At 61.4% G+C, this 55197-nt stretch carries 59 protein-coding genes (2 of these 59 cut by a window edge); 32 read left to right on the plus strand and 27 right to left on the minus strand.

Annotated features, from left to right (window positions below):
• Positions 1–1949, plus strand: partial view of a molybdopterin-binding protein gene (locus tag M3P21_RS04825; RefSeq protein WP_249707325.1) — the 3' portion only. 121 nt of this gene lie to the left of the window's left edge; only the last 1949 of its 2070 coding nucleotides appear in the window; the start codon falls outside the window, past its left edge; it ends in the stop codon at positions 1947–1949.
• A gap of 17 nt (positions 1950–1966) precedes the next feature.
• Here the strand turns inward: M3P21_RS04825 and M3P21_RS04830 are convergent, their stop codons facing one another.
• The 3 genes from M3P21_RS04830 to M3P21_RS04840 all read right to left on the minus strand — a co-directional run bounded on the left by M3P21_RS04830 (position 1967) and on the right by M3P21_RS04840 (position 3998).
• Positions 1967–2995 carry a hypothetical protein gene (locus M3P21_RS04830; protein WP_249707326.1) on the minus strand — a complete coding sequence of 343 codons (1029 nt, stop codon included), beginning with the start codon at positions 2993–2995 and terminating at the stop codon, positions 1967–1969.
• 12 nt (positions 2996–3007) lie between these two features.
• The gene (greA, locus tag M3P21_RS04835) at positions 3008–3478 is read right to left on the minus strand and encodes a transcription elongation factor GreA (RefSeq protein ID WP_249707327.1); all 471 of its coding nucleotides are present in this window, start codon (positions 3476–3478) and stop codon (positions 3008–3010) included.
• Positions 3479–3617: 139 nt separating this feature from the next.
• Positions 3618–3998 carry a VOC family protein gene (locus tag M3P21_RS04840; protein WP_249707328.1) on the minus strand — a complete coding sequence of 127 codons (381 nt, stop codon included), beginning with the start codon at positions 3996–3998 and terminating at the stop codon, positions 3618–3620.
• 83 nt (positions 3999–4081) lie between these two features.
• Between M3P21_RS04840 and soxR the strand changes: the two genes are divergently transcribed.
• The 4 genes from soxR to M3P21_RS04860 all read left to right on the plus strand — a co-directional run bounded on the left by soxR (position 4082) and on the right by M3P21_RS04860 (position 8943).
• Positions 4082–4537, plus strand: a complete 456-nt coding sequence (gene soxR / locus M3P21_RS04845) for a redox-sensitive transcriptional activator SoxR (protein ID WP_249707329.1) — start codon at positions 4082–4084, stop codon at positions 4535–4537.
• Between the two features lie 125 nt (positions 4538–4662).
• Entirely contained in the window at positions 4663–6312 is a 1650-nt protein-coding gene (locus tag M3P21_RS04850; protein WP_249707330.1) for an electron transfer flavoprotein-ubiquinone oxidoreductase, read from the plus strand.
• Between the two features lie 155 nt (positions 6313–6467).
• Positions 6468–8132, plus strand: coding sequence for a tetratricopeptide repeat protein (locus M3P21_RS04855; RefSeq protein ID WP_249707506.1), 1665 nt, complete (start codon positions 6468–6470; stop codon positions 8130–8132).
• Complete coding sequence (locus M3P21_RS04860) at positions 8122–8943, plus strand: 4-(cytidine 5'-diphospho)-2-C-methyl-D-erythritol kinase (protein WP_249707331.1); 822 nt, start codon at positions 8122–8124, stop codon at positions 8941–8943. The genes M3P21_RS04855 and M3P21_RS04860 overlap by 11 nt, the downstream gene beginning before the upstream one ends.
• On the opposite strand, the gene M3P21_RS04865 is transcribed toward M3P21_RS04860, so the two are convergent.
• Complete coding sequence (locus M3P21_RS04865) at positions 8936–9934, minus strand: polyprenyl synthetase family protein (protein WP_249707508.1); 999 nt, start codon at positions 9932–9934, stop codon at positions 8936–8938. The genes M3P21_RS04860 and M3P21_RS04865 overlap by 8 nt on opposite strands.
• Positions 9935–9991: 57 nt before the next feature.
• Between M3P21_RS04865 and M3P21_RS04870 the strand changes: the two genes are divergently transcribed.
• The 3 genes from M3P21_RS04870 (at position 9992) to M3P21_RS04880 (ending at position 11245) form a co-directional block, all read left to right on the plus strand.
• Entirely contained in the window at positions 9992–10207 is a 216-nt protein-coding gene (locus M3P21_RS04870; protein WP_249707332.1) for a putative signal transducing protein, read from the plus strand.
• Positions 10204–10968 (plus strand): tRNA1(Val) (adenine(37)-N6)-methyltransferase, encoded by a 765-nt coding sequence (locus M3P21_RS04875; RefSeq protein ID WP_249707334.1) that lies wholly within the window; start codon positions 10204–10206, stop codon positions 10966–10968. Before M3P21_RS04870 ends, M3P21_RS04875 begins: the two co-directional genes overlap by 4 nt.
• 112 nt (positions 10969–11080) lie before the next feature.
• Positions 11081–11245 carry a YdcH family protein gene (locus M3P21_RS04880; RefSeq protein WP_249707335.1) on the plus strand — a complete coding sequence of 55 codons (165 nt, stop codon included), beginning with the start codon at positions 11081–11083 and terminating at the stop codon, positions 11243–11245.
• On the opposite strand, the gene yddG is transcribed toward M3P21_RS04880, so the two are convergent.
• The 7 genes from yddG to M3P21_RS04915 all read right to left on the minus strand — a co-directional run bounded on the left by yddG (position 11242) and on the right by M3P21_RS04915 (position 17730).
• Positions 11242–12108, minus strand: a complete 867-nt coding sequence (gene yddG, locus M3P21_RS04885; protein WP_249707337.1) for an aromatic amino acid exporter YddG — start codon at positions 12106–12108, stop codon at positions 11242–11244. The two genes, M3P21_RS04880 and yddG, sit on opposite strands and share 4 nt — an antisense overlap.
• Positions 12105–13052 carry a transcriptional regulator GcvA gene (locus tag M3P21_RS04890; protein WP_249707338.1) on the minus strand — a complete coding sequence of 316 codons (948 nt, stop codon included), beginning with the start codon at positions 13050–13052 and terminating at the stop codon, positions 12105–12107. Before M3P21_RS04890 ends, yddG begins: the two co-directional genes overlap by 4 nt.
• A gap of 289 nt (positions 13053–13341) precedes the next feature.
• Positions 13342–14064, minus strand: a complete 723-nt coding sequence (phbB, locus tag M3P21_RS04895; protein WP_249707340.1) for an acetoacetyl-CoA reductase — start codon at positions 14062–14064, stop codon at positions 13342–13344.
• A 186-nt stretch (positions 14065–14250) separates the two neighbouring features.
• Positions 14251–15426: an acetyl-CoA C-acetyltransferase gene (locus M3P21_RS04900; protein WP_249707342.1), complete on the minus strand. Its 1176-nt coding sequence runs from the start codon at positions 15424–15426 to the stop codon at positions 14251–14253.
• Positions 15427–15605: 179 nt separating this feature from the next.
• On the minus strand, positions 15606–16445 hold the full coding sequence (locus M3P21_RS04905) for an EAL domain-containing protein (RefSeq protein ID WP_249707344.1): 840 nt from the start codon (positions 16443–16445) through the stop codon (positions 15606–15608).
• Between the two features lie 112 nt (positions 16446–16557).
• The gene (locus tag M3P21_RS04910) at positions 16558–17100 is read right to left on the minus strand and encodes a Bax inhibitor 1 family protein (protein ID WP_249707346.1); all 543 of its coding nucleotides are present in this window, start codon (positions 17098–17100) and stop codon (positions 16558–16560) included.
• Between the two features lie 66 nt (positions 17101–17166).
• Positions 17167–17730: a TlpA family protein disulfide reductase gene (locus M3P21_RS04915; RefSeq protein WP_249707348.1), complete on the minus strand. Its 564-nt coding sequence runs from the start codon at positions 17728–17730 to the stop codon at positions 17167–17169.
• A gap of 26 nt (positions 17731–17756) precedes the next feature.
• On the opposite strand from M3P21_RS04915, the gene argH reads away from it, so the two are divergent.
• From argH to M3P21_RS04935, 4 genes are all read left to right on the plus strand, one after another.
• Positions 17757–19148 (plus strand): argininosuccinate lyase, encoded by a 1392-nt coding sequence (gene argH / locus M3P21_RS04920; protein ID WP_249707350.1) that lies wholly within the window; start codon positions 17757–17759, stop codon positions 19146–19148.
• Positions 19145–19438 (plus strand): hypothetical protein, encoded by a 294-nt coding sequence (locus tag M3P21_RS04925; protein WP_249707352.1) that lies wholly within the window; start codon positions 19145–19147, stop codon positions 19436–19438. The genes argH and M3P21_RS04925 overlap by 4 nt, the downstream gene beginning before the upstream one ends.
• Positions 19435–19605 carry a hypothetical protein gene (locus tag M3P21_RS04930; protein WP_249707354.1) on the plus strand — a complete coding sequence of 57 codons (171 nt, stop codon included), beginning with the start codon at positions 19435–19437 and terminating at the stop codon, positions 19603–19605. The genes M3P21_RS04925 and M3P21_RS04930 overlap by 4 nt, the downstream gene beginning before the upstream one ends.
• Positions 19606–19666: 61 nt before the next feature.
• Positions 19667–19987 (plus strand): DUF2834 domain-containing protein, encoded by a 321-nt coding sequence (locus tag M3P21_RS04935; protein WP_249707356.1) that lies wholly within the window; start codon positions 19667–19669, stop codon positions 19985–19987.
• Here the strand turns inward: M3P21_RS04935 and M3P21_RS04940 are convergent.
• Complete coding sequence (locus M3P21_RS04940; protein WP_249707358.1) at positions 19966–21234, minus strand: adenylate/guanylate cyclase domain-containing protein; 1269 nt, start codon at positions 21232–21234, stop codon at positions 19966–19968. The two genes, M3P21_RS04935 and M3P21_RS04940, sit on opposite strands and share 22 nt — an antisense overlap.
• A gap of 168 nt (positions 21235–21402) precedes the next feature.
• On the opposite strand from M3P21_RS04940, the gene lysA reads away from it, so the two are divergent.
• Both lysA and M3P21_RS04950 read left to right on the plus strand, forming a co-directional pair.
• Positions 21403–22668: a diaminopimelate decarboxylase gene (gene lysA / locus M3P21_RS04945; RefSeq protein WP_249707360.1), complete on the plus strand. Its 1266-nt coding sequence runs from the start codon at positions 21403–21405 to the stop codon at positions 22666–22668.
• Between the two features lie 38 nt (positions 22669–22706).
• Positions 22707–25268: a TIGR02302 family protein gene (locus M3P21_RS04950; protein WP_308445913.1), complete on the plus strand. Its 2562-nt coding sequence runs from the start codon at positions 22707–22709 to the stop codon at positions 25266–25268.
• Positions 25269–25289: 21 nt separating this feature from the next.
• Here M3P21_RS04950 and M3P21_RS04955 read toward each other — a convergent pair whose 3' ends face one another.
• Positions 25290–26183, minus strand: coding sequence for a zinc-ribbon domain-containing protein (locus M3P21_RS04955; protein ID WP_249707361.1), 894 nt, complete (start codon positions 26181–26183; stop codon positions 25290–25292).
• Between the two features lie 183 nt (positions 26184–26366).
• On the opposite strand from M3P21_RS04955, the gene M3P21_RS04960 reads away from it, so the two are divergent.
• From M3P21_RS04960 to M3P21_RS04970, 3 genes are read left to right on the plus strand one after another with little or no spacing between them, the layout of a single operon-like run.
• The gene (locus M3P21_RS04960) at positions 26367–27044 is read left to right on the plus strand and encodes a cell division ATP-binding protein FtsE (protein WP_249707362.1); all 678 of its coding nucleotides are present in this window, start codon (positions 26367–26369) and stop codon (positions 27042–27044) included.
• The gene (locus M3P21_RS04965; protein ID WP_249707363.1) at positions 27041–27940 is read left to right on the plus strand and encodes a cell division protein FtsX; all 900 of its coding nucleotides are present in this window, start codon (positions 27041–27043) and stop codon (positions 27938–27940) included. The genes M3P21_RS04960 and M3P21_RS04965 overlap by 4 nt, the downstream gene beginning before the upstream one ends.
• Positions 27940–28662 carry a lysophospholipid acyltransferase family protein gene (locus M3P21_RS04970; RefSeq protein ID WP_249707364.1) on the plus strand — a complete coding sequence of 241 codons (723 nt, stop codon included), beginning with the start codon at positions 27940–27942 and terminating at the stop codon, positions 28660–28662. The genes M3P21_RS04965 and M3P21_RS04970 overlap by 1 nt, the downstream gene beginning before the upstream one ends.
• A gap of 67 nt (positions 28663–28729) precedes the next feature.
• Here the strand turns inward: M3P21_RS04970 and M3P21_RS04975 are convergent, their stop codons facing one another.
• The 10 genes from M3P21_RS04975 to mdh all read right to left on the minus strand — a co-directional run bounded on the left by M3P21_RS04975 (position 28730) and on the right by mdh (position 40188).
• Positions 28730–29572 (minus strand): tellurite resistance TerB family protein, encoded by an 843-nt coding sequence (locus M3P21_RS04975; protein WP_249707365.1) that lies wholly within the window; start codon positions 29570–29572, stop codon positions 28730–28732.
• 160 nt (positions 29573–29732) lie between these two features.
• A complete protein-coding gene (gene lpdA, locus M3P21_RS04980) occupies positions 29733–31121 on the minus strand; it encodes a dihydrolipoyl dehydrogenase (RefSeq protein WP_249707366.1) in 1389 nt (462 codons plus the stop codon).
• Positions 31122–31193: 72 nt separating this feature from the next.
• Positions 31194–31463 (minus strand): hypothetical protein, encoded by a 270-nt coding sequence (locus M3P21_RS04985; RefSeq protein WP_249707367.1) that lies wholly within the window; start codon positions 31461–31463, stop codon positions 31194–31196.
• Between the two features lie 2 nt (positions 31464–31465).
• A complete protein-coding gene (gene odhB, locus M3P21_RS04990; RefSeq protein ID WP_249707369.1) occupies positions 31466–32983 on the minus strand; it encodes a 2-oxoglutarate dehydrogenase complex dihydrolipoyllysine-residue succinyltransferase in 1518 nt (505 codons plus the stop codon).
• Positions 32984–32986: 3 nt separating this feature from the next.
• The gene (locus tag M3P21_RS04995; protein ID WP_249707371.1) at positions 32987–35944 is read right to left on the minus strand and encodes a 2-oxoglutarate dehydrogenase E1 component; all 2958 of its coding nucleotides are present in this window, start codon (positions 35942–35944) and stop codon (positions 32987–32989) included.
• On the minus strand, positions 35941–36489 hold the full coding sequence (locus M3P21_RS05000; RefSeq protein ID WP_249707373.1) for a DUF805 domain-containing protein: 549 nt from the start codon (positions 36487–36489) through the stop codon (positions 35941–35943). The genes M3P21_RS04995 and M3P21_RS05000 overlap by 4 nt, the downstream gene beginning before the upstream one ends.
• Positions 36490–36533: 44 nt before the next feature.
• On the minus strand, positions 36534–37415 hold the full coding sequence (gene sucD / locus M3P21_RS05005) for a succinate--CoA ligase subunit alpha (protein WP_249707375.1): 882 nt from the start codon (positions 37413–37415) through the stop codon (positions 36534–36536).
• Between the two features lie 12 nt (positions 37416–37427).
• Entirely contained in the window at positions 37428–37772 is a 345-nt protein-coding gene (locus M3P21_RS05010; protein WP_249707378.1) for a hypothetical protein, read from the minus strand.
• Positions 37773–38966: an ADP-forming succinate--CoA ligase subunit beta gene (gene sucC, locus M3P21_RS05015; RefSeq protein ID WP_249707379.1), complete on the minus strand. Its 1194-nt coding sequence runs from the start codon at positions 38964–38966 to the stop codon at positions 37773–37775.
• Positions 38967–39225: 259 nt separating this feature from the next.
• Positions 39226–40188, minus strand: a complete 963-nt coding sequence (gene mdh, locus M3P21_RS05020; protein WP_249707382.1) for a malate dehydrogenase — start codon at positions 40186–40188, stop codon at positions 39226–39228.
• A 161-nt stretch (positions 40189–40349) separates the two neighbouring features.
• On the opposite strand from mdh, the gene M3P21_RS05025 reads away from it, so the two are divergent.
• On the plus strand, positions 40350–41105 hold the full coding sequence (locus tag M3P21_RS05025) for a sulfite exporter TauE/SafE family protein (protein ID WP_249707383.1): 756 nt from the start codon (positions 40350–40352) through the stop codon (positions 41103–41105).
• Positions 41106–41147: 42 nt separating this feature from the next.
• Here the strand turns inward: M3P21_RS05025 and M3P21_RS05030 are convergent, their stop codons facing one another.
• Complete coding sequence (locus M3P21_RS05030) at positions 41148–41462, minus strand: hypothetical protein (protein WP_249707385.1); 315 nt, start codon at positions 41460–41462, stop codon at positions 41148–41150.
• 179 nt (positions 41463–41641) lie between these two features.
• On the opposite strand from M3P21_RS05030, the gene M3P21_RS05035 reads away from it, so the two are divergent.
• The 12 genes from M3P21_RS05035 (at position 41642) to M3P21_RS05090 (ending at position 50115) form a co-directional block, all read left to right on the plus strand.
• Positions 41642–42502, plus strand: a complete 861-nt coding sequence (locus tag M3P21_RS05035) for an HpcH/HpaI aldolase/citrate lyase family protein (protein WP_249707387.1) — start codon at positions 41642–41644, stop codon at positions 42500–42502.
• Between the two features lie 3 nt (positions 42503–42505).
• On the plus strand, positions 42506–43060 hold the full coding sequence (locus M3P21_RS05040) for an NnrU family protein (RefSeq protein ID WP_249707389.1): 555 nt from the start codon (positions 42506–42508) through the stop codon (positions 43058–43060).
• 13 nt (positions 43061–43073) lie between these two features.
• Positions 43074–43280, plus strand: a complete 207-nt coding sequence (locus tag M3P21_RS05045; protein WP_249707391.1) for a DUF1737 domain-containing protein — start codon at positions 43074–43076, stop codon at positions 43278–43280.
• On the plus strand, positions 43280–44308 hold the full coding sequence (locus tag M3P21_RS05050) for a MaoC family dehydratase (RefSeq protein WP_249707393.1): 1029 nt from the start codon (positions 43280–43282) through the stop codon (positions 44306–44308). Before M3P21_RS05045 ends, M3P21_RS05050 begins: the two co-directional genes overlap by 1 nt.
• A gap of 67 nt (positions 44309–44375) precedes the next feature.
• Positions 44376–45038, plus strand: a complete 663-nt coding sequence (locus M3P21_RS05055; RefSeq protein WP_249707395.1) for a DUF1194 domain-containing protein — start codon at positions 44376–44378, stop codon at positions 45036–45038.
• A 210-nt stretch (positions 45039–45248) separates the two neighbouring features.
• Positions 45249–45635, plus strand: coding sequence for a succinate dehydrogenase, cytochrome b556 subunit (sdhC, locus tag M3P21_RS05060; protein WP_249707396.1), 387 nt, complete (start codon positions 45249–45251; stop codon positions 45633–45635).
• An 11-nt stretch (positions 45636–45646) separates the two neighbouring features.
• Positions 45647–46018 (plus strand): succinate dehydrogenase, hydrophobic membrane anchor protein, encoded by a 372-nt coding sequence (sdhD, locus tag M3P21_RS05065; protein ID WP_249707397.1) that lies wholly within the window; start codon positions 45647–45649, stop codon positions 46016–46018.
• A gap of 23 nt (positions 46019–46041) precedes the next feature.
• Positions 46042–47847, plus strand: a complete 1806-nt coding sequence (gene sdhA / locus M3P21_RS05070; protein WP_249707398.1) for a succinate dehydrogenase flavoprotein subunit — start codon at positions 46042–46044, stop codon at positions 47845–47847.
• A 12-nt stretch (positions 47848–47859) separates the two neighbouring features.
• Positions 47860–48639, plus strand: coding sequence for a succinate dehydrogenase iron-sulfur subunit (locus M3P21_RS05075; protein ID WP_249707399.1), 780 nt, complete (start codon positions 47860–47862; stop codon positions 48637–48639).
• A 177-nt stretch (positions 48640–48816) separates the two neighbouring features.
• Complete coding sequence (locus tag M3P21_RS05080) at positions 48817–48963, plus strand: hypothetical protein (protein WP_249707400.1); 147 nt, start codon at positions 48817–48819, stop codon at positions 48961–48963.
• A gap of 55 nt (positions 48964–49018) precedes the next feature.
• A complete protein-coding gene (locus M3P21_RS05085; RefSeq protein WP_249707401.1) occupies positions 49019–49204 on the plus strand; it encodes a hypothetical protein in 186 nt (61 codons plus the stop codon).
• Positions 49205–49257: 53 nt separating this feature from the next.
• A complete protein-coding gene (locus M3P21_RS05090; protein ID WP_249707512.1) occupies positions 49258–50115 on the plus strand; it encodes an urea carboxylase-associated family protein in 858 nt (285 codons plus the stop codon).
• 18 nt (positions 50116–50133) lie between these two features.
• Here the strand turns inward: M3P21_RS05090 and deoD are convergent, their stop codons facing one another.
• The 3 genes from deoD to M3P21_RS05105 all read right to left on the minus strand — a co-directional run bounded on the left by deoD (position 50134) and on the right by M3P21_RS05105 (position 53245).
• Positions 50134–50841: a purine-nucleoside phosphorylase gene (gene deoD / locus M3P21_RS05095; RefSeq protein WP_249707402.1), complete on the minus strand. Its 708-nt coding sequence runs from the start codon at positions 50839–50841 to the stop codon at positions 50134–50136.
• 16 nt (positions 50842–50857) lie between these two features.
• Positions 50858–51175 (minus strand): H-NS histone family protein, encoded by a 318-nt coding sequence (locus M3P21_RS05100; RefSeq protein ID WP_249707403.1) that lies wholly within the window; start codon positions 51173–51175, stop codon positions 50858–50860.
• 105 nt (positions 51176–51280) lie between these two features.
• Positions 51281–53245: an ethylmalonyl-CoA mutase gene (locus M3P21_RS05105; protein ID WP_249707405.1), complete on the minus strand. Its 1965-nt coding sequence runs from the start codon at positions 53243–53245 to the stop codon at positions 51281–51283.
• A 149-nt stretch (positions 53246–53394) separates the two neighbouring features.
• On the opposite strand from M3P21_RS05105, the gene M3P21_RS05110 reads away from it, so the two are divergent.
• Entirely contained in the window at positions 53395–54804 is a 1410-nt protein-coding gene (locus M3P21_RS05110; protein WP_249707406.1) for a 1-acyl-sn-glycerol-3-phosphate acyltransferase, read from the plus strand.
• Positions 54805–54912: 108 nt separating this feature from the next.
• A protein-coding gene (gene ccrA / locus M3P21_RS05115) for a crotonyl-CoA carboxylase/reductase (protein WP_249707407.1) crosses the window boundary here: on the plus strand, positions 54913–55197 show its start. Its footprint extends 1002 nt past the window's final position; only the first 285 of its 1287 coding nucleotides appear in the window; its start codon is at positions 54913–54915; its stop codon lies off the right edge, out of view.

Below are 55197 nucleotides of genomic sequence, written 5' to 3' on the forward strand. Positions count from 1 at the left end.
TCTATCTGCGCACTCGGCATCTGGCGGAAGACTGGCTTGACGATCTGATCGAAACCGAGCTGGCGGCCGGTCGCCGCCTGATGTTGGGCTTCGATTTCCCGTTTGGTTATCCTGCGGGCTTCGCACGGGCGATTGCCGGCACCGACGATCCGCTGATCCTCTGGGACTGGTTCGCGAACCGGATCGAGGATGCGCCCGATCGCAACAACCGCTTTGATCTGGCGGGCCAGATCAACCGCGGCTTTGGCGGGCAGGGACCGTTCTGGGGCAATGGCCTGAAACGCGACATCGCCGGATTGCCGCGTAACAAGCAGGTCTACCGTAATCCGTTCCCCGATCGCCGTGCGGTCGAGCACCTGGCAAAGGGCAGCTTCACCTGCTGGCAGATGTCGGGGGCGGGCGCGGTCGGCGGGCAGGTGATGATGGGATTGCCGGTGCTGGCCCGGCTGCGCCACCGCTTTGCCGGGCAAATCGCGGTCTGGCCGTTCGAGGCGCTGGACAAACCCGTTGCCTTTGTCGAAATCTGGCCCTCGCTGACGCTTGGCGCCTCTCCGGCGGACAGGATCAGGGACGCCTGGCAGGTCGAACGTGTCGTGCGGCAGATTGCGGGGTTGCCGGTGGGTGAACTGGCACAGAAGCTGACGGTAGAGGCACCAGAGGAGGGGTGGATATTGGGTGTGGACCAGAACCAGAGCACGATAACGCCCCCACCGCTGCGAAACGATTGCTTCGCGCTGCCCGCCGGGGTGAACTGGACGCCGGTTGACGAGGCTCTGGCACTGCTGCGTGACCGGCTCAGCCCTGTCGCGCCCATCGAAGAGATACCGGTCACCGAAGGGTTGGGTCGTGTTCTGGCCGAGGATTGCGTCGCCCTGCGCGCGAACCCGCCACAGGCCAATACGGCGGTCGACGGCTATGGGTTCTCGGGCGGGCTGCCCGAGGGTGTGCATGTTCTGCCACTGGTCGAGGGGCGCTCGGCGGCGGGCGCGTCGTTCGGGGGGGTGGTGCCCGCAGGCCATGCAATCCGCGTGCTGACCGGGGCCACCCTGCCCGACGGGGTCGACACCATCGCCCTGCAAGAGGATGTCACGGTCGAGCCGGGCAGGATCGCCCTGAACGGGCCGCTCAAACCGGGCGCGAATGCACGGCAGGCTGGCGAAGATGTGGCGCGGGGCGACATTGTTCTGACAGCGGATCGCGTCCTGAGTGCCGCTGATCTTGCACTGGCCACGGCCGTTGGAATCGCGCGCCTGCGGGTGCGAAAACCGCTGAAAGTTGCGGTTCTGTCCACAGGCGACGAATTGACCGAACCGGGTGAAGATGCCGGGCAGGACGGGATTTATGATGCCAACCGCCCCATGCTGCTGGCCGCCCTGCGCGCCTTCGGACACGAGCCGGTGGATATGGGCTGGGTCGGTGATGATCGCGCGGCGCTGAAACAGCGTCTGGACGATGCCGCGCAGGCGGCGGATGCGATCCTGACCAGCGGTGGGGCCTCGGATGGGGACGAAGATCATATGTCCGCGCTCTTGCGTGCGGCGGGCGCGATGCAGGAATGGCGCATCGCGATCAAGCCGGGACGGCCGCTGGCGCTGGGATTGTGGGGCGGTACGCCGGTCTTTGGGCTGCCGGGAAACCCGGTGGCGGCTTTGGTATGTACCTTGATATTTGCCCGACCGGCCTTGGCGCAACTCGCCGGGGCGGGGTGGCCCAAGCCACAGGCATACGACCTGCCCGCCGCGTTCGAAAAGCGCAAGAAACCGGGCCGCCGCGAATATCTGCGCGCCCGGGTTCGCGAGGGCCGGGTCGAAGTCTTTGCTTCGGAAGGGTCGGGCCGGATAAGCGGGCTGAGCTGGGCGGAGGGGCTTGTGGAACTGGGCGACGGTGCCTGCCACATCAGGCCCGGTGACCCGGTTCGCTACATTCCTTATGCCAGCTTCGGCCTCTGAGGCTTTTCGGGAAGGGCCTAGTCGAAGGTCCCCGCAACCCGGCCTAACAGCATAAAGGCCCGCGCGGTGCGAGTGTCGCTCAGGGCTGAGATTTCCGCGTCGCTTGCATCCGGCTCAAACTCGGTGAACATCTGGTCAAAGCGGCGCAGGAAGTGATGCGCAGCGTCGCGAAAGATCGGGTCCTGCTTCATCCGCCCCGAGGTCAGCGCCAGTGACGAGCGGTCGCGCACACCACCCAGCGACGCCACCGCGCGACCCCGTGTGCCCTGCGCAAACTGTCGCCAGATTTCAGGCCTGGCCATGTCGGGGCGCAGATCATCCATATAGATACCTTCCTGGCTGAGCAGGGTCAGAACATCCTGCGCAGCCTGGATCAGTTGAGCGGATTGACGGTTTTTCAACGCCCGTCGCAGCGCGGAGAAACCTGCCGTGTCGTCGGCGCTTTCGGGGAAGTTCAGCGCGTGGATGAAATCCCCGCGCGGCAGTGGTGGGCGCAGATCCTCAGGGGAGCTGCCAAGGGCCAGCGTCGCCTGCTCGTCGGGCTCGGTCGGGGCGGGTTCGGCCTCGGGTTCGGGCTCGGTCGGGTCCGAGGCCCGCCGCTTGGTCGAGAAGGTCGCCAGCGTGGATTCGGTTTTCTTGGCGGTCTTGACGATTTCATCCAGCTTGCGCGTCACGGACGGCTCGGAACTGATCGCCGCATTCTGCTGCTGGCTGACATAGGCGTTGCGGATCGCGTCGATCGCGGCCTGCAGGCGCTGGCTTTCCTCGCGCATCACCCGGCTTGCCCGTGCCGCCATCGCGGCCACCCAGATCATTGCCACCGGCATGAAAATCGCCAGCATGGTGACAAACATGCTGACGCCGCCAGCGTTGGCCCCGTCCACCGGCACGACCACAAAGAAGATCACCGAGATCGTCAGCCAGGCGATGCTGAGTGCAAGCGCGGCAATCTCGATCCCCGAAACCGAGGGCCGCTGCGGCGGTCGGTCATAAATCCCCAGTGGGGTGGGACGTGACGTTTTAGCGCCGGGTGTCTTGCCGGTCATGGGATCGCTCCGTCAGGCGTAGGCGACTTTGAGAACCTCGTAGGCCCGCTCGCCGCCCGGGGTGCGGACCTCGACACTGTCGCCCTCTTCCTTGCCGATCAGTGCGCGGGCGATGGGCGATTTGACGTTCAGCAGACCGGCCTCGATATTGGCCTCATGCTCGCCGACGATCTGCCAGGTCTTTTCCTCGTCGGTGTCTTCGTCGACCAGTGTCACCGTGGCGCCGAACTTGATCGCGCCGTTCAGCTTGGCCGGGTCGATCACATCGGCAAGCGAGAGCACCCCTTCCAGCTCCTTGATGCGGCCCTCGATAAAGGACTGCTTTTCGCGCGCGGAATGGTATTCGGCATTCTCCGACAGGTCGCCATGTTCGCGGGCTTCGGCGATGGCTTTGATGATGGCCGGACGCTCAACGGATTTGAGCTGCTTGAGTTCACTTTCCAGCGCGGCGAACCCGGCTGGTGTCATCGGGATTTTTTCCATGGTCGTCTTGCCCGCACACTACAAATTGAGTCGCCCCGTCGCGCAGAGCGCCGGGGCGACAGAAAGGGTCGGCGTTTACCTGACCCAAACCGGGGGTGGATTGCAAGGGCGCAATGCCCGGTTGCGGGCGGATTGCAGCCTATTTGTAGGACACGACCTCAAATTCGACGCCGTTGTCATCGTCGAAATAGAACCGGTTGCCCGGCTCGTAATCGGCGTGGTTTTTGGGGGCGAACCCTGCGGCGATAACGCGCGTCTCGATCGCTTCCAGATCGTCGACGACGATGCCCACATGGTTCAGCCCGCCGATCACGTCATAGCTGCGCTCGCCGGATGGCGACGCGCTGGGCGGGGTATAAAGCGCCAGATAGCTCGATCCGGTGCCGACATGCACCGTATATCCGCTGTCCATCGCCGCGCCCTCCCAGCGGATTTTCCAGCCAAACACGGCCTCCATCCATGCGGCGGTGGCCTTTGGGTCGGCGACGGTGAAATTGGTGTGTTCAAGCGTGGCGGTCATCTGCGGACTCCTATGAATTTCATTGCCACGGTCCACAATAATTTCTAAACCTAACTTTAGGTCAAGCAAATTTGAGGAGCAAAATGGCAGTATCAGAAGGGTTGCCGATCGGAGCGCTTGCCGGGCGGACCGGGCTCGCCGTATCGGCCATTCGCTATTACGAGGCGCAGGGCCTGCTGAAACCCTGGCGCAATGCCGGCGGGCAGCGGCGCTATCAGCGCGCCGATATCCGCAGGCTCAGCTTCATCATGATCGCACAGCAATTCGGTCTGTCACTGCCCGACATTCGCGAGGTTCTGGCAAGCCTGCCCAACAACCGCACCCCAACGCCCAAGGATTGGGCGCGGATCGGGGCCGCGCTGCGAGGGCATCTCGATGCGCGAATCGATACTTTGCTGCGTTTGCGCGACAATCTGGATGGATGCATTGGTTGCGGATGCCTGAGCCTGCCGAAATGCAAGCTGTATAACCGTGACGATATCGCGCAAAGCAAGGGAACCGGGCCCAGATATTTGCTTGGGGATCGCCCGGATGTCTGAATCTGCCGCAATGCAGCGGCATTACGCCGTGTTCCGATTGACCAGCAGGTCATTCAACAGGTAATCAGCCTCGAAACAAAGTTGCGCCCGAGGCGCGAGTTCGGACAGGAACCAAGGAGCCTGCTATGGCCGAGATTGAACGCGAAGCGATGGAATATGACGTGGTGATCGTCGGTGCTGGCCCTGCGGGTCTGTCGGCAGCGATACGTCTGAAACAGCTGGATGCGGACCTGGATGTCGTGGTCCTTGAAAAAGGCTCGGAAGTGGGCGCGCATATCCTGTCCGGTGCGGTGCTTGATCCCTGTGGCCTGGACGCTCTGATCCCCGACTGGAAAGAAAAAGGCGCGCCGCTGAACGTGCCGGTCGAAAAAGACAATTTCTACATGCTGGGCGAGGCGGGCAAGATCCGCGTGCCGAACTGGCCGATGCCGAAGCTGATGAACAACCACGGCAATTACATCGTCTCGATGGGCAATGTCTGCCGCTGGATGGCCGAACAGGCCGAAGAGATGGGCGTCGAGATCTTCCCAGGCATGGCCTGTTCCGAAGTGGTTTATGGCGACAAGGGCGAAGTGAAGGGCGTGGTGGCTGGCGAGTTCGGCAAGAACCCCGACGGCACGCCGGGACCGGGCTATGAGCCGGGCATGGAACTGCACGGCAAATATGTCTTCCTGGGCGAAGGCGTGCGCGGCTCGCTGTCCAAGGAAGTGATCGCCAAATACGACCTGTCTGCGGGCAAAGAGCCGCAGAAATACGGCGTCGGCATGAAGGAAATCTGGGAGATCGACCCGGCCAAGCACAAAGAGGGCACGGTCACCCACACCATGGGCTGGCCGCTGGGCAGCAATGCCGGGGGCGGCTCGTTCATCTATCACCTGGACAACAATCAGGTCTATGTGGGCTTTGTGGTGCACCTGAACTACAAGAACCCCTACCTGTTCCCCTACATGGAATTCCAGCGCTTCAAGCACCATCCGATGGTGGCCGAACTGTTGGAGGGCGGCAAGCGCGTTGCCTATGGCGCGCGGGCGATTACCGAAGGTGGGCTGCAGTCGATGCCCAAGCTGGTTGCGCCCGGTGTGGCGCTGCTGGGCTGTTCGGCGGGTATGGTCAACGTGCCGCGCATCAAGGGCAACCACAACGCGATGCTCAGCGGCAAGGCGGCGGCCGAAGCGGCCTATGACGCGATCAAGGCAGAGCGGTCGGGAGACGAACTGTCGGCCTATGAGACCGACGTACGCGATGGCGCGATCGGCAAGGACCTCAAGAAGGTGCGCAACGTCAAGCCGATGTGGTCGAAATGGGGCCTGCTGCCCTCGCTGGCGCTGGGTGGGCTGGACATGTGGACCAACACCGCCGGGTTCACGTTCTTCGGAACGCTCAAGCATGGCAAGAACGACGCAGAAGCCACCGAAGAGGCCAGCAAGCACAAGCCGATCGACTATCCCAAGCCCGACGGCAAGCTGTCCTTCGACCGGTTGACCAACGTATCGTTCGCGATGACCAACCATGAGGAAAGCCAGCCCTGCCACCTGCAGCTGGCCGATCCGAATATTCCGCTGGCAGTCAACCTGCCGAAATTCGCGGAACCGGCGCAGCGCTACTGTCCGGCAGGGGTCTATGAGGTCGTCGAGGAAGAGGGCAAGGACGCGCGCTTTGTGATCAACTTCCAGAACTGCGTTCACTGCAAGACCTGCGACATCAAGGACCCGAGCCAGAACATCAACTGGGTGACACCGCAGGGTGGCGACGGACCGAACTATCCCAATATGTAGGCAGAAAGCCGGGCAATGGCGCGCTCGTGAAGCGCGCGCCATTGCCTCTTGCCTCGCGAAACCTTAACTTGTCTGCCGAACAACGATAAAAGGCAGGCGGTTTCGTGTATTCCTTCCTTCGACCGGCGGCAGGTGCCGCCTTTGTGCTGACCCTGATGGCATCGCAGGGGCTTCTGGCTGATTCCGGTGCGGGCGCATACCTTGCCGGGCGTCAGGCGGTCTATGAAAAAGACTTCGAGGTTGCCGCGCGCTACTACAGCCGCGCCTTGTCCGAAGACGTGCAGAACCCCGCATTGATGGAACGGGTCGTCCAGTCGAAACTCGCGCTGGGCGATGTGGATGGCGCACTTCCCGTGGCGCAGCAGATCGAAGAGGCGGGCCTGCGCAGCCAGTCGGCCCATATGGCCGCCGTTGCCGGGCTGATCGCCGATGAGGATTACGAAACCCTGTTGGAGCGCGAACCCGAGAAGCTGGGCGTCGGCCCGCTGATTGACGGGTTGCTGGCGGGCTGGGCGCATCTGGGCACCGGTGCCGCCGCAAAGGCGCTTGCGCAGTTCGACAAGGTGGCGGCGCAGGATGGCCTTCAGGGCTTTGCGCTTTATCACAAGGCGCTGGCACTTGCGTCGGTCGGGGATTTCGAAGGGGCCGAAGCCCTGTTCGCGGACCATGACGGGCAGTTGACCACCATTTCGCGTCGCGCTGCGATTGCACGGGCCGAGATCCTGTCGCAACTTGACCGCAATAGCGACGCGCTGGCGATGTTGGCGGACGTATTCGGGGCTCGTACCGATCCCGGCCTGGATCACCTAATCGAACAACTTGAGGCGGGCGAGCGGCTGCCCTTCTCGATGGTGCGCAACGCCAAAGAGGGCATGGCCGAGGTGTTTTTCACCATCGGCGCGGCGCTCAATGGCGAGGCTGCGGATGACTATGCGCTGATCTATATCCGCACGGCCAGCTATCTGCGCCCCGGCCACATCGATGCGCTGCTGCTGTCGGCCGATCTGCTCGAGGATCTGGGCCAGTTGGATCTGGCGGTCGAGCTATACAAGAAAGTGCCCTCGGACAGCCCTGACCATCATGCCGCCGAACTGGGCCGTGCCGAGGCATTGCGCCGTTCGGCCAAACCCGATGCGGCGATCGAGGTGTTGGAGCAGCTCTCGGTCGATTATCCGGATCAGCCGATGGTGTTTTCCTCGCTGGGCGATCTGTTGCGGCAGGAAGAGAAATACGAGGCCGCTGTGGCAGCCTATGACCGTTCGCTGGACTTGACCGAGGCCGACGATCCGGGGCTTTGGTTCGTGCTCTATGCGCGCGGGATTTCGCATGAGCGGCTCGATCACTGGGAAGAGGCCGAGGCGGACTTTCGCAAGGCGCTGGACCTGAACCCCGATCAGCCGCAGGTGCTGAACTATCTGGGTTATTCGCTGGTCGAGAAGCAGACCAAACTGGACGAGGCACTGGATATGATTCAGCGCGCCGTCGCCGGGCGCCCCGATAGCGGGTATATCGTCGACAGCCTGGGCTGGGTCCTGTTCCGCCTGGGCCGCTATGACGAAGCGGTGGGCCATATGGAGACGGCGGTGGAGCTGATGCCCATCGACCCGGTCGTCAATGACCATCTGGGTGATGTCTATTGGGCCGTGGGCCGCACACGAGAGGCCGAGTTCCAGTGGAAACGGGCGCTGTCCTTCATCGACCCCGCCGACACCGATGGCGAGGCCGACCCCGAACGCATCCGGCGCAAGATCGAGGTCGGTCTGGACGCGGTTCTGTCCGAAGAGGGTGCCAAGCCGCTGCAAGTGGCCAATGACGGTTAGGGCCTTCGCCCCCGCCAAGATCAACCTGACCCTGCATGTGACCGGCCAGCGCGACGACGGCTATCACCTGCTGGATTCGCTGGTCGTGTTTGCGGATATTGGCGATTATCTGGAATTCATCCCCGGACCGGCGCTGTCCATCACTGTCACTGGTGAACACGCCGAGGGTGTCCCGGCGGATACACGCAACCTGGTCTGGCAGGCGGCGCAGGCAGCCAGTTGGACGGGAGAGGTGCGTCTGGACAAGGTTCTGCCGCATGGCGCGGGGATCGGGGGCGGTTCGTCGGATGCGGCCACGACCTTGCGGGTCTTGTCTGAACTCGGGGCCGAAATCCCGTATGAACTGCCCGCGTCGCTGGGGGCGGACGTCCCGGTCTGCATGGCGGCAAAGGCCGCGCGGATGCAGGGAATTGGCGAACAGATCACGCCCGTCAGACTGCCACCCCTGCCGGCGGTGCTGGTCAATCCGGGGGTGCCGGTGCCCACAGGCGCGGTGTTCGCGGCCCTCGCCTCACGCGAGAACCCGGCAATGGTGACTGATCTACCGAAGTTTGAAACAGTCGAAGAATGCGCCTTTTTGCTTGGCACTCAACGCAACGATCTGGAAAAACCGGCTGTGGGCATAGCGCCCGAAATCGCGCTGGTTCTTGATGAGCTGAGCGCGACCACCGGTGCCCTGCTGGCACGCATGTCCGGTTCCGGATCAACCTGCTTTGCGCTCTATCCCACCAAGAAGGCCGCCCATTTCGCAGCCCATGAGATCGGCGCGGCGCATCCCGGCTGGTGGTGCCGCGCGGTTGAACTCAGTTGAGCCGCGAGACCACGTAGTCGGTCAGATCGCTCAGCAAGTGGCGGATTTCGCAATCCGGCAACACGTCCAGCGCAGCCTTGGCCTTGTCTGCCCAGCGGTTTGCATCCGCGCGCGTAGCCTCAAGCGTGCCGTATTTGCCCATCAGCGCCAGCGCATGCTCCAGATCGCCCTCTGACTGACGGCCCCGTTCGATGGTGCGCTGCCAGAAGGCGCGTTCCTCTTGGGTGGCTTGCGCCACGGCCTTGATCACCGGCAGGGTCAGCTTGCGTTCGCGGAAATCGTCCCCGACATTCTTGCCGGTCGCTGCGGCATCGCCCTGATAGTCCAGCAGATCGTCGGCGATCTGGAAGGCCACGCCCAACGCATCGCCGAAGTCGAAAAGCGCCTGCACCTGCGCTTCCGACGCGCCCGAAATCACGCCGCCCACCTCGGTCGCAGCCGAGAACAGCGCCGCGGTCTTGCCGCGCACCACCTGCAGATAGACCTCTTCGCTGGTGGCCAGATTGCTGGCCGCGGTCATCTGCAGCACCTCGCCCTCGGCGATGGTCGCGGCCGCATTGGCCAGAATGTCCAGAACCCGCAGAGACTCGGTTTCAACCATCAACTGGAAACTGCGCGCAAACAGGTAATCGCCCACCAGAACCGAGCTTTTGTTATCCCACAGAAGATTGGCGGTCGGGCGTCCGCGCCGCTGGCCGCTTTCGTCGACCACATCGTCATGCAGCAGGGTCGCGGTATGGATGAACTCCACCGTTGCGGCCAGCTTGATATGATGGTCGCCGGGATAGTCAAACAGCCGTGCAGCCGCCAGCGTCAGCATCGGTCGCAGACGCTTGCCGCCCGCTTCGACCAGATGCGCGGTGACCTCGGGGATGCGCGGCGCATGACGCGACGCCATCCGCGCCCGAATAAGGGTGTTCACCCCCTCCAATTCGGTTTCCAACAATTCGGCCAACCGCTCATGCGGTTTAGAGATAGTGGCGCTGTCCATCACACCCCCGTTTGCAAGGCTCGACATTGGTCTCGCCTTGCCCTTACATCCTGCTCTATGAAAGAACTTCTGCGCAGCACCGATCCGACCATCATGGCATTCGCAACCGCCCTTCTTGAGGGCGAGGGTATAGACTGCTTTCAGATGGACGTAAACATGAGCATCCTCGAAGGTGGCATCGGAATTTTCCCGCGCCGGATGATGGTGCGCGAGGCGGATTACGATCGCGCTATCCGGGTGATGCAGGACAACGACATCCCGCTGGGAAAATGACCCGTTTCACCGAGCAGGAGCTGAGCTGCGACGCCTTTCTGGGTGGAAAATTACATCTTTTTCAACCACTTAAGGGCTATCGCGCAGGTGTTGATCCGGTGTTTCTTGCGGCCAGCGTCCCGGCGCGGCCGGGACAGGCGGTTCTTGAACTGGGCTGCGGGGCGGGGGCGGCGATTCTTTCGTTGGCCGCAAGGGTGCCCGATCTGGGGCTTTGCGGTGTCGAAATTCAGCCCGCCTATGCCGACCTAGCGCGGCGCAATGCCGCGTATAACCACCGCGCGCTTGAGGTGGTCGAGGGGGATCTGTCCACGCTGCCCGCCAACCTGCGGGAACGCCAGTTTGACCATGTGCTCGCCAACCCGCCCTATTTCCGCGACGGGGCCCACAGCCCTGCGCGTGACGCGGGTCGCCGCAGGGCGCTGGGGGAAGAAACGCCGCTCACGCTCTGGATCGATACAGCCGCGCGTCGTCTGATATCGCGCGGGTATCTGCATATGATTCAACGGGTTGAGCGGTTGCCGGACATGGTGTCCGCCTGCGGGGGCCGGTTGGGATCGCTTGAGGTATTGCCGCTGGCTGCCCGCACCGGTCGGCCCCCCGATCTGATCATCCTACGTGCCCGTAAGGGGGGCAGGGCCGATTTCCGCTTGCACGCCCCGCTGATTCTGCACGCGGGTGACCGGCATGAGCGCGACGGCGAAAGCTACCGCCCCGAGATACAGGATGTGCTGCGCAACGGCGCCGCCTTGCGCTGGCCATAGGCGAAGATCGGCGAAAGCACACAATTCCTGATAAAAACCGTGCGCATGCAGCGTGACAGACGCGAAAGGATATGCTCATATCGTTCGGCAACTAATTCAGAGGAGGATTGCTATGAGCCTGAGTGCGCACCTGACCGAACTGAAGAAGAAGCATGAACATCTCAGTCATGAAGTCGAACAAGCGCAGCGTGCACCAGGAAGTGACGGGCTCCACCTGTCTCAACTGAAGAAAAAGAAACTGAAGCTCAAGGAAGAGATTGAACGACTGTCCGCCTAAGCGGACAGGCTGGCGCGCGCCGCAATCAGGGCTCCGCCAGTGACCAGTGCGGCCGCGATTGCCAGAGCCCAGGTCGGCTCGGCAATCCCGGTCAACACAAGGACGGCGGTAGACAGGATCGGCGCTGCGTATGAGCTGGTGCCGAGCAATTGGATGTCGCCGCGCTTGATCCCGATATCCCAGACATAAAATGCAAGTCCAACGGGGCCGAGGCCAAGTGCTGCGACTGACAACCAGCCGGTTGTGCTCTGCGGCCATACTGTCTCCTCAAGTGCGAAATGCAGCCCCCAGGATGCGATGGCGGTGATCACGCAGAACACCGCAACCGAACTGGTGGGCGTGTCGCCCAGGCGCCGTGACAGCACCGAATACCCCGACCAGGTGAGCGCGCAGAGAAAGGCCAGCCCGTACCCTGCCAGAAATTCCACCTGAAACCCCGAGCCGGTCCCGCTTGCGATGATCAGCGCCGCGCCGGCAAAGCCGATCAGGGCCCCCAGCAGGTGCCCCGGGCGCAGGTGTTCGCCGGGCAACAGGCCGGAAAACAAAACGATCAGCAGCGGCCACATATAGGCGATCAGCCCGGCCTGCGCCGCCGGTGCCAGCCGCAAGGCGGAGAAATAGAGCGCGTGATACCCGAACAGGCCAACCGCACCGAACAGGAAGATCTTCGGCGGCACTGTTCGCAACCTGCCAAACCCGCCTGAACATCCGGTCCAGATCAGCCCGAGCGTGCCGCCGATCGTGAAGCAGATCGCATTCATCAGCAATGGCGGGGTCGGGGCCGACCCGACCGTAAACAGGGCCAGCAGCGACCACAGCAGAACAGCAACAAATCCAATGGCGGTGGCGCGGGATTTGGTCATGCAGGGGGGATATCCTCGACAGGAATAAGCTCGATTTCGCCCCAGATATGTGCGGTTTTCTCGATTTCTGCCAGATACCAATCCCGGAATGCCGCGACCTGTGGCCGCCTTTCCGCACCCGGAAGACAAAGAAAGGAAAACCGGGCCTCCGTTTCTATGGCAACCTTGAATGGCGTCACGAGGCGGCCTTCAAGAACGTCCTTGATGAGAAGGGGCCTGCGCCCGAGCAGAATGCCCACCCCTGCACACGCAGCGTCGATGGAGTGTTCAACGTTGGAAAACCGCATGCCGCTGGGTTCGAAATCTGTGATCCCTATTGCCCGAAACCAGGCTGGCCAGTCGCAGGGTGGATCAAGGAAACTGTCATGTTCGTTGATAACAAGCGGGGCGTCGACAAGGCTTTCGGGGGTGAGAAACTGCTTTGCGAAAGTAGGCGTCATTGCCGGGGTCAACCACTCTTTGCGCGCATGTACCGCATAAAGATCAGCATAGCTCCCGTAGCCAAAACGGATGGCCACATCGATGTCATCGCGATGCAAATCAACCAGATGCAGTGAGGTAGAGATGCGCAGATTGATTTCGGGATGGGCCTTGGCGAAATCGTACAGTCTTGGGGCAAGCCATTTTGCGGTCAGGGCCGGACCCGCAGCAACTGTGAGTGTGGTGTTGTCCTGCAGTCGTCGGGTGGCTTGCCAGGCGGTCTGCAGCGCGGCAAAGCCATCGGCAGTGCCATGGGCCAGCGTCTTTCCGGCCTCGGTCAGTTCCACCGCGCGGTTCAGGCGGTGGAAAACCGGTTGGCCCAGATGCGCCTCAAGGGATTTGATCTGAAAGGACAATGCCGCTGGGGTGACATTCAGTTCCTCGGCGGCCTTGGCAAAAGACATGTGCCGCGCGGCGGCATCAAAGGCGCGCAAGGCAGTCAGCGGAGGCAGGCGATCCGGCATGGTCGGTTAAGAATATCTTGGGTGACGCTGTAGAATGTCTCGTTTGTGCGAGCCAAATGCAACAATCATAATCAGATCAAGTCAAACGAAACTTTTCTGACAGGAGGCGAGGATGATCGAAGTGACGACAAATCCTGCCACAAGCCGTGCTTTTCTCAAGGCGCATGAAGAGCGCGCGAAAGCAGTCAAATTGTTTTGGCGGTGGCTGAAAGGTTCCCGCTGAACGCAGCGCGCGCGTTCTTACGGGATGAAGGCGAGGGCCGGTCCATGTGCCGGCCCTCCTTCGTTATCAGACGAAGAACTGCGCGCCGTTGGCCGAGATGGTCGAGCCGTTGACAAAGCCTGAATCGTCAGAGGCCAGGAACGCGACGCAGCGTGCGATCTCTTCCGGTTCGCCCAGGCGACCTGCGGGAATCTGGCTGATGATCGATTCGCGCACCTTCTCAGGCACTGCCATCACCATTTCGGTCGCGATATAGCCGGGGCAGACCGCGTTGGCCGTGATGCCTGCGCGCGCGCCTTCCTGGGCCAGCGATTTGACGATGCCCAGATCGCCTGCTTTGGTCGCGGCATAGTTCGCCTGAGCGAACTGGCCCTTCTGGCCGTTGATCGAGCTGATCACGATGACGCGGCCGAATTTGCGCTCGCGCATGCCCGGCCAGACCGGGTGGACGGTGTTGAAGACACCGGTAAGGTTGGTGTCGATCACCTGATGCCACTGTTCCGGTGTCATCTTGTGGAACGGTGCGTCCTTGGTGATGCCCGCATTGGCCACCACGATGTCGATCGGGCCCAGATCGGCCTCGACCTTTTTGATGCCGGCCTTCGATTCGTCGTAATCGGCGACGTTCCATTTGTAGGTGGCGATGCCGGTTTCTGCGGTGAAGGCGGCAGCCGCTTCTTCATTGCCTGCGAAGGTGGCGGCCACATTGCAGCCTTCCGCTTTCAGAGCCTTGGAAATTGCTGCGCCGATGCCGCGTGAGCCACCGGTGACGAGTGCCGTTCGTGCCATTGAGGGGTCCTCCAGATTATTCTGACCTTGGTAATGTTGTTACTGCCCTGATCCGGGATGCGCAATTATGTTGCTGCCGTTTTGTTGTCTTTTGATGTGTCCATTCTGTCGCAGATTTAACACACTGAATTGGTCGCAAAGAAAAGGGCGCCCGCAAGCGCCCTATCCGGTCCTGTTAACCGCCGCTCAATCCCGCTCGACGCAGAGGGCGACGCCCATGCCGCCACCGATGCACAGCGTGGCGAGGCCTTTCTTGGCGTCACGGCGCTTCATCTCGAAGAGCAGCGTGTTCAGCACGCGGCAGCCCGACGCACCGATCGGGTGGCCGATGGCGATCGCGCCGCCGTTCACATTCACGATCGACGGGTCCCAGCCCATGTCCTTGTTCACGGCGCAGGCCTGTGCAGCAAAGGCTTCGTTGGCCTCGACCAGGTCAAGGTCGTCCACCGACCAGCCTGCTTTTTCCAGCGCCTTGCGCGAAGCATAGATCGGACCGACACCCATGATCGACGGGTCCAGACCGGCAGTGGCATAAGACGCGATCCGCGCCAGCGGCTCGATGCCGCGCTTTTCGGCGTTGTCCGCCGACATCAACAGGGTCGCCGCCGCGCCATCGTTCAGACCGGATGCGTTGGCTGCAGTGACAGAGCCATCCTTGGCGAAGGCGGGGCGCAGTTTGGCCATCGCCTCCATTGTTGCGCCATGGCGGACGTATTCGTCGCTGTCCATCACGATGTCGCCCTTGCGGGTCTTGATGGTAAAGGCGGCGATCTCGTCGGCGAACTTGCCTGCCTTTTGGGCGGCTTCGGCCTTGTTCTGGCTGGCGACGGCGAACTCGTCCTGCATGTCGCGGCTGATCTGCCATTTCTCGGCCACGTTCTCGGCGGTCTGGCCCATGTGATAGCCGTTGAAGGCGTCCCACAACCCGTCGCGGATCATGGTGTCAATATACTTCATGTCGCCCATCTTGTGGCCCGCCCGCAAGGCAGCGGCATGTGGGCTGAGCGTCATGTTTTCCTGCCCGCCTGCGGCCACGATCTCGGCGTCTCCCAACTGGATGTGCTGCGCACCCAGTGCCACGGCCCGCAGCCCCGACCCACAAACCTGATTGATGCCCCAGGCCGCGCTTTCCTGCGGCAGGCCAGCATTGATGTGGGCCTGACGGGCGGGGTTCTGGCCCTGTGCCGCAGTCAGGACCTGACCCAGAATGGTCTCGCTGACCTCGCCCTTGTCGACGCCGGCGCGTTCGACCACGGCTTCCAGCACAGCCGCGCCAAGATCATGTGCAGGTGTGTTGGCAAATGAGCCGCCAAAACTGCCGACGCCGGTCCGCGCCGCCGATGCTATTACTACGTTTGTCATGTGGTCAGTCCTCTGCCGTCAGGGTCAGCGGAACGTGTTTGACGCATTCGGGATCCTGACAAAGGTCCCCAGAGCGCCCAATCATCCCCGCTCTGACACTCGCAATAGCGCAACGCTGCAGATGCAGCAACCGGTAGCTTTGCAGCATCGGCACGGATCATCCGACGCGAGAGGCAGGTTCAGGCCATGCGGCGTTGGCTGTCCGTCTGCCAGGGCGCTTTGACGCTGGGTGCGCCGAACAGGTAGCCCTGTAGCGCATCAACGCCCGCCTCGACCAGAAAGCGGGCATCGTCCTCGGTCTCGACCGATTCAGCCACAATAAGCATGTCGAATTCACGGGCGAGCGCGATCAGCGACCGGACCACAGATTGATTGCCCACATCGGAAGCGACCTGACGCACGAACTGCCCGTCGATCTTCACCGCATCGAAGAAAAAGTCGCGGAAATGGCTGAACGACACCGGGTCGGCGCCGTAATCGTCGAGCGCAAAGGCGATCCCCAGGCCCTGCAAGCGGTCCATGAAATCGATCACCAGTTCAGGCACGGTCATCGCCGACCCCTGATTGATTTCAAGGATCAACCGCTCGCCCAGCGTCTCGTCCTGTTTCAGGAACCGTTCCAGAATACGCATCCATCGCCTGTACCCGATCGACCGCGCGGACATGTTGATCGACAGGCGGATCTGCGGTGCTTTCGACAACGTCTTGAGGCCGGTTTCCAGCGCAATACAATCGAGGTCACGCCCCACTTCGGTGTTTTCGACCGCTGGCATGAACTCGCGCGCGGGAATCACGCGGCCTGTTTCGTCGAGAACCCGAATGAAGCCTTCATAAAATGCGATCTGATTGGGTGTGCGGGCCTGCATCACTGGCTGAAAGGCCAGCATGCACTGCTTGTGCCGGACTGCGTCCTTGGCCATTTGCAGCACTGATTTGTCGCGCCGTTCGACCGCGTTGTTGAGCGGGCTCTCGGCACCTTCTGGAAGATCGTTCTTCCGGCGTTCTCGTTTCAGGATCATGATCTGGATTCCTGCGCGACAAAGGGGCAGGTACAGCTTTGCTCAAAACTGTAAACAGGCGCTTAACGAGCGGATATTCGGAAAATTGGAGCTGTGAACGCGTGACCAGTTGTCACCGCCGCATCTGCTTTTTGATTTGTTTCGAAACCGGAGCCGCATTCCGGTTTGCAGAGCTTGCAGCGCTGAGCTGACCTGCCTGCGGCGGGTGAGCATCCTCGAATCGCGGTTTCCGGGGGTTCAGAAACTGCGGCAGGCTGACCAGAAGACATCCCAGCGCGCCCATGCCCATCAGACCAAGGCCGACGAGATAGAGCAACGGAACACCGGGCAGCATCTGCACAGCGAACGAGGCGAGCAGAATCCCGATACATCCGGCAAACAGAAAAAAGCGCATCGATGTCGTCATGACCATCGTCATCCCAACTCTGGTTGCTGCGGGGCGACATTCACCCGGCAGGATTTTCGCCGCTCTTGAAGTGACGTTTATGTAGAAAGCCACTTGCCGGTATTCAATGGAAGGAGACTGCAGCGACACCTCATCTATCCCGCAAGTCTTTGGCACAATGTGGAAAGATAATGGGAAACATAAAGGCGTTTCCGGCCATTCGGTGCCACAATTAACCGCCCTGTAAGTGAATTTCGCGACGTCGCGCAAGATCGGTTCTGCCTGAACGTTCCGCAGCCGAGACACATCGGTGTTTAAATCACAGGTATTTCTTGATTAACTTCCGGGCCCGATCAGTTCGGCGATGATGGCTTTGGCGCTGTCCGAGTTCCAATCGGCGTCGCCGCGCATCCGCGCGATCTCGTTTCCCTCGGGGTCGAGGATTATCGTGATCGGCAGCCCCAGGACTGCCATATCACGGGCAACCGCCTGTTTGGGGTCCTGATGGCGGGGCAGGTTGTCGATTCCGGCGTCCTCAAAGAACTTCAGTATCCCGGCAGGCGCATTGCGGCCAGAGGCCAGGGTCAGAACCTCGAAATGCTCACCGCCAAACTCTTCCTGCAGTTCCGAGAGCATTGGCATCTCTTTGCGGCAGGGCGCGCACCATGTAGCCCAGAAATTCAGCAGCACATATTTGCCCTGATAGTCAGCGAGGGTTGCGCTGCCTGCACCATCGGCCAACTCAAAGGCCTGCCCCGAGGTCGCCTTGGGTTCCAGATGAAAGACCAGCTTTTTCATCTGGCCTTCGCGTAGGGCTTCCAGCGCCGCGATATCTTCGCCAGCCGCATTTGCACCCGAGGCGAGGGCGGTATAGACGAGCGCAAGCAACAGTTTCTTCATATCCCCTCCGAAGGGTTTTCAGACCAATGACCGACACGACCTCGAACCAGATGTGGGGCGGCCGCTTTGCCGCCGGACCAGACGCGATCATGGAGGCGATCAATGCCTCGATCGGGTTCGATCAGCGGATGGCGGCGCAGGACATTGCCGGATCGCGTGCCCATGCGGCGATGTTGGCCGCAACAGGCGTTATTACTGATAGTGATGCGCAGGCCATTCGGGAAGGGCTGCTCACCGTTTTGTCAGAGATCGAGGCCGGGAATTTCGCGTTTTCCACCGCGCTGGAAGATATTCACATGAATGTCGAGGCGCGGCTGAAAGAGATCATCGGAGAACCCGCCGGGCGCCTGCACACGGGCCGCTCGCGCAACGATCAGGTGGCGACGGATTTCAAACTCTGGGTGCGCGATCAGTTGGACGCCGCCGAAAGCGGGCTGCTGGCTCTGATCGGTGCGCTTTTGTCGCAGGCCGAGGCCGGGGCCGACTGGGTGATGCCGGGCTTTACCCACCTGCAGACCGCGCAGCCGGTGACATGGGGACATCACATGATGGCCTATGTCGAGATGTTTGGCCGCGACCTGAGCCGTGTGCGCGACGCGCGCGCGCGGATGAACGAATCGCCTTTGGGCGCGGCAGCGCTGGCGGGCACCTCGTTTCCGATCGACCGGGACATGACGGCCAAGGCGCTGGGATTTGACCGGCCCGCTGCCAATTCGCTGGATGCGGTCAGCGACCGGGATTTCGCGTTGGAGTTCCTGTCGACCGCCTCGATCTGCGCCATGCATCTGTCGCGCTTTGCCGAAGAACTGGTGATCTGGTCCTCGGCCCAGTTCCGGTTTGTCGCGCTCAGCGACCGGTTCTCGACCGGATCGTCGATCATGCCGCAAAAGAAAAACCCCGATGCCGCTGAACTGATCCGCGCCAAAGTGGGCCGGATCTACGGGGCCAATACCGCGCTGATGATGGTGATGAAGGGGCTGCCGCTGACCTATTCCAAGGACATGCAGGAAGACAAGGAACAGGTCTTTGACGCCGCTGACAACTGGATGCTGGCGCTGGCCGCGATGGAAGGCATGGTCCGCGACATGAGTGCCAACCGCGACAGCCTTGCTGCGGCGGCGGGCAGCGGGTTTTCCACGGCGACCGATCTGGCCGACTGGCTGGTGCGGGTGCTGGGCCTGCCCTTCCGCGATGCCCATCACGTGACCGGCGCGCTGGTGGCCCGTGCCGAAAGCCGCGGTTGCGATCTGCCCGATTTGACCCTGGCCGAGATGCAGGAGGCCCATGCGGGCATAACGGCCGATGTCTACAGTGTTCTTGGGGTCGAAAATTCGGTAAACTCGCGGACATCTTATGGTGGAACGGCTCCTGCTCAGGTGCGGGCACAGGTTCAGAGATGGAAGGACATGTTGGGATGAAACCCCTCGCCGCACTGGCCGGGCTTGTTCTGCTGGCCGCCTGCGAGTCGACAAGCACTGGCGTCGGCGCCTCGGTTGGGGCCGATGGTGGTGCGGTGGGCGTTGGGGCCAGTTCCGGTCCGGTGAATGTCGGGGCGGGGACCGGTGGCGTTGGGGCCAGTGTGGATGTCGTCAATACCGGCAATGCGGCGGTGACGGTCGGGACCGGTGGTCCGGCGGCCTCGGTGCGGGTTGGCAACTCGCCGATCCGGGTGGGTCTTGGACTGGGCGGATTGAGGTTGGGAATATGAAAAAACTCTGCGTACTTGCCTTGCTGGCGCTCGCTGCCTGCGGTGCCGATGGTGAACCGGTGCAGCCGACGCTGAACGCTTATGGTGGTCTGGGCAGCAGTGGCGGTTATGTCGGCGGCGCGGTTGGTCTGAACAAGGGGCCGCTGGGCATTTATCTGGGGTTCTGAACCGGTTCAGGCTGGTGGACTCCGCGCGATGCGCTAGATGCGCCGGAAACCGGAGATCACCATGAGAATTGTCTACCTTGCGCTCGCCATCTGGGGCGCGATCCACCCGATGGTCTATTTCCTGCGCTGGTTCCGCGAGAACGGCTTTGACCTGTCTGGAATGGTCGAGGCCTGGCACGCCAATGCGGCCAGCTCAGGTCTAGTCTGGGATCTGACCATTGCCGCCATAGCCCTGACCCTCTGGATCATCGCCGAGACCGCCGCGCGCCGCCAATGGCGCAACCTGATCGCCATTCCAGCCACCTTCTGCATCGGCGTCAGTTGCGGGTTGCCGCTCTACCTCTTTCTGCGATCCGGATCTCAGGACGGTCCGATCAGGTAATAGGCCTGAATTTCGCCCTTTCCCTTGATCTCAAGAGTCCCGCGTTTTTCGAACCTGTAGAGGTCGGACAATACATCATAGGTTTCTTGCGCCACCTGAATGCGACCCGGCGTGCCGTAGCTTTCCAATCGCGACGCCATATTCACGGTGTCGCCCCAGACATCATAGAAAAACTTGCGGGTCCCGATCACACCTGCAACCGCCGGGCCGGTATGGATGCCGATCCGCACCGTAAGCATTTCACCCATCTCACGGCTGATTTCTTCGGTGATCGCGAGCATCTCCAACGCCATGTCAGCCACGGCTGAGGCGTGATCCGGGCGGGGTTCGGGCATGCCGCCCGCGATCATATAGGCGTCGCCGATGGTTTTGATCTTTTCCAGCCCGTGGCGGTCTGCGAGGTCGTCAAACTGCGTGAAGACGCGGTTGAGAAAAGACACCAGCTCTGCCGCCCGCATCTGCGAGGCCCGGGGCGTGAAATCCACGATATCGGCGAACAGGATCGTCACCTGCAACAGATCATCGGCGATGATCTGGTCCGGCTCCTGTTTCAGCCGTTCGGCGATCGGGGCGGGCAGAATATTCTCAAGCAGCCGTTCAGAGCGGTCATATTCGTGTTCGATCCGGGCCTTCTGAACCTCGATCACCTCTCTTGCGGCTTCGAGTTGCCGGTAGCCGGAGAACACCAGAAAATAGATGAAAAACACACCGATCGTCATCGCCAGGCTTTCGCCGGTCGCCAAGGGCTGTTTGAGGGGCGATTGAAACAGCGACCCCGTCGGATTGCTTGCGTTCTGGTTCACTGCCAGGGAAATCTGCGGCAGGGCAGAATCCAGAAAAGGCAGCGCGAACATCACCAGCAGGCAGGCGGCAAACCACGGCCGGGATTTTTTCGGGCCGATGACAACCACCGCGGCGGCGGGCATCACCAGAAACGGCAGAACATCCCCTTCGCGATTTCCGTTGAGCAGCATGAAGATAAACTGGATGGTCAGAAAGACCGGGGCGAAGACATAGAACACCGTTTCCACTTTGCGCGTGTGGTGCAGCAGCGAAAGGCTGGTGAGGATGGTAACCACCACGGCAACATCAAGCACCCGGTAGAGGAGCGACCGGTCCGGTTCCAGGAAAAAGCCCAGAGCCATGCACATGATCACGAGCAGAATGACCGTCGACATGGATTTCAGGCGCCGCAAGCGCAGACTATCGTCCGCCGCATGGCCGATGCGGATATAGTCAACAATCATCGTGCGCGCCCCGCCCTCAGGATTTCCCGTCTCGACCGTTATACGTGATGGGGCGGGTATTCCTATCACGGTAACGGCTTCTCAATCGTGCCATCTGCCCTGAGAGAGGATCCATGCAAGGAACAACCCCATTGAACCTGAACGGCATTTCAGTCTAAGCGCGAACCCATGGATCATTTTCTTTATCGCGACGGCAGCCTCTATGCCGAAGATGTGCCCCTGACCGAGATCGCGGCCGAGGTCGGCACGCCGTTCTATGTCTATTCCACCGCCACGCTGCTGCGCCATTTCCGGCTGTTCGACGAAGCGCTGGAGGGCACCGACCACCTTGTCTGCTACGCGATGAAGGCAGCCAGCAATCAGGCGATCCTGAAGACGCTGGCGCAGGCGGGTGCGGGAATGGATGTGGTCTCGGAAGGGGAATACCTGCGTGCGAAAGCGGCGGGTGTGCCCGGCGAGCGGATCGTGTTTTCGGGCGTCGGCAAGACGGGCCATGAAATCCGCACCGCGCTGACCGGCGGTATCCGCCAATTCAACATCGAATCCGAGCCCGAGATGCAGGTGATCAGCGCCATTGCCTCAGAATTGGGCGTGATCGCACCGATCACCATCCGCGTGAACCCGGATGTCGATGCCAAGACCCATGCCAAGATCGCCACCGGGAAATCCGAGAACAAATTCGGCATCCCGATTGCCCGTGCGTCGGAGGTTTATGCGCTGGCCGCCTCGCTGCCGGGGCTCGAGGTGATCGGCATCGATGTGCATATCGGCTCGCAACTAACCGAGCTTGAGCCGTTCGAACTGGTCTACAAGAAAGTGGCCGAACTGACCGAACAACTGCGCAGCGAGGGGCATAATATCCGCCGCCTCGATCTGGGCGGGGGCTTGGGCATTCCTTATGCGCGCTCCAACGACGCGCCGCCGCTGCCGGTGGAATATGGCGCGCTGATCAAGCGTACTGTTGGCCATCTGGGCTGCGAGATCGAGATCGAGCCGGGCCGGTTGATCGCGGGCAATGCCGGGCTGATGGTCTCAAAGGTGATCTATGTGAAATCCGGCGAGGGGCGGGATTTCCTGATCCTCGACGGGGCCATGAACGACCTGATTCGCCCCGCCATGTACGAGGCGCATCACGATATCGTGCCGGTGATCGAACCGGCGCCGGGGGCTGAACAGCAGCCCTATGACATTGTGGGTCCCGTTTGCGAAAGCGGTGATACCTTTGCCAAACAGCGCAACATGCCAAAGCTGACGGCGGGCGATCTGGTCGCCTTTCGCAGTGCCGGGGCTTATGGCGCGGTCATGTCGAGCGAGTACAACACGCGACCGCTGATCCCCGAGGTTCTGGTCCATCAGGATCAATTCGCGGTTATTCGCCCACGCCCGACCTTTGACGAAATGATAAACCGCGATACCATACCTGAGTGGCTTTGACGCTGTAGCAGCGCTGGCCCGTCAGGAGGCCAAGTTACGTGTCAAACCGGTCCACATATCTGCCCGTCCCGCGCTGGTCGCTGGGGCTGACGCGATTCGGGATGCTCTCGGAACGGGTATTGCGCAGTTTCTGGCCGCTGATCTCGATCCTGCTGACTGTCTGCGCCCTGCTGATGCTGGGGCTTCACGATCTGGTTCCGGTCGAACTGGTCTGGGGCAGCGGAGCTGTTGCTATCACTGGCGCGCTGGTTGCGTTGGTGTGGGGTGCGCGGCGCTTTCACTGGCCCTCGCGGGCCGAGGCGCTGGCACGGCTGGACGAGGTCCTGCCGGGTCGTCCGATTCAGGCGCTGCTGGATGAACAGGCGATCGGCGAACGGGACGCCGCCTCGGTCGCTCTCTGGCGCGCGCATCAGGAGCGGATGGCGGCACGCGTTTCGGGCGCTGCCCCGGTGCAGCCCGATCTGCGACTGTCCGCGCGTGACCCCTATGCGCTGCGCTATGCGGCGCTATTGCTGTTCTGCGTGGCGCTCCTGTTCGGATCGGTCTGGCGGGCCGGGTCGATCACCGAGATGACGCCGGGCGCGGCCAATGCTGCCCAAGGACCAACGTGGGAAGGCTGGGTCGAGCCGCCGCGTTATACCGGGTTGCCGACTCTCTATCTGAACGACATCTCGGAACCCGAACTGGATATTCCCGAAGGCAGCCGCATCGTGTTGCGCTTTTATGGCGAGGTTGGCGCGCTGCGCCTGACCGAAACGGTGTCGGATTCCGGTGTCGAGGCCGCGTCTGACCCCGAGCAGGCACTGGTCGTCACGCGGGACGGAACCCTGACCATTGACGGCAATGGCGGGCGCACATGGGTGGTGGGCGTGGTTGCCGACACCGCACCGCAGATTGCGGTGGCAGGTGTGGCCGAGGCGCAGGCCGCCGGGCAGATGAGTTTGCCTTTCACCGCCAGCGACGATTATGGCGTGGTGTCCGGCATGGCCGAGATCGCGCTCGATCTGGCCTCGGTGGATCGCCGCCATGGGCTGACCACAGCGCCGGACCAGCGCAAAGCGGTCTCGGCCGATCTGCCGATGCCGATCACCGGTGACCGCGACATCTTTACCGAGGACCTGATCGAGGATTTCTCGCAGCATCCCTGGGCCAACCTGCCGGTGACGATCACACTCACCGCCCGCGACGCGGCGAATCAGGTGGGTGCGGCGGAACCGCTGCAGACCAACCTGCCTGCGCGGCGCTTCTTCCAGCCCTTGGCGGCGGCGGTCATCGAACAGCGGCGCGATTTGCTGTGGGCGCGTTCGAACGGGCCGCGCGTCGCGCAAATCCTGCGGGCGGTCTCGCACCGGCCCGAGGATGTGTTCCGCTCGCAGACTGCCTATCTGCGCTTGCGGGTGACGTTGCGGCGGCTTGAGACCTTCAACGAATACGGGCTGAAGCCCAAACAGCAGGAAGAGATCGCGCAGGCGCTCTGGGATCTGGCGATCATCCTCGAAGAGGGCACGCTAACGGACGCGCTGGAACGGCTGCGCCGCGCGCAGGAGCGGCTGTCGGAGGCGATGAAGAACGGGGCCTCGGATCAGGAGATCGCCGAACTGATGCAGGAGCTGCGCGAAGCGACTGACGACTACCTGCGCCAGTTGCAGCGGCAGGCCCAGCAGGACGGAGAAAACAGCGACGAGCGTCAGCCGGGCCAGGATGGCGAGACGATGCAGATGACGCAGGACGACCTGCAGCGCATGATGGACCGCATTCAGGAGTTGATGGAGCAGGGCCGCATGGCCGAAGCGCAGCAGGCGTTGCAGGAACTTCAGGAAATGATGGAGAACATGCGCGTCACCCAGGGCCAGGGGCAGGGTCAGCAATCCGAAGGTCAGCAAGCGATGGAGGGGCTGGCCGAGACCCTGCGCAATCAGCAGGGCCTGTCCGATCAGGCGTTCCGTGATCTGCAGGAACAATTCAATCCCAATGCCAACCGCGGCGAAAGCCAGCAGAACCAGGGCCGCAGCGGTGGTGCCGGGCGTGGTCAGAGCCACGAGGGCGAGGGTGGGCAGGGTCAGGGCGATGGCCAGCGGCAGGGCGAAGGCGAAGAACAGGGCGGCGCCGGGCAGGGCTCACTTGCCGACCGCCAGCAGGCGCTGCGCGATGAACTGCGCCGTCAACAACAGGGCCTGCCCGGCGCAGGCACGCCCGAAGGTGACGCGGCACGCGATGCGCTGGACCGCGCCGGGCGCGCCATGGACGGCGCAGAAGAGGCGCTGCGGCAGAATGACATGGCCGACGCCATCGACCGGCAATCCGAGGCGATGGAAGCGTTGCGCGAAGGCATGCGCGCACTGGGCGAGGCGCTGGCGCAGCAACAGCAGCAACCTGGTCAGGGCACACAGGAAGGCGACATGCGCGCCCAAAACCGCGACCCGCTGGGCCGCAATCCTGGGTCTCAGGGATCAATCGGAACCGATGAGCAGCTGTTGCAGGGCGAGGACGTCTATCGCCGCGCCCGCGAATTGCTGGACGAGATCCGCCGCCGTAGCGGCGAAGGGGAACGCCCGCAGATCGAGCTGGATTATCTCAGACGGTTGCTGGACCGGTTCTAACAGATCCGGCAGCACTTGTTGCTAGGGCAGAAAGCCCGAGGCCTGCGAATCCAGCCAGATCCGCGCCTGATCGACAATCGCGACATAGGCGCTGACCATCGGTTCGGCCTGCGGAATCGTCTGGGCGATCGGCGGGGCGTAGAGATAGAGCAGCGCCAGTACAAGCCCCAGCAAGATCATCGACATAAAGCCACGGCGGAAGCCACCGCTTTGACGGGCTGGCGGGGCCTCTTCCGTGGCCTCGGGTTCGGTGGGTGCGGTGTCGGCCTCGCCATTGTTGCGCAGGGTCGAGTTGATCTCGTCGATATTGGGAAACAACCCGCGCCGTGTACTGGTTTCAGCGGCGGCATGATCGGCGACGGGCTCTTCGCCGCGCATACGGGCCATGCGGTCTCGGGCCTCGCGGGCGCGCCGTTCAGGTTCGTCACCGGGATGGGTTTCCAGCCCCAGTTCGGGTTGGGTCTCGAGGCTTTCAGCTTCGGAGGAACGCAGCTGTTCTTCGCGCTCGGCCTCTTCGCGCAGAATGTCGGACACGGCGGAATCGAGGTTGCGCCCGGCGGGTTCCGGCGCAATGTCCTCTGGCTCTGGCTCTGGCTCTGGCTCTGGCTCTGGCTCTGGCTCTGGCTCTGGCTCTGGCTCTGGCTCTGGCGGCATGTCCGCCACAGAAGGGGCAGAGTGGTCGTGGTATTCCGGCGCGGGCGTATCTACCGCAGGTTCGACGCTGTTTTCGGGGGCCGCCGCAGGGGGGTCCTGGGGTTGCTCTTCGGCAAAATCCGCCTGTGCGTCTGGATGGTCAGGATGCGTCTGATACCAGGTATCACCGCAATTGGAGCATTGCACATCCCGTCCCTCTGGCGGGATGACCTCGCTCGGGACCTCGTATTGAGCGCCGCAATTCGGACAAGTAAGACGCATTCTGCCTCCGGTTTCGGGATCTGCCTGCTTTGCTTTTTTTCGCGATGATAAGTTCTTAATGTCTGGGCGAAAAGGGAGATTTGGAAAAACTCACCAGAAGTGTCGCCAAACCGCCCCGGTCGGGGCATTGAAACCCCATCCCGACTAGGGCAAGAAGGCGGCCAAAGAAACTAGGGGGCAGTGTTGATCGAGCTCGAAAACGTGGGCTACAGCTATGGCGGTGGCGAATTGCTGAGCGATGTCTCGGTGTCGCTTGCACCCGGCTCGTTCCATTTCCTGACCGGCCCGTCGGGTGCGGGCAAGACCACCTTGCTGAAACTGTGCTATGGCGCGCTGCTGCCGACGGCGGGGCGGGTGCAGGTGTTTGACCGCGACATGGGCGCGCTCGACCGCGATGATCTGGCCATGCTGCGGCGTCGTGTCGGCGTCGTGCATCAGGATTGCCGCTTTCTCGATCATTTACCGCTGTCGGAAAACATTGCCTTGCCGCTTGTCGTCTCTGGGCGCGGCCAACGTGCGGAAGACGACAATCTGAAAGAATTGATGAGCTGGGTTGGCCTGTCGTCGCGCGCCGAAGCCCTGCCACCCGAATTGTCAGGTGGTGAGCGGCAGCGCGCGGCACTGGCCCGCGCAGTGATCATGTCGCCGGATGTGGTTTTGGCGGATGAGCCCACCGGCAATGTCGACTGGGACATGTCGCAGCGCCTGCTGCATCTGCTGGTCGAGCTGAACCGGATGGGCAAGACGGTGCTGATCGCAACCCATGACCTGAGCCTGATCCGCGCCGCCAAAAGCCAGGTTCAGGCCCGCGTGCTGCGCATTTCGAACAAGGGTTTGCAACTTGCGGGGGCCGATCTGTGAGCAACGGAACCATCCGGGGATTGCTGTTGAGCGACAAGCAAGCCGACCGCGTCGTCCCGCCGACCGGCTTCACCGCGCAACTGACGGTATTTGTCGCCGGTGCGATGGCGTTTATGGCGGTCTTTGCGCTGGCGCTGTCGCTGGCTTCGGGTCGGCTGGCCGACCGCTGGTCGCAGGAGCTTGCGAAGGCTGCAACCCTGCGGATCAACGCACCTGCCGAGCAACGCGCGGCACAGACCGAGACGGCGCTGAAACTTCTGCGCCAGACGCCCGGCGTTGCCAAGGCCCGTGCGCTGTCGCCCGAAGAACAGGCGGCTCTGCTGTCGCCCTGGTTCGGACCGGACCTGCCCATCGACGCGCTTCCCGTGCCGCAGCTGGTCGAAGTCACCGCGGGCGAGCCGGGCTATGATATTGCCGGTCTGCGTCTGCGGCTGAGCGCCGAGGTGCCGGGCGCGGTGCTTGATGATCACACCCGCTGGCGCGAACCGCTGGTCGACGCGGCCAATGGGTTGCGCCGTCTGGGCTTGATCGCGATCCTGTTGATTGGCGGGGCAACGGCGGCGATGATCACGCTGGCCGCCAATGCCGCGCTGGCGGCCAATGCGCAGGTGATCGAGGTTCTGCGGCTGGTGGGGGCCAAGGATGGCTATATCGCCGGGGCTTTCGTGCGCCGCTTCACCCTGCGCACCCTGATCGGAGCAGCAGTGGGGGTTGTGTTCGGCATGATCGGTGTGATGCTGTTGCCCGCGGCCTCGGACGAGGGCGGGTTTCTGACCGGCCTTGGCTTTCGCGGCATCGGCTGGGGGCTGCCGTTGCTGATCCCGGTCTTGGGGGCCGGGGTCGCCTTTGCCGCCACTTGGGCCGCAGCCCGGCGCAGATTGAAGGAGTTGAGTTGATGGCTGTCCAGTGGCTTCGTTCGGTTGTGTTCACGATCATCATGTATCTGTGGATGGCGGTGATGGGCATCCTCTTCTCGCCCTATGCGCTGCTGTCGCGCAACGGCGCGCTGCACGCCTGCAAAATCTATGCGCGTTCGGTGATCTGGATGGCGGGCTGGATGATCGGCCTCAAGGGCCAGGTGCGTGGCCCGGTCCCAACCGGAGAGGTGGTGATCGCCGCCAAGCACCAGTCGTTTTTTGACATCATGCTGATCTTTGTCGCAGTGCCCCGCGCCAAGTTCATCATGAAACGGGAGCTGCTCTGGACACCCTTCATCGGCCTTTACGCAAAGCGGCTGGGATGTATCCCGGTCGATCGCGGCAAGAAGGGCGCAGCGGTAGCCAAGATGGTCAAGGATGTGGCGTCGGAGTTTTCCGAACCGGGGCAATTGGTGATTTATCCGCAAGGCACCCGCGTCGCGCCGGACGTGTACAAGAAATACAAGGTCGGCACGGCAATCCTTTACAAGGGTTTGAACTACCCTTGCGTCCCTGCAGCGACCAATGTGGGTGTCTTCTGGCCCCGAAGCGGAATCCTGCGCAAGCCGGGTCTTGCGACGGTGGAATTCCTGCCGACGATTGCGCCGGGCGTCGGGCGCGACGCGTTCATGGCGCAACTGGAAGACGCGATTGAGACCCGCTCGAACGACCTGATGCGTGAGGTCGGCTTTCTACCGTAAACCCAAACCTTAGGCCGAATGGGATCGCGACCGCTGATGTTGAACGGTTGCGATCCCCTCCGAACCGTCACACTGGCGTGGCACTGATGCTGCGGAACATGCCTTGCACTTCATTTGCATCCAGGCTCAATCCGCGGGCGAGTTTTTGAACAAAGGCGTTCTCCTGCCGGTCGATATTGCCGTCGGCGGCAACAATCATCAGTGTAGCCTGCATGACAAGACGGCGCTGATCCAGCGGCAACCCTTTGCCAAAGCTGGCAAACTGTGCGTCGGTGGGCTTGGCCTCGGCCAATTCATACATTCGCTGGATGCGGGCGCGATCGAAAGCGGCCCCGGTCATCTTTTCGGTGATATCCGCGATGATTTTGATCTCTTCCTCATCAAGGCTCCCATCCGCCTTGGCCGCATGGCACATCGCATCGGCGATCTTGATGGCAACAGGCGCAGCACCCGTCATCTCGCCCTGGCGCCGACGGGTGCGCGCCGCCCGGTCCGCCATCTTGAACCCTGCAAGGACCAGCAATCCGCCGATTGCGGCCAAACCCCAGAAACCGGACAGGATTTCGTTCATGTTCAGGCGCGCGACAGACGGGACCGTGTCGGGGATTTCGCCCACAACCTGCGCAGCTATAACCTGTTCTTCTGAGATCGGATAGAAGCGCTCGGCTTCGCAGCGGTCTGCAGCCAGTACATAGCCCTTGGACGTGCGCCAAACATTGGCAAAGATGACGTTATGGGTCTTGGTGAGGTGGCAAAGCGAATAGGCCACCCCGTCATTTACAATATTGGTGTCTGATACCAAGCCGAGGGATTCGCTATATCCCGACGTGCCGCCGCGGCGGGCTTCGGCGTCTTCGGTGGTTATCAATGTCAGGGTGATCGCTGTTGCGAGAAGTGTCAAAAAACGCATATTGTAGCCTCAATGAAAATCCGGTGGTTTGGCAGGGTGGAAGATGACCGGAGGGGTCGCGCTCTGCTTGGCTGCAGAACGGACCCAATTTGAGACTTGATCGCGTCAAAATAGTGGCGAGCCTGTTTGGCTCGCCATAAGGGTTAGTGAGGCTGACTGATCAGCTGTGGATCGGCCCGTCGCCGCAGGCCAGCGCGGCCTCGCGCACGGCTTCCGAATAGGTCGGGTGGGCGTGACAGGTCAGGGCCAGATCCTCGGCCGAGGCGCCAAATTCCATTGCCACGCAGACCTCGTGGATCAGATCACCTGCGCCGGGGCCAATGATATGTGCGCCCAGGATGCGGTCGGTATCCTTGTCGGCGAGGATCTTCACGAAGCCGTCAGCGGCGAAGTTGGCCTTGGCGCGGCCATTGCCCATGAACATGAACTTGCCGACCTTATAGGCGCGGCCTTGTTCCTTGAGTGTCGCCTCGGTCTCGCCCACATTGGCCACTTCGGGCCAGGTGTAGATCACGCCGGGAATGACGCCATAGTTCACATGCCCATGCTTGCCCGCGACCTGTTCGGCGGCGGCCATCCCTTCGTCTTCGGCCTTATGGGCCAGCATCGGACCGTCGATGCAGTCACCGATGGCGTAGATGCCCTTGACGTTGGTCTGCCAGTCCTTGCCCACCTTGATCTGACCACGCGGGCTCATCTCGACCCCCAGCGCGTCGAGGCCCAAGCCGTCGGTGAATGGTTTGCGCCCGGTGGCCACCAGAACCGTGTCGGCGTCGATCACATGCTCGCTGTCATCCTTTCGCAGCTTGTAGGTGACCTTGGCCTTGGTCTTGGTGGCTTCGGTCTTTTGCACCGCCGCGCCCATGATGAATTTCATGCCCTGCTTTTTCAGGATGCGCTGGAAGCTCTTTTGCACCTCGGGGTCCATGCCCGGCGTGATCGCGTCGAGGAACTCGATGACTGTCACCTCGGTGCCCAGCCGCTGATAGACCGAGCCCAGTTCCAGCCCGATCACGCCCGCGCCAATGACGACCAGTTTCTTGGGAACCTTGCCCAGTTCCAGCGCGCCGGTGGAGGTGACGACCACCTTTTCATCCACCTCGACACCGGGCAGCGACGAAGGTTCGGAGCCGGAGGCGATGATGATGTTCTTGGCGGTGTGGGTCTCACCCCCCACCTTGACCTGACCGGCAGCGGGGATCGATCCCCAACCCTTGAGCCAGTCGATCTTGTTCTTCTTGAACAGGAACTCGATGCCCTTGGTGTTCTGGTCGATCGTGTCGGATTTGTAGGCCAGCATCTGTTTCCAGTCGACCGAAGGGGATTTGCCCTTGAGGCCCATCTTGGCGAAGTTGTGCTCGGCCTCATGCAGGGAATGCGAAGCATGCAGCAGTGCCTTGGAGGGGATGCAGCCCACGTTGAGGCAGGTCCCGCCCAGCGTTTCGCGCCCCTCGACGACGGCGGTTTTCAGCCCCAACTGGGCGCAGCGGATGGCGCAGACATAGCCACCGGGGCCCGCGCCGATGACGATCACGTCATAATTTGCCATTCATAATCTCCTTTTGCGGATCGGGCACACAAGTGCCCCGATGCGAATTCTATTTTCCGGACATGAGCTCAATTAGACGGGTTCCAGCAGTTTCACCTCGACATGCGCGACGCCGCCACGTTCGTGGTACATCGCGAGGTCTTCAGACTGCAGGAAAGCGCTGGCTTTGTTCAGATCAGTGATCTCGAACATGGCGATGGCGTGATTGGCGCGATCGGGGTCGCGCCACACATGCAGGTCCTTGACCCCGGCGGATTTGCGCGCGGCTTTGTCTTCGTGAAACACCTTCAGCCAGACGTCGAAATCGGCCACATCGGCCTGCCAGAGAACATGTGTTGCCATGGTTACAGATCCATCAGCAGGCGGCGGGGGTCTTCCAGCGCTTCCTTGACACGCACAAGGAAGGTCACCGCGCCCTTGCCGTCAACGATACGGTGGTCATAGGTCAGCGCCAGATACATCATCGGGCGGATCTTGACCTCGCCATTGATGGCCATCGGACGGTCCTGGATCTTGTGCATGCCCAGGATACCCGATTGCGGCGGGTTCAGGATCGGCGAGGACATCAGCGAGCCATAGACGCCACCATTGGAGATGGTGAAGGTGCCGCCCTGCATCTCGGCCATCGACAGCTTGCCGTCACGGGCGCGTTTGCCCTTTTCGGCGATGGCCTTCTCGATGGCGGCGAAGGACATTGCATCGGCGTCGCGGATGACCGGAACAACCAGACCCTGCGGCGTCCCGGCGGCGACGCCCATATGGACGAAGTTCTTGTAGACGATGTCGGTGCCGTCGATCTCGGCATTGACCTCGGGCACCTCCTTCAGCGCATGACAACAGGCCTTGGTGAAGAAAGACATGAAGCCCAGGCGCACGCCGTGCTTCTTCTCGAACTGGTCCTTGTACTGATTGCGCAGCGCCATCACTTCGGTCATGTCCACCTCGTTGTAGGTGGTCAGGATCGCGGCGGTGTTCTGGGCATCCTTCAGGCGCCTGGCGATGGTCTGGCGCAGGCGGGTCATCTTGACCCGTTCCTCGCGCGAGGCATCTTCGGCGGCAACCGGCGCGCGCGGGGCCTGGGTTGTGGCAGGTGCGGCGGCTGGTGCCGCAGTTGCGGCGGCGGCAACGGCGCGGGTCACGTCTTCTTTCATTACACGGCCATCGCGACCGGTGCCCTGCACCTGATCAGCGCTCAGCCCAGCCTCGGCCATGGCTTTTTCAGCCGAAGGCGCGTTGGCGATGTCCTTGCCGCTTGTCGCGGCGCTTGCCGCAGGTGCTGCCGCTGCAGCGGGGGCAAGTGCCGCACCGCTGGCAGAGCCCGAGATCACCGCCAGTTTGGCGGTGGCATCCACGGTTGTGCCTTCGGGCGCGGAGATTTCCGCCAACACACCCGATGCGGGTGCGGGTACCTCGACTGAGACCTTGTCGGTTTCCAGCTCACACAGCATTTCGTCCTGCGCGACAGCGTCGCCCACCTGTTTGAACCAGGTGGAGACGGTGGCTTCGGTGACGGACTCACCCAGCGTAGGCACCATCACGTCGACCGATCCACCGGAAGCAGCGTGTGCGGCTGCGGGTGCCGCGTCGGCGGCGGGGGCAGCGGCAGGCGCGGGGGCAGCGCCTTCGTCGGCGCTGATGGTGGCAAGCAGCGCGTCGACGCCAACGGTTTCACCTTCGGCGGCGACGATCTCCCCCATGGTACCGGCGGCGGGCGAGGGGACCTCGACCGTGACCTTGTCGGTCTCGAGCTCGCAGAGCATTTCGTCAATGGCGACGGCATCGCCGGGCTTCTTGAACCACGTGGCGACCGTGGCTTCGGTCACGGATTCGCCAAGCGTGGGAACACGAACTTCGGTTGTCATGTGTTACTTTCCTTCGATGCTCAGCGCTTCGTTCACGAGCGCCTCTTGTTGGAATTTGTGCTGGCTGGCCAGACCGGTCGCGGGTGAGGCCGAGGTGGCGCGACCGACATAGCGTGGGCGCGAGTGTTTGGCTTTGATCCGGGTGAGGACCCATTCGATGTTGGGTTCGATAAAGCTCCAGGCGCCCTGGTTCTTGGGCTCTTCCTGGCACCAGACGATCTCGGCCCCTTTGAAGCGTTCCAATTCGTTGATCAGCGAATGGGCCGGGAATGGGTAATACTGTTCGATCCGCATCAGGTAGACATCGTCGATGCCGCGCGCGTCGCGTTCTTCCAGCAGGTCAAAATAGACCTTGCCCGAGCAAAGCACCACTCGCTTGATCTTGTTGTCGGGTTTGAGCTTGGTGTCGGAATTGCCGTGCTGGGCGTCATCCCACAGCACCCGGTGGAAGCTGGAGCCGGTGGTGAACTCCTCGGTCTTGCTGACCGCCAGCTTGTGGCGCAGCAGCGACTTGGGTGTCACCAGGATCAGCGGCTTGCGGAAGGTGCGGTGCAACTGACGGCGCAGGATGTGGAAATAGTTCGCGGGCGTGGTGCAATTCGCCACGATCCAGTTGTCCTGACCGCACATCTGCAGGAACCGTTCCAGCCGGGCCGAGCTGTGTTCGGGGCCTTGCCCCTCGAATCCGTGCGGTAGCAGGGTGACCAGGCCCGACATGCGCAGCCACTTGCTTTCGCCCGAGCTGATGAACTGATCGAACATGATTTGCGCACCATTGGCGAAATCGCCGAACTGCGCCTCCCACAGGACCAACGCATTTGGTTCGGCCAGCGAGTAACCATATTCAAACCCCAGCACCGCATATTCGCTGAGCATCGAGTCGATCACATCATAATGCGATTGCCCGGCGCGGATGTTGTTGAGCGGGTAATAACGGTCTTCGGTGTCCTGATTGACGAAGCCGGAATGGCGTTGCGAGAAGGTGCCACGCGTGGCGTCCTGCCCCGACAGGCGGACCGGATACCCTTCGGTCAGCAGCGAGCCGAAGGCCAGCGCCTCGCCGGTGGCCCAATCGAACCCTTCGCCGGTTTCGAACATCTTCTTCTTGGCGTCCATCAGCCGGCCCACGGTCTTGTGCATGGGGAAGCCTTCAGGAACGCGGGACAGCGCGGCACCGATCTCGGCAAAGGTCTCGGGTTTGATAGCCGTGTCGCCGCGGACATACTCGTCTTTGCTTTTGTCCATATGCGACCAGCGCCCATCCAGCCAGTCGGCCTTGTTGGGCTTGTAATTCTTTCCGGCCTCGAACTCTTCGTTCAGATAGGCCTGGAAGGCGGCCTTCATATCCTCGATCTCGCCCTCGGGAAGCAGCCCGTCCTTGACCAGCCGCGCAGTATAGAGGCTGAGCGTGGTCTTATGCGTCTTGATCTTCTTGTACATGATCGGGTTGGTGAACATGGGCTCATCGCCCTCGTTATGCCCGAAGCGGCGATAGCAGAAGATGTCGATCACCACGTCCTTGTGGAACTTCTGCCGGAATTCGGTCGCCACTTTGGCGGCATGCACAACCGCCTCGGGGTCGTCGCCGTTGACGTGGAAGATCGGCGCCTCGACCATCAGCGCGATATCGGTCGGATATGGCGATGAGCGGCTGAAATGCGGTGCGGTGGTAAAGCCGATCTGGTTGTTGACCACGATATGCATGGTGCCACCGGTCTTGTGCCCTTTCAGGCCGCTCAGACCGAAGCCTTCGGCGACCACGCCCTGACCGGCAAAGGCCGCGTCCCCATGCAGCAGGATGCCCATCACCTTGGTGCGTTCGGTGTCGTTCAACTGATCCTGCTTGGCGCGGACCTTGCCCAGAACCACAGGGTTCACCGCCTCAAGGTGGCTGGGGTTGGCGGTCAGCGACAGGTGCACCGTGTTGCCGTCGAACTCGCGGTCACTGGAGGCACCCAGATGGTATTTCACATCGCCCGAGCCATCCACATCTTCGGGCTTGAAGCTGCCGCCCTGAAACTCGTTGAAAATCGCCTTGTAGGGCTTGGCCATCACGTTGGCGAGGATGTTCAGCCGCCCCCGGTGCGGCATGCCGATCACGATGTCCCGCAGACCCAGCGCACCACCGCGCTTGATGATCTGTTCCATCGCCGGGATCAGGCTTTCACCGCCATCAAGGCCGAACCGTTTGGTGCCCATGTATTTGACATGCAGGAATTTCTCGAACCCTTCTGCCTGCACCATCTTGTTGAGGATTGCCTTGCGCCCCTCGCGGGTAAAGCGGACCTCTTTGCCGAACCCTTCGATCCGTTCCTTCAGCCAGGCAGCCTCGTCCGGGTTCGAGATATGCATGTATTGCAGCGCGAATGTGCCGCAATAGGTGCGTTTGACGATCTCGACGATCTGCCGCATCGAGGCGACCTGCAGACCCAGCACGTTGTCGATGAAGATCGGCCGATCCATGTCACCATCGGTGAAGCCATAGGTCTTGGGGTCCAACTCGGGGTGCGGGGTGCCGGACCGCATGCCCAGCGGGTCCAGATCGGCGACCAGATGGCCCCTGATGCGATAGGCCCGGATCAGCATCAGCGCCCGGATTGAATCAAGCACCGCGCGTTTGATCTGATCATCGCTGACCTCGACGCCCGCGCTGGCGGCCTTGTCCTTGATCTTCTTGCCCGCCGCCTTGGTTTCGGCCACCGGCCATTCCCCGGTCAGCGCGCCGGTGATCTCATCAGCAGGCACAGGCGGCCAGTCATTGCGCGCCCAGGAAGGACCCGCCGCATCGGCCTTCACATCCAGCTCGGCATCACCCATCTGCCTGAAAAACTCGGCCCATGCAGCATCCACCGCGTTGGGGTCGTTGGCGTATTGGGCATAGAGCTGCTCCAGATATGCCGCATTGTGCCCCTGCATGAAGCTCGAGGCATGGAACTGGTCGTTGGGCGATTGGTCGGTCATGATGTTACCTCATGTGGGTTGGGACCGTATTTGTTGGTGCCGGGTTGGCTGGGGCGGGTCAGCCACCACAGCATCAGTAGCGGCGATAGCACGAGAATGATTAACGTCGGGATCACGATCAGGAGCGTGGCGCGGGTGAAGAGGATGTCGAGGCGATGCGCGCCTCCGTGACCCAGCGTCGAGGCAAGGCCGATGCCAAAGACCAGCACAGCCAGCGCGCCAAGCGCCAGCAGAATGGGAAACAGCGCATACAGCCCGCTGCGCCCGGTATCATGCATCCGCCGCCAAGCGACAGCCAGATTGGGCAGAAAGACGATCAGGGCAACGATGCTCTGCACCGGGCCGTTCGAAGTGGCCGTCACGGTGGTTATGTCGTTCACTTGTGTCTTGGACACCTGAGTGAAGAACTGTGCGTCGATGATCCCGGCAAGAACGCTCCAGATCACGACGAACAGGAAAAAGAACCAGTATTCGGGGCGAGAGGCCCGCCCCGAAAAGGTGAGGAATTTAGAGAAACACGTTTTGACTGCCAAGCCAAAGGTCATGTGCTTCGCTCCTCCCAAAGCTACCAATCGGTGGCCGAGCGGCCTTACCCGATCGCTTCCAAAACGGCTTCACCCAGCTGCGCCGGGCTTTCGGCCACGACGATACCGGCTGCGCGCATGGCTTCGATTTTGTCCTCGGCACCGCCTTTGCCACCGGCGACAATCGCGCCCGCGTGGCCCATGCGGCGGCCCGGAGGGGCCGTGCGGCCTGCGATGAAGCCTGCGGTGGGTTTGGAGCGGCCCTTCTTGGCCTCATCGGCCAGGAATTGCGCGGCCTCTTCCTCGGCCGACCCGCCGATCTCACCGATCATGATGATGCTTTCGGTTTCGTCATCTCCAAGGAACCATTCCAGCACATCGATATGCTCGGTGCCTTTGATCGGGTCGCCACCGATGCCGACGCAGGTGGACTGGCCAAGACCCACGTCGGTGGTCTGCTTGACCGCCTCATAGGTGAGCGTGCCCGAGCGTGACACAACGCCGACCGAGCCACGCTTGTGGATGTGGCCGGGCATGATGCCGATCTTGCAGGCGTCGGGCGTGATGACACCGGGGCAGTTGGGGCCGATCAGGCGCGATTTCGAGCCTTCCAGCGCGCGCTGCACCTTCATCATGTCCAGAACCGGGATGCCTTCGGTGATGCAGACGATCACCTCCATCTCGGCATCAATCGCTTCGAGGATCGAGTCGGCGGCAAAGGGGGGCGGGACATAGATCACCGAGGCATTGGCCTCGGTCACCGCCTTGGCCTCGTGGACCGAGTTGAAGACCGGCAGGTCGAGATGGGTCATCCCGCCTTTGCCCGGCGTCACGCCACCGACCATCTTGGTGCCATAAGCGATGGCCTGTTCAGTGTGGAATGTGCCCTGCGAGCCGGTCAGGCCCTGACAGATGACTTTGGTGTTTTCGTCGATGAGGACGGCCATTGATTTCTCCAGTTAAAGTATCGTCTGAATGCCGGAAATTGCCATTCCGACCACTCCGACGATGAGAAGCCCGAGCAATGGAATGCGCAGGAACTTCATTGCTGAATTGTAGGAGCCTTCTGAAACGTGATGTGTCCTGTAGGTCACGCCAAAAGACTTGTCGAAAGTCTTGAGTGGGTTTTCCGTCACCGAAACCACGGGAACGTTTCCATCCTGATCCGCAGACATGCTCGCAGCGGCTTGACCTGCGTATGTAAGTCCTACGAATATCAAGCTTACGCCGCTAATAGCCAAATGCTTCAGGAATGTTCCTTCAGCGGCCCAGGTGGACACAATTTCCCAAACAGTAGTCGGCATTTAACCCTTAACCGCCTTCACGATCTTCTCGGCACCGTCCTTCAGGTTGTCCGCCGCGATCACGTCCAGGCCAGAGGTGTTGATGATCTCTTTGCCCTTCTCGACATTCGTACCTTCCAGCCGCACGACCAGCGGAACTTGCAGGCCGACCTCTTTCACCGCGGCAACAACGCCCTCTGCGATGACGTCACAGCGCATGATGCCGCCAAAGATGTTGACTAGAATGCCTTTGACCTGCGGGTCCGAGGTGATGATCTTGAACGCTTCGGTCACTTTCTCTTTGGTCGCACCGCCGCCCACGTCGAGGAAGTTGGCAGGCTCGGCGCCGTAGAGCTTGATGATGTCCATGGTCGCCATCGCCAGACCCGCACCGTTGACCATGCAGCCGATCTCACCATCCAGCGCGATGTAGTTCAGGTCGTATTTGGAGGCTTCCAGTTCCTTGGGGTCTTCTTCGGTGGTGTCGCGCAATTCAGCGATATCGGGGTGGCGGTAGACCGCGTTGCCGTCAAAGCCGACTTTGGCGTCCAGCACTTTCAGATCGCCGCTGTCGGTGACGATCAGCGGGTTGATCTCGAGCATCTCCATGTCTTTGTCGATGAAGGCCTTATAGAGCTGACCCATCAGCTTGACGCACTGCTTGACCTGACCACCGGTCAGACCCAGCGAGAATGCAATGCGGCGACCATGGTAGGGCTGATAGCCGGTGGCGGGATCGACCGAGAAGGACAGGATTTTCTCGGGCGTCGAGGCGGCGACCTCTTCGATGTCCATGCCGCCTTCGGTCGAGCAGACAAATGAGACGCGGCTGGTCTGGCGATCCACCAGCAGGGCGAGGTACAATTCGGTTTCGATGCCCGAGCCTGCTTCGATGTAGATGCGGTTGACCTGCTTGCCCGCCGGGCCGGTCTGATGGGTGACCAGAGTGCGGCCCAGCATCTTCTTGGCTTCTTCGGCGGCTTCCTCGACAGATTTGGTCAGGCGCACGCCGCCTTTTTCGCCAGCATCGGCCTCTTTGAAGCTGCCCTTGCCGCGTCCGCCCGCGTGGATCTGGGCCTTGACGACCCAGAGCGGTCCGTCAAGCTCTCCGGCGGCGGTCTTGGCTTCGTCGGCGCGGGTGATGACCTGGCCTTCGGACACCGGAGCGCCATAGCTGCGCAGAAGCGCCTTTGCCTGATATTCGTGGATGTTCATGAAAACTGTCCCGTGTGGCTGCGTTTGGGACTTTTTGGCGTGTGTGATATGTGGATTTAAAGGGTTTTTTGCAGGAACTGTGGAAAAACAGGCGATTTTCGGTATTTGTGATCACACGAAAAAAAGTGTGATCACAAATTCCCGACACCAGATGTTCTGGGGGTTTTGAAACCTGGCAGAAACGGATGATTCTGGCCGGAACGAAAAATGCGCGCCCGGTTGGACGCGCATACACTATGTCGCGGTGAATCGGTGGCGGTTAGGCCAGCGAGTTGTCGATCCCCTTGCAGGCCTCGACCAGCCCTTTGACTGCGTTGACCGAGTTGTCGAACATCGCCTGCTCGTCCTTGGTCATCTTGATGTCGATGACACGCTCGATCCCGCCAGCGCCGATCACGGTGGGTACGCCCACATACATGCCCTTGAGGCCAAGCGCGCCGTCCACATAGGCGGCACAGGGCAGCACACGTTTCTGATCTTTCAGATATGCCTCGGCCATTTCGATACCGGCGGTTGCGGGCGCGTAAAAAGCCGAGCCGGTTTTCAGCAGGCCAACGATCTCGGCACCGCCATCACGGGTGCGCTGCACGATGGCGTCCAGGTTCTCCTGGTTGGTCCAGCCCATCTTGACCAGATCGGGCAGCGGGATGCCAGCCACGGTCGAGTAGCGTGTCAGCGGCACCATCGTGTCGCCATGGCCACCCAGCACAAAGGCGGTGACGTCTTTCATCGACACGTCGAACTCTTCGGCCAGGAAATGGCGGAAGCGAGCGCTGTCCAGCACGCCGGCCATGCCGCAGACTTTGTTGTGGGGCAGGCCCGAGAATTCGCGCAGGGCCCAGACCATCGCGTCCAGAGGGTTGGTGATGCAGATGACAAAGGCGTCCGGCGCGTTGTCGCGGATGCCTTCGCCGACGGATTTCATCACTTTCAGGTTGATGCCCAGCAGGTCATCGCGGCTCATCCCCGGTTTGCGCGGCACACCGGCGGTCACGATGCACACATCCGCACCGGCGATGTCGGCATAAGACTGGGTGCCCTTGAGCGTGGCGTCGAACCCTTCGGAGGGGCCGGATTCGGCAATGTCCAGCGCTTTGCCTTCGGGGGTGCCCTCGGCAATGTCAAAAAGAACAACGTCACCGAGTTCTTTCAGGGCTGCGAGGTGGGCAAGTGTGCCGCCGATCTGACCTGCGCCGATAAGCGCGATCTTGGGTCTGGCCATTGGAATGTCTCCGCTTCCGAGATTGAAATCGCGGCTGTGCTAGTCGTTAATGGCGCGGCTTGCAAGTGTTCTGCGACGCGGCATGGGCGCAGAGGCGCTCTATCGCTCTGCACTTGGCTGGGCTAAACCTCGGGCCGGACAGTTCTATTTGGGATGGCGCGATGCCTGAGCTTGACCCCTGGTTTTTTGCGGTCGCCATTCCGGCGGTGATCTTTGCGGGCTTTTCCAAGGGAGGCTTCGGCGGCGGTGTGGCCTTTGCCTCGTCGTCGATCCTGGCACTTGTACTGGAGCCGGGACAGGCGCTGGCGCTGATGTTACCGCTGCTGATGCTGGTCGATGTGGCGACGCTGAAACCCTATTGGAAGCGTTGGAGCGCGCGCGATTCCTGGGTGTTGGTTCTTGGCGGCCTGCCGGGGGTGGCGCTGGGGGCGTGGCTCTACAAGGCGACCGATGCCGATCTGTTGCGTCTTCTGATTGGCGGTATTTCCGTGGGATTCGTAATTTGGCAGCTGTCGCAGAGCCGTGGCTGGGTGCGCGGCTTCCAACACGGGCTGACGGCAAAGGCGGGGCTATTTGCGGGGCTTGTGGCGGGGTTCACAAGTTTTGTCAGCCATGCGGGCGGCCCGCCAGCGGCGGTCTATCTGCTGGCCCAGCGTCTGGGCAAGACCGAGTATCAGGCCAGCACCGTGCTTGTGTTCTGGGTGATCAACTTTGCCAAGGCGATACCCTACGCTTATCTGGGGCTGTTTACACTGGAAACGATCTGGGCCGATCTGCTGCTGGCCCCCTTTGCATTGCTGGGGGCCTGGCTGGGGGTGCGTGCGCATTGGATGGTGCCAGAGCGGCTGTTCTTTTCGCTCGCCTATCTGTTGCTGATGATCACGGGCTGCAAACTGATCTGGGATGCGCTGACGTGACCCCTGTACGCGGCAGCTGAAAAGCCGCGCGGCGCGTCTGCATCAGGCATCCTTGCCCTGGGCCGGCGCGGCCTCGGCCAGTGTTTCATAGGACTGACCCGAGGCAATAAGGCAGGTCATCCCGTTCGGCAGTGTGACCGTGATGGTCCACGTCCCGGTGGTGTCCGAGGCAAAGACCTCCATCACCGATCCCTGTTGCACCAGCCCGATGCCACGGCGGCTTTCGCCATATTTGTCGGAAAGCCGGTCCAGCACCACGTCCCGAGGGGCGCAGTTGTTTTGTTCTGCCTGTAGCTGCTGTGCGGCCAGCGCCATCAGGCCCAGCCCCATCGTCATCTTGAGAAATCCGAGTGTCATTGGTGGCCTCGCTGTTCTGAACCGATGTGAACAGGCTGCGCGAAGGGGCCTGACACCGGGTTAACGTGACGTTTCGGGCGGATGCAACAGGCTTTTGCTGCGATGCGGCGAAATTATCCTTGAACTTTCCGGCAGAAAAATGCACCTCTCCGCGCAACTATATTGCTCAGGAGAGGCACATGGATCAGCGCCAGCGACCCTATCGTTCCGTATTGTACATCCCGGCATCGCGGGAACGCGCGCTTGAGAAAGCCAGAACGCTGCCGGTCGACGCCATCATCTTTGACCTCGAAGATGCGGTCTCGGCTGACGAAAAAGACGCCGCGCGCGAAACGCTGAAATCGGCGCTTGCGCAGGGTGGCTATGGCAACCGGTTCCGGATCGTGCGGATCAACGGGCTGGATACGCCCTGGGGCCGCGCCGACGCGGAAGCAGTGCGCGAGATGGGTGCGGATGTGGTTCTGGTTCCCAAAGTCGGATCGGCGACGGATGTGGATGCCGTGGCGGCGATCACCGGCGACCTGCCGATCTGGGCGATGATGGAAACACCACGTGGCATGCTCAACGCGGCCCAAATCGCGGCGCATCCGCTGATGGCAGGGTTCGTGATGGGCACCAATGATCTGGCCAAGGAATTGCAGACCAACTTCCGCCCGGATCGTGAACCGCTGTTGACCTCGCTGGGACTCTGTCTGCTGGCGGCCAAGGCCGAGGGGCTGATCATTGTCGACGGCGTCTATAACGCATTCAAGGATGTCGACGGGCTGGCCGTCGAGTGTCAGCAGGGTCGCGATATGGGGTTTGACGGCAAGACGCTGATCCACCCGGCGCAGGTCGAGGTGGCAAATACCGCCTTTGCGCCCTCCGACGGCGACATCGATCTGGCCCGCCGCCAGATCGCCGCTTTTGACGAGGTTCATGCGCAGGGGCAGGGCGTTGCCGTGGTCGACGGCAAGATCGTCGAAAACCTGCATGTTGCAACCGCCCGTGAAATTCTGGCAAAAGCCGAAGCAATTCAGGTCATGCAAGCGGAGAGCTAGCTTATGGGTTTTGTCCTTTTGGTCCTCGGTCTGGCGCTCTGGTGGGGCGCTCATCTTTTCAAACGTCTGATGCCCGAGCAGCGGCGGGCGATGGGGGGCAAGGGGAAGGGTGTTGTCGCTCTTGGATTGCTGTTGGCGGTCATTCTGATGGTGGTCGGGTTCCGAATGACTCCCTTTATCCATGTCTGGGCACCACCCAGCTTCCTTGTCCATGTCAACAACCTGTTGATTCTGATCGCGATCTGGATGATGAGCCCGGCGGGCCAGAAAGGCCGCCTGCTGAATGGTGTACGCCACCCGATGCTGACGGGGTTCGGCCTCTGGGCGATTGCGCATCTGCTGGTGAATGGTGATCTGGCGGGCATAATTCTGTTTGGCGGGCTCTGGGCCTGGTCGCTTGCCGAGAAAATCGTGATCAATCGGGCCGAAACGCAATGGACACCGGGTGTACCTGGAACGCTGGCCAAGGATGGGATGTTCTTTGCAGCCTCGATTGTATTGCTTGTCGTTATTGGGTTGATCCATGGCTGGATCGGTCCGTGGCCCTTTGGTGGCTAAGGGGAACCCTCTGATGTCTTTGCTCTATCGCCTTCTGACCGAGGAAGACACCTCGGGTTTTTGCCACAAGGTCAGCGATGCACTGGCAAAGGGCTGGGCCCTGCATGGTGACCCGTCTTACGCCTATGACCACGCCACCGGCAAGATGCGCTGCGCGCAGGCGGTGACAAAACAGATCGACGGGGTCTACACCCCGGACATGAAGCTAGGTGAACAATAATGAGCAAGACCAATTCGGGCTTTTTCTTTGAGGATTACAGTGTTGGGCAGACCCTGATACACGCCGTGCCGCGTACGGTGTCGGGCGGCGAACGCGCGCTCTATCATGCACTCTATCCGGCGCGTCATGCGCTTTATTCCTCGGACAGTTTTGCGCAGAATTGCGGCCTGCAGGCCAGCCCGATCGACGATCTGGCGGCGTTTCATGTGGTGTTCGGCAAGACCGTTCCCGATATCTCGCTGAACGCGGTGGCCAATCTGGGCTACGCCGAAGGGCGCTGGCTGAAACCGGTCTGGGCGGGCGACACGTTGCGCTCGGAATCCGAGGTGATCGGGCTGAAGCAGAATTCGAACGGCAAAACCGGCGTGGTCTATGTGCGCACGCGCGGGTTGAACCAGCCCGACGAGGTGGTGCTGGAATATTGCCGTTGGGTGATGGTGCGCAAAAAGGATCTGGACGCGCCCGCGCCCGAAACCGTGCTGCCGGAACTCAGCAAGGTCATTCCCGCCGATCAGCTTGTGGTGCCTGAGGGGCTGAATTTCTCAAACTACGATTTCGCGCTGGCGGGCGAGCCGCATCGCTGGGGCGATTACGAGATCGGTGAAAAGATCGACCATGTGGACGGCGTCACCATCGAGGAAGCCGAGCACATGATGGCGACCCGCCTGTGGCAGAACACCGCCAAGGTGCATTTCGACCTCACCGTGCGGCCCGAGGGGCGGTTGATCTACGGCGGTCATGTGATTTCACTGGCGCGCACGCTCAGCTTCAACGGTCTGGCCAATGCGCAGATGATCGTGGGTCTGAATGCCGGGGCGCATGCCAATCCCTGCATGGCGGGCGACACGGTCAAGGCCTGGTCCGAGGTGCTGGAGAAGGCCGAAACTGCTACGCCGGGTGTGGGTGCGATTCGACTGCGCCTGGTCGCCACCAAGGGTGGTGAACCGTTCCAACTCAGGACTGAAGAGGGCCGGTATCGCCCCGAAGTGCTGCTGGATCTGGACTATTGGGCACTGATGCCGATCTAAGAGCGGCGGCGCGCCACTCTGACAGGCATTTGACTCCACGCCCGAAATTTCGTGCTAGTCTTGGCCCATGTTCGGATTGCGCGCCTTCGCACTGACAACACTCCTCTCTTCTCCGGCGCTGGCATGTGATCTGGCGCTGGCGCTGGCGGTGGATGTGTCCGGGTCGGTTGATTCCCAGGAATACCGCATCCAGATGGATGGGCTGGCGCATGCGCTACGCGATCCCATCATCTCCGAGGCGCTGGTGCGGGGGCAGGCGCAGCTGATGCTGATCCAGTGGACAGGTTCGTCACGCCAGCAGGTCACCATCCCCTGGACAACGATCGACAGTTTCGATGCCATCGACCGGTTTGCGGATGCGGTTGCTGCGGACAAGCGGGTCTGGCGCAACTTCTCGACCGCGATCGGCGAGGCACTGGCCACCACGATGGTCCGGTTTGACGAGGTGGCCGATTGCAAGCGGCATCTGATCGACCTGTCCGGCGATGGCATGTCGAACGAAGGGGTCGAACCCACATCTCTGCGCGCCGATCTGGCCGCCCGCAACATCACGGTCAATGCCATCGCCATCGAACAGAGCGAGCCCGACCTGACGGCGTATTTCTACGAGAATGTGATCATGGGCGATGGCGCATTTGTGGTCACAGCCGGAGGGTTTCGCGACTATCCCGAACGGATCAGAAAGAAATTGCTGCGCGAGGTAACCGAACAGACCGCCGCAGCGCGCTGAAAGAAGATTCGTTTTCTTTCAATATGGTCTGTATGAATTGACGCTGCCGCAGTTCTTCCGCGCCCTCTGTGATCACGGCAATTGTATGTGTGATCACAAACCCGAGAAACGCGGGGTATGTGACAAAAAACACCGTCGGTTTGCGCTCGCAGCAGGTGACAGGGCGGTAAAATCCGCTAAAACCGTTGCAGCTAACGGAAAGGAGCCACCATGGCAGATGTCAACAGGGGCAATCGCCCTCTTTCGCCGCATCTGACGATCTATCGTCCGCAGCTGACCTCCGTGACCTCGATCCTGACAAGGATTACCGGCAATGCGCTGATCGTTGCGGCCCTGCTGATCGTCTGGTGGTTTCTGGCCGCTTCCACCTCTCCCGAAGCGTTTGCCCGCGCCGATTGGTGGATCACCTCGCTGCTGGGCGATGTGGTCATGGCGTTGTCGCTCTGGGCGATCTGGTACCATACGCTGGCCGGTATCCGGCATCTGATCTGGGACAATGCGATTGGTCTTGATGTGCCGGTGGCCGAAAAGCTGGGCTGGGCCGTCGTGATCGGGTCCTTCGTCCTGACGCTCATCACCCTCATCATTGTCGCGTAAGGAGACCCCCGATGCGTTATCTTACCGACCGCAAGCGGGCCGAGGGCCTTGGCTCTGCCAAAACCGGCACCGCGCATTTCTGGTCGATGAAGGTCAGCGCGGTTGCGCTGCTGTTTCTGATACCACTTTTCATCTTCACCTTCGGTCCGATGCTGGGGCAGCCGCATGACGCGGTGATCGCCTATTACAGCAAGCCGTTCCCCGCCATCGTTGCGGTGCTGACACTGATCGTGGGCTTCAAGCATTTTGCCGAAGGCGCGCAGGTGCTAATCGAAGATTATGTTCACGGGCTGGCCCAGAAAATCCTGATCATTCTGGTGATTTGCCTTTCTTATGCAGCTGCCGCGGCAGGCGTTTTCGCCATCGCGCGCATCGCCCTTTGACGCGCTCTAGGAGTTTCTGACACATGGCTGCTTACGAATACGAGACGCATGAATATGACGTCGTAGTGGTTGGTGCCGGTGGCGCGGGTCTGCGCGCCACGCTGGGCATGGCCGAGCAAGGGCTGCGCACTGCCTGCGTGACAAAGGTGTTCCCGACCCGTTCCCACACGGTCGCGGCGCAGGGCGGCATTGCCGCATCACTGTCCAACATGGGACCTGACCATTGGCAATGGCATATGTATGACACCGTCAAGGGCTCGGACTGGCTGGGTGACACCGATGCAATGGAGTATCTCGCGCGCGAGGCCCCCAAGGCGGTCTATGAGCTGGAACATTACGGCGTGCCGTTTTCGCGCACCGAAGAGGGCAAGATCTATCAGCGCCCCTTTGGCGGTCACACCACCGAGTTCGGCGAAGGCCCCCCGGTGCAGCGCACCTGCGCCGCCGCCGACCGGACCGGTCATGCGATCCTGCACACGCTTTATGGCCAGAGCCTCAAGAACAACGCCGAGTTCTATATCGAGTATTTCGCCATCGACCTGATCATGTCCGAGGACGGTCAGTGTCAGGGTGTCGTGTGCTGGAAGCTGGACGATGGCACCATGCATGTGTTCAACGCCAAGATGGTCGTGCTGGCCACCGGCGGCTATGGTCGCGCCTATTTCAGCGCAACCTCGGCCCATACATGCACCGGTGATGGCGGTGGCATGGTGGCCCGTGCAGGCCTGCCGATGCAGGATATGGAGTTTGTGCAGTTCCACCCGACTGGCATCTATGGTTCGGGCTGCCTGATCACCGAAGGCGCACGGGGTGAAGGCGGGTACCTGACAAACTCCGAAGGCGAACGCTTCATGGAGCGCTACGCGCCCCACTACAAGGACCTTGCGCCACGCGATTATGTCTCGCGCTCGATGACGATGGAAATCCGCGAGGGGCGGGGTGTTGGCAAAGATGGCGATCACATCCACCTGAACCTCAGCCATCTGCCTGCCGAGGCGCTGCACGAGCGTCTGCCGGGCATCTCGGAAAGCGCCAAGATCTTTGCCGGTGTCGATGTCACCAAAGAACCGATCCCGGTTCTGCCGACCGTGCATTACAACATGGGTGGCATCCCAACCAATTACTGGGGCGAGGTTCTGAACCCGACCGCCGAGAATCCGACCGCGCATGTGCCCGGTCTGATGGCCGTGGGTGAGGCTGGCTGCGCCTCGGTTCATGGGGCCAACCGCCTGGGCTCGAACTCGTTGATCGACCTGGTGGTCTTTGGCCGCGCGGCGGCGATCCGCGCCGGTAAGATCGTCGACCCCGAAGCGCCGAATCCGGTGCTCAACCAAGCGTCGGTCGACAAGGCGTTTGACCGCTTTGACACCGTCCGTAATGCCAGTGGCGGGACGCCGACGGCCGAGCTGCGGCTTGAGATGCAGCGCACCATGCAGGCGGATGCGGCGGTGTTCCGGACCTCCAAGACCATGGCCGAAGGGGTTGAGAAAATGACCGCGATTGCGGCCAAGATGGACGATCTGCAGGTCACCGACCGATCGCTGGTCTGGAACAGCGACCTGATGGAAAGTCTGGAACTGACCAACCTGATGCCCAACGCGCTGGCCACCATCGTCGGTGCCGAGGCGCGCAAGGAGTCGCGTGGCGCCCATGCCCATGAGGACTTCACCACGCGCGATGACGAAAACTGGCGGGTCCACACGGTCTCGCGTATCGACGGCAACAAGGTCGACCTCAGTTATCGTCCGGTGATCGTCGACCCACTTAGCACCGAGGCCGATGGCGGCATCAATCTTGAAAAAATCGCGCCCAGGGCGCGGACCTTCTAAGGAGAGGATGACATGGTACAACTGACCCTCCCCAAGAACAGCCGCATCACCACGGGCAAGACCTGGCCCAAGCCCGAGGGTGCCACCAATGTGCGCAAGTTCCAGATCTATCGCTGGAACCCCGATGACGGGAAGAATCCAAGCGTCGATACCTATTTCCTGAACATGGATGAGTGCGGCCCGATGGTTCTGGACGCGCTGATCAAGATCAAGAACGAGATCGACCCGACGCTGACCTTCCGCCGGTCGTGCCGCGAGGGCATCTGTGGCTCTTGCGCGATGAATATCGACGGCATCAACACGCTGGCTTGCATTTATGGCATGGATGAGATCAAGGGCGACGTGAAAATCTACCCGCTGCCGCATTTGCCGGTGGTCAAGGATTTGATCCCGGACCTGACGCATTTCTATGCCCAGCACGCCTCGATCATGCCTTGGCTGGAAACCAAGACAAACCGCCCCGCGAAAGAGTGGAAGCAATCCATCGAGGATCGCAAGAAGCTGGACGGGCTCTATGAGTGTGTGATGTGCGCGTCCTGCTCGACCTCGTGCCCCTCCTATTGGTGGAATGGCGACCGCTATCTTGGTCCCGCCGCGTTGCTGCATGCCTATCGCTGGATCATCGACAGTCGGGACGAGGCCACCGGAGAGCGGCTGGACGAGCTGGAGGACCCCTTCAAGCTCTATCGCTGCCATACGATCATGAACTGCGCCAAGACCTGCCCCAAAGGCCTGAACCCGGCAAAGGCGATTGCTGAGATCAAGAAGATGATGGTGGAACGCACCGTCTGATCGACGCGCATCAACTCTGAACAAACCTCTGGCGTCACTGCCAGAGGTTTTTTTGAATGCGGCGTTGCGACGCAGATGCATCAGGCGCATGTCCAGATTGCACAGACATGGGGTGAAACCGGGTGACTGCGGGTATAGTTTGTTGGCAGGGAGGGTACGGAACCAAAGGATCGGGTCATGAAACTCTCTGAAACCCCAACACCAACCGCGCAAGAGGCGCTGGATTATCTCGAAGAGGCCTGGGCATATTTTTGCCCGGTGCCGGTCGAGACGAAATCGGAAGAGCAGGAACCGGACCTGTTCCAATACGCCAACGCGGCCTGAAAGCCTCGCGGGCAGGGTGCTTGCCGCCCAAGCCTCAAAAGGGTAGGGAACGGGGATGCCCGTTCTGTTGTTATTGCTCGGCCTTGCGGTCTTTGCCTATTTCTTCTGGCGGTCCAGAACGACCAGCCTGACGCGCGATTGCCGTTGGCGCCAGCACCGCAGCGAAGACCTGTGGCGCTGCAGCGCCTGCGGCGCCGAGCATAAAGGCATGGACGAACCCAACACCTGTCTCAGGCAATAACACTTGCATCAAGCGCCGCTCTCTGGCCCTTTCCCGATGGGAGAGGGTTTATGATGACAAACGCACCAAGAGATGCCGAGGCCCGGCGCGCAATTGCACCGGTGATCTGCTATCCGAACGAGACTTTGCCTGTGCCGGACATGTCGCTTTACGCCCGCGCACGGCAGGCGGCGCGGAAGGTGGGCGAAACGCTGGTTCCGCCGCGCGATGCACGCTGCTTCGCGGTGCCAGCGGGGCACTTCTTTCGCATCACCAGTGTCGAGGGGCCGCAGGTCGGCGATCTGAACCTGTGGAATGCGGACGATCTGATCGAGCGGTTCTATTCCGGCAAAACCCGCGCGCTGCACGGCACCCATTTGACCACAGGCGAGCGGATGTGGAGCAGCTTTCCACATCTTCGGCCAATGGCCACCATCGTGTCGGACACGCTGGATTGGTATGGGATCGACAGTTTTGGCGGATCGGTGCATGACGTGATTGGTACACGTTGTGACCCCTATACCGGCAATCTGTTGGCGGGTACGCAGTACCATCATTGCTGCCATTCCAACCTGACGCGCGCCCTGGCGGATCATCTGGGCGTTTCCCCCGACAAGGCCGAGGCGCATGTGCATGATGTGCTGAACGTCTTCATGTGCACCGGGTTCACCCGCGACACCGGGCAATACTTTATGAAAGCCTCGCCGGTGCGGCCAGGGGACTATCTGGAGTTCTTTGCCGAGATCGATCTGCTGGGTGGGCTCAGCGCATGTCCCGGTGGCGACTGCTCCGCCGAACATTCCTCGGATACAGCGCCGTGCCACCCCTTGTTGGTCGAGGTATTCGCCCCAATTGAGGGCGCGCTGGATGGATGGTCGCGTCCGGGTCCCAATGGCTATGACCGGACGCATGGGTGGGGTCAGGTCGGCTGAACCGCCCCAACCCGTTGTTCAGTCGGCAAATGCCGCCTGCAAAGCGATTTCGACCATGTCGCCGAAACTGCTTTGCCGTTGATCGCTGGGCAGTGCCTCGCCGGTCAGCAGGTGATCCGAGACCGTCAGAACCGCCAGCGCGCGGCGTTGGTACCGGGCGGCGAGATTGTAAAGCTCGGCCGCTTCCATCTCGACACCCAGAATGCCGTGACGCACCATCTGTTCGTTCAGGTCAGGCCGTTCGTCATAAAACACATCCGCGGAATAGATGCCGCCGACATGGGTGGGCGTGCCTTTTGCTTCCGCTGCTTGGGCGGCGGCCTTCAGAAGGCTCCAATCCGCGCAGGGGGCAAAATTCAGTTCCTTGAAGATGCCACGTGACGGCGTGCTGAGTGTCGACGCCGTCATGGCAAGGATCACATCGCGAAGGCCCACATCCTGCTGCATTGCGCCGCAGGACCCGATCCGGATCAGGGTCTTGGCCCCGAAGGTGCTGATCAGTTCGTTGACGTAAATGGAAAGCGAGGGCATTCCCATGCCGCTGCCCTGAATGGTGACGGGATTGCCGTTCCATTCGCCGGTAAACCCCAGCATCCCACGCACGTCATTTACCTGTCGCGCGTTTTCCAGAAATGTTTCTGCGGCCCATTTCGCCCGCAGGGGATCGCCCGGCAATAGAACGGTTTCCGCAATTTCGCCAGGGTTTGCGCCAATATGAATTGTCATGGTGAGACTTGCTCAATCAGATTTCCAGATCGGAGATATCCGCGCCCGAGGTCAGCGCGTCGTGAATCCATTGCGGTTTGCGCCCGCGCCCGGTCCAGGTCTGTTCCGGATTGGCCGGATTGCGGTATTTGGCTGCCGCCTTGGTGCCCTTGGTGGACTTTCTAGTTTCACTTTGCAGTTCAGACAGTGAGAAACCAAAATCAGCCGCCGCCTTTTCGGCCGCCGCCAACGCGTCTTTTCTTTCTTTTTGTTCGGCGTTTTTGAGCGCCTTCTCGACGTCGGATTGCAATTTCAGCAATTCCTTCCGCGACATCGCTTTCAGATCCATCCCCATTTCTTTCTCCTTTGGAATTCACCAACAACAGCGTGGCGCTACCGCGCCACACTAGGGAATTCAATGACGCTGTTCAGCGCCTTTTTCAAGGAAATTGAGGGTGATTTATGCCGCCATTTGATTTGGATCGGCCAAATTGACAATATCGGACATAATCGAATTCAATTCGAAGTCTTTCGGCGTGTAGATTTTTGCGACGCCAGCGGCTTTCAGTTTTTCCGCATCCTCATCGGGAATGATGCCGCCTACGACAACCGGAATGTGGCCCAACCCTTCGTCCCGCATCCGTTGCATGACCTCTTCTACCAGCGGCAGGTGGCTGCCGGACAGGATCGACAGGCCAACCACATGCGCGTCATCTTCAATTGCGGCGGCGACGATTTCTTCGGGTGTCATGCGGATGCCGTCATAAGAAATGTCCATGCCGCAATCGCGGGCACGGAAGGCGATCTGTTCGGCGCCATTGGAATGGCCGTCAAGACCCGGCTTACCCACCAGAAACTTGAGCCGCCGCCCCAGCTTGTCGCTGACCGCATCCACCTGGCCGCGCAGATCTTCGAGCCCTTCGGTTTTGTTTGAAACCGAGCGCGAGACGCCGGTGGGTCCACGATAGGTCCCAAAGGCCCGGCGCATTTCTTCGGCCCATTCACCGGTGGTAACGCCTGCCTTGGCAGCCCGGATGGAAGGGCCCATGATATTGCCGCCGGACCGCGCGGTGTCGCGCAGAGCTGCGAGCGCGTCCTTCACCGCATTGGCATCGCGGCTGGTGCGCCAGTCCTCAAGGCGGTCGATCTGTTGCTGCTCCACCGCCGGATCGACGGTCATGATGCCGCCATCCTCGGTTTCCAGCGGCGAGGGTTCGCCCTCGGTCCATTTGTTCACGCCGACCACGATGGTCTCGTTGCGCTCGATCCGGTTCAGACGTTCGGCATTGGCATCGACCAGACGGGATTTCATGTATTCGATCGAGGCGACCGCGCCGCCCATCCCGTCGAGATTGCCCAACTCGGCGCGGGCGCCTTCCTTGAGCGCTTCGACCTTGGCATCGACCGCCGGGTTGCCTTCGAACAGATCGTCAAATTCCAGCAGGTCGGTTTCATAGGCCAGGATCTGCTGCATCCGCATGGACCATTGCTGGTCCCACGGGCGCGGCAGGCCCAGCGCCTCGTTCCAGGCGGGCAGTTGCACCGCGCGTGCGCGGGCTTTCTTGGACAGGGTCACGGCCAGCATCTCGATCAGGATACGGTAGACGTTGTTTTCCGGCTGCTGCTCGGTCAGGCCCAGCGAGTTCACCTGCACGCCATAACGGAAGCGGCGGAATTTGGAATCCTCGACGCCATAACGTTCCAGCAGGATCTCGTCCCAAAGGTCGACAAAGGCGCGCATCTTGCACATCTCGGTGACAAAGCGGATGCCCGCATTCACAAAGAACGAAATCCGTCCGCAAAGCGCCGGGAAGTCTTCGGCCGGGACGCGTGGACGCAGCTCGTCCAGAACGGCGATGGCGGTGGCCAGCGCATAGGCCAGCTCTTGTTCCGGCGTCGCGCCCGCCTCTTGCAGGTGATAGGAACACACGTTCATCGGGTTCCATTTCGGCACGTTCTCGTAGCAGTATTCAGCCACATCCGCGATCATCTTCAGCGATGGTTTCGGCGGGCAGATATAGGTGCCGCGGCTCAGATATTCCTTGATCAGATCGTTCTGAACCGTGCCCTGCAGCTTGGAGACATCCGCGCCCTGTTCCTCGGCCACCGCAACATAAAGCGCCAGCAGCCAGGGCGCAGTCGCGTTGATTGTCATCGAGGTGTTCATCTGTTCCAGCGGGATCTGGTCGAACAGCGTGCGCATGTCGCCCAGATGGCCGACCGGAACGCCAACCTTGCCAACCTCGCCGCGCGCCAGCACATGGTCGCTGTCATAGCCGGTCTGGGTCGGCAGATCGAAGGCGACGGACAGGCCGGTCTGGCCCTTGGACAGGTTGCTGCGATACAGCGCATTCGAGGCTTTGGCGGTGGAATGACCGGCATAGGTACGAATGAGCCAGGGGCGGTCTTTCTGCGGCTGCGTCATTTAGGGGCCTCGCGATCAGATAGGGCAACAATGTTTCACGGGCTTGGGGTAGATCGCAATTTTCCGTCAATGTCAATTCGCTGCGTTGCGGCACAAACGGGTTGAATCGTTAGATTGTGATGGGTTTCGTTTGGTGGCAGGTTGGCCGCATGACTGAAACCATCGAGATGCCGCTCTGGCTGTTGCTGCTGATTCTGGGCTTCGCCATTGTGGCCGCTCTGGACAAGGTCATGTTCCCATCGGTCAGGTGGTTCTTTCGCCGCCGCCTGGAACGAGCCGTCGCGCGGCTGAACCAGCAATTGACGCGGCCGATCCAGCCCTTCAAGCTGATGCGACGGCACGACATGATGCAACACATCATATACGACCCCGAAGTCGGGCGGGCAGTGCAGGCCCACGCGCATGAGCATGGCATACCCGAGGCCGTCGCCTCGGAAACCGCCCGGAAATATGCCCGCGAAATCGTTCCGTCGTTTTCGGCCTTTGCCTATTTCTCCTTCGCGATCCGCGCAGCGCGGTTGGTCAGCAACGCCCTGTTTCGCGTCCGGCTGTCCTACGTGGATGCCGAGGCGCTGCGATCCATTCCCGAGGACACGACCGTGGTGTTTGTGATGAACCATCGCAGCAACATGGACTATGTGCTGGTGACCTATCTGGCCGCCGACCAATCCGCGCTGTCTTATGCCGTTGGAGAATGGGCGCGGGTCTGGCCGCTGAGCCGCCTGATCCGCGCGATGGGGGCCTATTTCATCCGGCGCAAGTCTCGCAGCGATCTCTATCGCCACGTACTGGCCTGCTATGTACGCCACGCCACCGAGGCCGGAGTGACCCAGGCCATCTTCCCCGAAGGCGGGCTGAGCCTGACCGGCGGGATGGGCCCACCAAAACTGGGTCTTTTGAAATATATGATCGACGCGGCGCAGGAAAGTGGCCGCGACGTGGTCTTCGTGCCGGTTGCGATCAACTATGACCGGGTTCTGGAAGACACCATCCTCACAGCAGCCGCCAGCCGAAACGAGCGGCGGTTCCGGGCGCGGATCGGGGTCATCTTTGTCTGGATGCTGAAGCAGATCTGGCAGCGCATCCTGGGTCGGTTCCGCCGTTTCGGATTCGCGGCAGTGAGTTTTGGGGAACCGGTCTCGCTTGGCAGTTTCGAGGCGTTGCATGATCGGGATCTCACGATCCCGCTGGCCCGCGAATTGTCGCGGCGGATCGGGGCATTGGTGCCGGTGCTACCGGTTCCGCTTGCTGCGTGGCTGATGCAGAAACACGGCGATATGACCCGCGATGAGGTGGTGTCGGCCTTCGCCCGCATCTTTCCGGCCCTGCCCGGGGGACAGGAAATCCTTCCAACTAAAGATATTGCTTCGGCGGCAGAGGACGCCCTGCAGCAACTGGTGGACCGGCGGATGCTGATATGCGATGGCGATCGGTATCGGTTATTGGGTGAGCGCGCTGATCTTCTGGCATTTTATGCCTGTTCGGTTGCGCATCTCTTGGAAGCAGGGCCTCCTTCTCATGCGGTCGCAGAAGAAAATGCTGCAACTGCGGGGTCATAAAGTTTCAAACGTTAGCCAAAATGGGTTGCAATGTTGCGCCTCCGTGAATATCCCTTCCGGGACGCCGCGATTCTGCGTTGCGGCATAATGCGAACACAGGAGGCCAACATGGCTTTGGACACGGATGGTGGTGTGGCGGCCTATGAAGCGCCAGAAAAAGACCTCTATGAAATGGGGGAAATCCCTCCGATGGGGTATGTCCCCAAACAGATGTATTCCTGGGCCATCCGTCAGGAACGGCATGGCGAGCCGAACACGGCAATGCAGCAGGAAGTGGTCGATGTGCCCGAACTGGGCAGTCACGACGTGCTGGTGCTGGTTATGGCGGCGGGCGTCAACTACAACGGTGTCTGGGCCGCGCTGGGTCAGCCGATCAGCCCGTTTGATGGCCAT

It is taken from the genome of Ruegeria spongiae (assembly GCF_023502395.1).
Lineage (GTDB): Bacteria > Pseudomonadota > Alphaproteobacteria > Rhodobacterales > Rhodobacteraceae > Ruegeria_C > Ruegeria_C spongiae.

Excerpts from the sequence above, each read along its gene's own strand:
- phbB (WP_249707340.1), bottom strand. The coding sequence starts at position 14,064 with ATGGCACGAACGGCACTCGTCACCGGTGGCTCACGCGGCATCGGCGCA.
- M3P21_RS04900 (WP_249707342.1), bottom strand. The coding sequence starts at position 15,426 with ATGACAAACGTAGTAATAGCATCGGCGGCGCGGACCGGCGTCGGCAGT.
- M3P21_RS04975 (WP_249707365.1), bottom strand. The coding sequence starts at position 29,572 with ATGCGTTTTTTGACACTTCTCGCAACAGCGATCACCCTGACATTGATA.
- M3P21_RS05045 (WP_249707391.1), top strand. The coding sequence starts at position 43,074 with ATGTCTTTGCTCTATCGCCTTCTGACCGAGGAAGACACCTCGGGTTTT.
- M3P21_RS04905 (WP_249707344.1), bottom strand. The coding sequence starts at position 16,445 with ATGATCCTGAAACGAGAACGCCGGAAGAACGATCTTCCAGAAGGTGCC.
- mdh (WP_249707382.1), bottom strand. The coding sequence starts at position 40,188 with ATGGCCAGACCCAAGATCGCGCTTATCGGCGCAGGTCAGATCGGCGGC.
- sdhD (WP_249707397.1), top strand. The coding sequence starts at position 45,647 with ATGCGTTATCTTACCGACCGCAAGCGGGCCGAGGGCCTTGGCTCTGCC.
- M3P21_RS04970 (WP_249707364.1), top strand. The coding sequence starts at position 27,940 with ATGGCTGTCCAGTGGCTTCGTTCGGTTGTGTTCACGATCATCATGTAT.
- M3P21_RS04840 (WP_249707328.1), bottom strand. The coding sequence starts at position 3,998 with ATGACCGCCACGCTTGAACACACCAATTTCACCGTCGCCGACCCAAAG.
- greA (WP_249707327.1), bottom strand. The coding sequence starts at position 3,478 with ATGGAAAAAATCCCGATGACACCAGCCGGGTTCGCCGCGCTGGAAAGT.
- M3P21_RS04935 (WP_249707356.1), top strand. The coding sequence starts at position 19,667 with ATGAGAATTGTCTACCTTGCGCTCGCCATCTGGGGCGCGATCCACCCG.
- M3P21_RS05110 (WP_249707406.1), top strand. The coding sequence starts at position 53,395 with ATGACTGAAACCATCGAGATGCCGCTCTGGCTGTTGCTGCTGATTCTG.
- M3P21_RS05080 (WP_249707400.1), top strand. The coding sequence starts at position 48,817 with ATGAAACTCTCTGAAACCCCAACACCAACCGCGCAAGAGGCGCTGGAT.
- argH (WP_249707350.1), top strand. The coding sequence starts at position 17,757 with ATGACCGACACGACCTCGAACCAGATGTGGGGCGGCCGCTTTGCCGCC.
- M3P21_RS04940 (WP_249707358.1), bottom strand. The coding sequence starts at position 21,234 with ATGATTGTTGACTATATCCGCATCGGCCATGCGGCGGACGATAGTCTG.
- M3P21_RS04860 (WP_249707331.1), top strand. The coding sequence starts at position 8,122 with ATGACGGTTAGGGCCTTCGCCCCCGCCAAGATCAACCTGACCCTGCAT.
- M3P21_RS05025 (WP_249707383.1), top strand. The coding sequence starts at position 40,350 with ATGCCTGAGCTTGACCCCTGGTTTTTTGCGGTCGCCATTCCGGCGGTG.
- yddG (WP_249707337.1), bottom strand. The coding sequence starts at position 12,108 with ATGACCAAATCCCGCGCCACCGCCATTGGATTTGTTGCTGTTCTGCTG.
- M3P21_RS05030 (WP_249707385.1), bottom strand. The coding sequence starts at position 41,462 with ATGACACTCGGATTTCTCAAGATGACGATGGGGCTGGGCCTGATGGCG.
- M3P21_RS05105 (WP_249707405.1), bottom strand. The coding sequence starts at position 53,245 with ATGACGCAGCCGCAGAAAGACCGCCCCTGGCTCATTCGTACCTATGCC.
- M3P21_RS04985 (WP_249707367.1), bottom strand. The coding sequence starts at position 31,463 with ATGGCAACACATGTTCTCTGGCAGGCCGATGTGGCCGATTTCGACGTC.
- odhB (WP_249707369.1), bottom strand. The coding sequence starts at position 32,983 with ATGACAACCGAAGTTCGTGTTCCCACGCTTGGCGAATCCGTGACCGAA.
- M3P21_RS04865 (WP_249707508.1), bottom strand. The coding sequence starts at position 9,934 with ATGGACAGCGCCACTATCTCTAAACCGCATGAGCGGTTGGCCGAATTG.
- M3P21_RS05090 (WP_249707512.1), top strand. The coding sequence starts at position 49,258 with ATGACAAACGCACCAAGAGATGCCGAGGCCCGGCGCGCAATTGCACCG.
- M3P21_RS05085 (WP_249707401.1), top strand. The coding sequence starts at position 49,019 with ATGCCCGTTCTGTTGTTATTGCTCGGCCTTGCGGTCTTTGCCTATTTC.
- soxR (WP_249707329.1), top strand. The coding sequence starts at position 4,082 with ATGGCAGTATCAGAAGGGTTGCCGATCGGAGCGCTTGCCGGGCGGACC.
- M3P21_RS04855 (WP_249707506.1), top strand. The coding sequence starts at position 6,468 with ATGGCATCGCAGGGGCTTCTGGCTGATTCCGGTGCGGGCGCATACCTT.
- M3P21_RS04890 (WP_249707338.1), bottom strand. The coding sequence starts at position 13,052 with ATGCCGGATCGCCTGCCTCCGCTGACTGCCTTGCGCGCCTTTGATGCC.
- sucD (WP_249707375.1), bottom strand. The coding sequence starts at position 37,415 with ATGGCCGTCCTCATCGACGAAAACACCAAAGTCATCTGTCAGGGCCTG.
- M3P21_RS04955 (WP_249707361.1), bottom strand. The coding sequence starts at position 26,183 with ATGCGTCTTACTTGTCCGAATTGCGGCGCTCAATACGAGGTCCCGAGC.
- M3P21_RS05075 (WP_249707399.1), top strand. The coding sequence starts at position 47,860 with ATGGTACAACTGACCCTCCCCAAGAACAGCCGCATCACCACGGGCAAG.
- M3P21_RS04880 (WP_249707335.1), top strand. The coding sequence starts at position 11,081 with ATGAGCCTGAGTGCGCACCTGACCGAACTGAAGAAGAAGCATGAACAT.
- M3P21_RS04915 (WP_249707348.1), bottom strand. The coding sequence starts at position 17,730 with ATGAAGAAACTGTTGCTTGCGCTCGTCTATACCGCCCTCGCCTCGGGT.
- sucC (WP_249707379.1), bottom strand. The coding sequence starts at position 38,966 with ATGAACATCCACGAATATCAGGCAAAGGCGCTTCTGCGCAGCTATGGC.
- M3P21_RS05055 (WP_249707395.1), top strand. The coding sequence starts at position 44,376 with ATGTTCGGATTGCGCGCCTTCGCACTGACAACACTCCTCTCTTCTCCG.
- M3P21_RS05050 (WP_249707393.1), top strand. The coding sequence starts at position 43,280 with ATGAGCAAGACCAATTCGGGCTTTTTCTTTGAGGATTACAGTGTTGGG.
- M3P21_RS05040 (WP_249707389.1), top strand. The coding sequence starts at position 42,506 with ATGGGTTTTGTCCTTTTGGTCCTCGGTCTGGCGCTCTGGTGGGGCGCT.
- M3P21_RS04850 (WP_249707330.1), top strand. The coding sequence starts at position 4,663 with ATGGCCGAGATTGAACGCGAAGCGATGGAATATGACGTGGTGATCGTC.
- M3P21_RS04930 (WP_249707354.1), top strand. The coding sequence starts at position 19,435 with ATGAAAAAACTCTGCGTACTTGCCTTGCTGGCGCTCGCTGCCTGCGGT.
- M3P21_RS04925 (WP_249707352.1), top strand. The coding sequence starts at position 19,145 with ATGAAACCCCTCGCCGCACTGGCCGGGCTTGTTCTGCTGGCCGCCTGC.
- lpdA (WP_249707366.1), bottom strand. The coding sequence starts at position 31,121 with ATGGCAAATTATGACGTGATCGTCATCGGCGCGGGCCCCGGTGGCTAT.
- M3P21_RS05010 (WP_249707378.1), bottom strand. The coding sequence starts at position 37,772 with ATGCCGACTACTGTTTGGGAAATTGTGTCCACCTGGGCCGCTGAAGGA.
- lysA (WP_249707360.1), top strand. The coding sequence starts at position 21,403 with ATGGATCATTTTCTTTATCGCGACGGCAGCCTCTATGCCGAAGATGTG.
- sdhC (WP_249707396.1), top strand. The coding sequence starts at position 45,249 with ATGGCAGATGTCAACAGGGGCAATCGCCCTCTTTCGCCGCATCTGACG.
- M3P21_RS04870 (WP_249707332.1), top strand. The coding sequence starts at position 9,992 with ATGAAAGAACTTCTGCGCAGCACCGATCCGACCATCATGGCATTCGCA.
- M3P21_RS05000 (WP_249707373.1), bottom strand. The coding sequence starts at position 36,489 with ATGACCTTTGGCTTGGCAGTCAAAACGTGTTTCTCTAAATTCCTCACC.
- M3P21_RS04995 (WP_249707371.1), bottom strand. The coding sequence starts at position 35,944 with ATGACCGACCAATCGCCCAACGACCAGTTCCATGCCTCGAGCTTCATG.
- M3P21_RS05035 (WP_249707387.1), top strand. The coding sequence starts at position 41,642 with ATGGATCAGCGCCAGCGACCCTATCGTTCCGTATTGTACATCCCGGCA.
- M3P21_RS04830 (WP_249707326.1), bottom strand. The coding sequence starts at position 2,995 with ATGACCGGCAAGACACCCGGCGCTAAAACGTCACGTCCCACCCCACTG.
- deoD (WP_249707402.1), bottom strand. The coding sequence starts at position 50,841 with ATGACAATTCATATTGGCGCAAACCCTGGCGAAATTGCGGAAACCGTT.
- sdhA (WP_249707398.1), top strand. The coding sequence starts at position 46,042 with ATGGCTGCTTACGAATACGAGACGCATGAATATGACGTCGTAGTGGTT.
- M3P21_RS05100 (WP_249707403.1), bottom strand. The coding sequence starts at position 51,175 with ATGGGGATGGATCTGAAAGCGATGTCGCGGAAGGAATTGCTGAAATTG.
- M3P21_RS04875 (WP_249707334.1), top strand. The coding sequence starts at position 10,204 with ATGACCCGTTTCACCGAGCAGGAGCTGAGCTGCGACGCCTTTCTGGGT.